We start from the raw sequence: 41,303 nt of genomic DNA, 5'->3' as shown, positions 1-41,303 counted from the left end.
CTTTATCGGCGCTTGGGTGAAAAGGGAGGAGGGGCGAGGTCTCCCACGGTCTGTACTGCGCTAACAGTCAGAAGCTGGCTTTGTCCCTCCTCCTCCCTTCAAGTCTAACCATACAAGCTGGCTTGCCAGCGATGAGGCCAGTGCAGGTAATCACTCGGCTGATTGCCCGTCGAGCAACTCGGCCAACGCATCCGGCTGGCTCTTGAACGCCCGGGCGAACACATCGCGGTTCTTGGCCATGTAGATACCGGCTTCTTCAACCTGCTGCTCGGTCAGCGATGGCACTGCCTTATGCAGCACTTCAGCCAGGCGCTCTGCCAGTTCGAGCATTTTGTCGTGACGGTCGGCTTCTGCCTTATCCATGAACAAGCGCTCCGGGTCGCGGCTGCTGCGGTACACCACTTCGACGGCCATTCATCACCTCTATGCCTTTTTGCTGGTTTGCAATTTACTGTATCTATATACAGTAATGGCAGTGTGGGTTGGTTCGCAAGCAGAAATTGCAGTGGGGTGTTCTGCGGGGGCGTCCGGCACAACATCTTTTTCGCCTGTGAGATCGAGCGCCGCGCGGGCGGCGCTCGATCTCCCAGGCGCTGAAAATGCTGCGGCAACCCCCTGCCAGCCCTCCTGCAACCTAGAGCCAAACCCTCACTGCTTCATCCCCAGCTCGGCATCATCCATCAGCGCCTTGGCCATCGCACTCAAGTAATGCGCAGCCCATATCATCATCGGCTTCCCATCCATCAACCCGGTGATGGTCAATTCGCGCACATACCCCATCAACTCCGAAGACTGTTCGCGGGCATCCCTGCACGGGATCCCGGGCTCGATGCGGAATAGCGGGTGGGTGCCGTTTTCGCCCTGGTAGAAAGTGGTCTTGCCGACGGTGAACTGGGTGTCTTCTGTGGTCATTGGTCAGTCCCCTGATGTGCCTTTGGAATCAGGGTGTATTCGAGGGAATGGATGTAGCGGGGCGGATCGGGGATAACTCTCAGCATGATGTAGGCCTGTTCAAAATTGGGGCCACCACCTTCTGCTGTCAAACATCAAGGCGGCAGCTGTACATGGGTTGACAGACCGGTGAACAGAACCAAAAGCCGGCGCACACGAGGTGCCCCATGACAGCTGCCATAACGGCTAAGCCATGTGGTTAGTTCAGGGCGGCCTGTCAAAGCCGGTCGTTGATTGGCAACGACCGCCCGAGACTAGTGCGCACCACCGAACACCACAATGGCAGGGAGTATCTTTGGGAAATGCCCTACAAGAAAGGGCTTAAATCTGATTTTCCGCTGGCGCAATGCCATTTTATTTTCTGCAGCTTGCCATGCCACAAAGTGCCTTGCGGCAATCGGCCGCCTTCCCATGGCAGGGGCTTGGCCCTTTAACTGCATGGCAGAAACGTCACACCCGTGGCGCATCATCCTTGAAAGTCGTAGTGGGGAATGAAACATCGTGAACATCAAATGGGCAGAAAAACTGCGCAAGGGCCTGCACGGCTCGGCCGACTCGCTGGGCAACCTGTGCGTCGAAGCCTTCCATTACCTTGCCCTGTTCGGCATCGGCGCCATCACCGCCTATGCGGCGGTGGTCACCTTCCTGGACATGCTCGGCAAGGGCGGGATCAGCGTCGATGACATCCTGCTGCTGTTCATCTACCTGGAGCTGGGGGCCATGGTCGGGATCTACTTCAAGACCAACCACATGCCCATCCGCTTCCTCTTGTACGTGGCAATCACCGCGCTCACCCGCCTGCTGATCGGCGATGTTTCGCACCACAAGGCGCCGGATGAAGGGCTGCTGTACCTGTGCGGGGGCATTCTGCTGCTGGCGTTCTCGATCCTGGTGGTGCGCTACGCCTCGTACCGCTACCCCTCGACCAAGGTGCTGGATGCCAACGGCAAGCAAGTGGAAGAGGGCAAGTAGGCCTCAGCGGCATAAGTGAGCAGCACAACACCGCAGGTCGCGGAAAGCTGCGGCTTTTTCTTACAGACGCCTCTGAAAATCCAAAGAACGCGCATCACGCCAACGTATGGCACCCTGTTGTCCAAACCCGGAAAATCCCTGGGTTATGGCTTTTTGATATTGCCCTCCCTGGGCTGTAACCCACGGAGGGCGTGGCCTGCGCACGGTTGACACCATGGCGCACAAGCCTATCAACTCAGCAGCTCTCAAGGAGGGTAACCCGGCACATGACTTGATTCATGCCGAGCGTCTACAGGGAGATGCTGATGATCATGGCGCGTCTTGACGCTATCGCAAGCCGTTCCGTAACTGGCGAACAGGAGTAATCCCTCATGTTCGAAGCAGCCAGGTTCGGCGACGATATTTCACACACCGGCGCATTGGGCGGTTTCCTGTTGGGGGCCGCTCTGGGCATCGCACTGGTGGCCAGCGTGGCCACCGTGGCCTTTGCCACCTTCACCTGCGGGTTCGGCGTAGCTTTGCTGGCAGGTCTCGCGGCGGGGGTTGGCGGCAGCTTGCTGACCGCTGCCGGCGAGGCGTTGGGCGGCCTGTTTTCATCCCCCTCAGGGACGATACTGACTGCCTCGCCCAACGTCTTCATCAACAGCCGCAAGGCCGCCCGCGTCGAAAAGAGCCTGGGCGCTTGCAGCAAGCACCCCGGCCAGGTGCAGATCGCCAAGGGCTCGACCAACGTCTTCATCAATGGCGTGGCGGCCGCGCGCAAGGGCGACAAGCTGACTTGCGGCGCGACCATTTCCGGTGGTTCGAACAATGTCTACATCGGCGGCGGCACTTACCGTTACCTGCCGGTGGACGACGAAGTCCCTGAATGGCTACGCACCACAGTGGATACGTTGATGGCCGTCGCCGGTGCCGCCGGCATGATCGCCCAATTGATCAAGGTCGGCACCCAAGCCGGCATGAAAGCCATCATGCCTTGCGCCCTGAAGTCCACCGCAGGCTTCATCGCAGGTGAGGTGGCCAGCCGCTACGTGGTCGAACCCGTGGCGCGCAGAGCCATCGGTGGCCTGGTCGGCAACCCCGTCGACCTCCCGACGGGCCGCAAGCTGATCCCCGATGAAATCGACTTCAGCCTGCCGGGCCTGATGCCGATCGAGTGGTCGCGCTTCTACGCCAGCGACCTGACCGTCGACAGCGTGCTCGGCCGCGGCTGGATACTGCCGTGGGAACAGAGCCTGCGTCGCAGCGGCAGTTTCATCTACCTCACCGACAACCAGGGCCGCGAAATCCCGTTCGTGACCCTGCAACCGGGTGAGCGGATCTACAACCCGCACGAGCAGGTGTACCTGGTGTGCACCGAGGGCGGCCACTACATCCTGCAGACCCTCGACAACCTGTTCTTCTACTTCGGTGAAGTGCCAGACACCAACACCGAAGTGCCGCTGCAGCGTATCGAGAACGTCCTCGGCCACTTCCTGCACTTCACCCGCACGCCTGACGGTACCCTGACCGACATCAGCGCCACCGGCGGCACCCGCGTGCACTTGCACTACGACCACCCGCTGGGCCGCCTGACCGATATCAAGCGCGTGGTGGACAACCATGCGGTCGAAACGCTCACCCAGTACCGTTACGACGAGCATGGCCAGCTGAGCGCGGTGCGCAACCGCAACGGCGACAGCGTGCGCAGTTTCAGCTATGTCGAAGGCCTGATGGTGACCCACAGCAACGCCTTGGGCCTGGGCTGCCACTACCGCTGGGAAACCCTCGGCGGCAAACCGCGTGTGGTCGAGCACTGGACCAGCGATGGCGAGCACTACCATTTCCGCTACGACCTCGACGCCCGCACCAGCTGGGCCACCGACGTGCTTGGCCGGGAGCTGGAAGTGCAGTACAACGCCGACCACCGCGTGGTCGCCAGTCGCGATTATGGCGGCGAGCGCTACGCCATCGAGCTGGACGAAAACGGCAATATGGTTGGCCTGACCTTGCCGGACGGTAACCGCCTGCAATTCAAGTACGACGAGTTCTCCCGCTTGCTCGAAGAGGCCGATCCGCTGGGCCGCAAGACCACCTACGAATATCACCACCTGACCACGCTGGTGACCCAGGTCAGCTACCCGGACGGCAGCACCTGGCGAGCGCGCTACGACGACAAGGGCAACCTGCTCGCCGAATTCGATGCCCTCGGCCAGATGACCGAGTACCTGAACAGCGATGACGGCCTGCCGCATACCATCATTGATGCGACCTACAAGTCCAAGTACCTATGGTGGAACACCCTGGCCCAGGTCGAGCGTTACCAGGATTGCTCAGGCAAGAGCACGTATTATCGCTACGACGAGCGCCAGCACCTCATTGCAGTGACCGACGCGCTGAACCAGACCACCACGCTGGAGCGCAAGCCCGATGGGGAAGTGTTGCGCATCCACCACCCGCCTGCTGCGCACTTCCCGTGGTTTGCCCAGTAACCGTCAGGACCCGAAAGGAGAGATGGTTCGCTACGGCTATGACAAGGCCTTGCGACTGACGTCGCTGGTCAACGAGAACAACGCGACCTACAGCTTTGCCTACGACGTGTCGGACCGGCTGATTGAAGAGGTGCGGGTAGATAACCTGACCCGGCGCTTCAGCTACAACGTCGGTGGCCATCTGACGCGACTGGATGAGATTGGCTACGGCGAGAATGCCGAGCGGCCAGAGCGGCACACGCTGTTCGAGCGTGATGCCATTGGTCGTTTGGTTGCCAAGATCAACCGTGATGCGAGCCAGACATTCGCATACGACGACGGTGACCGCTTGCTGAGCATCGAGCGGCAACCAACCGGGATCGGCAAGCAGCTTGGGATCACGGAAGAAAAGCTTGAGTACGCCTACGATCTGCTAGGCCGTCTGACCCAAGAAATCACTTCCGACGGCACGCTCAGCTACGAGTACGACCCGCTCAGCAACCTCACCACGCTGACCCTGCCGGATGGGCGTAAGGTCAATCACCTGTATTACGGCAGTGGTCACCTGCACCAGTTGAACCTGAGCTGCGTGGCGAGATCAAGTACGAGTATGAAGCCAATGGCCAGTTGCGCAGTCGTGATACCGGCTCGCTGGTGGGCAGCGAGGAATTCCGCTACGACCCGGCAGCCAACCGGTTGGACTTCAATGCGCGGCAGTTTGCCAAGGTCAAGGACAACCGCATCAAACAGTGGCGGGACCAGGAGTACCGCTACGACCCATGGGGCAACCTGATCGAGAAGCGCTCGGGGCACAGCAAGCTGCAGTACTTTACCTATGACTGCGAGAACCGGCTGGTTAGGGCTGAGACGGTGGTCAATGGCAAGCTGGAGAGCCGAGGTGAATATCGTTACGACAGCCTTGGGCGGCGGGTGGCCAAGCGGGCTGAGATCAATGATGAAGTCGAACTGAAGCACTTTCTGTGGCAAGGCTTGCGGATGCTGCTGGAGGAAACTCCTGGGCACAGCATCTTGTACCTGTACGAGCCGGGTAGCTATGCGCCGTTGGCGCGGGTTGATCAGGTTGAAGGGGAAGGGCAGAAGTTCTATTACTTCCATACGGACCAGATTGGTACACCGTTGGAGCTGACGGATAGAGATGGCACGATTGTTTGGCAGGCGACCTACCGCTCGTGGGGCTCGGTAGAGCAGCTAGTAGTTAGTGAGGTGGAGCAGAATATACGATTTCAAGGTCAATATTTTGATTGCGAATCGAGCCTGCACTACAATACTTTTCGATTCTACGATCCAGAAGTTGGACGATTTGTGAGTCAAGACCCAATTGGATTATTGGGAGGAGCTAACCTGTATAGCTATGGAATCAATCCGATATCTTGGATTGATCCTTGGGGATGGAGTGCAAAGCCTTCACATTCCCCCGATATTGCCAAATGGCTAGACAAAGGTGGTTCTGTGCATATGGAGATTGACGGAAGAACATGGGTTTATAAAGATTGGGAAGGGAATGTAGTAAGGTACCCCGACGGCCATCCGGACTTTACTCCTTTTGAACGACAACGAGTTGATGTTCCTGACCTGAAGGGGAATCACGGTAAAAGTCCTGGTGGTGATTTTGGCAAGGCAGATGCACTTGCACCTCAGGGTAAGGCAGACTACTCAAAAAATACTTGGCATCATCATGAAAATATGAAGACGATGCAGGAGGTTCCTAAAAAAATTCACAACAGGTTCACCCATTCGGGTGGTGTTAAGAATATGAAATCGAGCTGTTAATAGGGTCGAAAAATGCCTATAGTTTACAAAGCTGGTTTGACTGATGCTGAGATAAACTCACTTGAGGCAGCAGTTAATGTTGCTTTGCCTAGTGCGTATAGAAACATATTGGCACGCATGAATGGTTTTTATTTGACTGATCCTGATTTTGGGCAGTTACCGTTGAAGTCTGTTCAAGACGGGGAGGTGAGTTTTGATCGTTGGTTTGGGGTTGTACCGGAAGAGGAGTGCAACGATATTATTAAATTTAATCAAGAGTTTATTTCTGAGTTGGCTTTTGTTAATGGCGTTTTGGCGATTGGGGAAGATGGGGGGGGGAACCCTTACGTGATAGTTACTGAGTCTGGGCGAGAAGGCGTTTATTATTGGGATAGAACCCACTTGCACGAATCTGAATTTATTAATAAATATGATATAGCGGGGCAAGGTGATAGCGGTCACCTTTACAAAATAGCAGAAGATGTCGATGATTTTTATTCTTTGATTTTAGCGTCGCTGCCCGATGACGTTGAAATGATGGAGGAAAACTGAGGTGGGGAGTGGCCCAGTACAAGGGCAACTGGAAAGTCATATACATTCCCTGCTAGGAAACCAGCGGCAGCAAAAAAGATAGGAGGCACTGTATGTTAGATCTAAAAGAATCTGAATCGAGTATCGATATAGGTGATTTCTCTCAGATTGAGCTTCTGGCAGGGGGAAAGCTTCCGCCTCTATTTAAGAGAATTTAACTTAAGAATAATGGTGGTTTTCCCGAGGCGACCGAGGTCGAAGGTGACGAATATGTGTTCAGAATAAACGGGTTTAACTCAACAAAGTTCGGCAGGTTGCCGATAGAAAAATTAATGCAAGGGTATGCAGATCAGAATAATGAACTTAAGGGTTACGTACCTTTGGCATATGATGGTGGTGGAAACAGCTTTATGCTCATCTTGAAAAAAGAAAGTGCCGGAGTCGTGTATTTGTGGATTCAAGATGAAATGCGGTTAGAGAGGGTCTGTTCGAGTTTTGAGGGTTTTATAAGCTCGCTACGTGTAGCGTAAACAATTTCTGTCTATCAGATATTGCTGAAGATAAGCCGCTTGCTGTGACGCGTAGTTTTAAAGCGGAGCGGTGCACTGGACTATGAGTATTTTGCCCTCAGCAATTTGATTGCTTTGACGTGGCTGGACGGTCGCAATGTCAACTAGCTTATCGCGGCAACGGACTTGCACCAACTATAGAGAGCATGCCGTATCCAGAAGTGCACAAAAAGGGGAGTAGAAAAAATAAATGAATGATGAAAAATTCGTTTCTGCGATTTTTATCGAGTTGTTCGAAAAGAATTTATCTCAGTATAAAGAATCTCTCACCAAACCGGTTGATAAAAATAAAGATTCATTTGCTCGGGCTCGCAATGCTATTGCACTATTGGATGACTCCCAAAAGCTTGATATTATAAATTTTCTTAAGGTGGTGATCGCAGATAGCGTTTCCGTAGTTCTTGGGACATTAGATGGGGTCCATTTTCCTGATAATCTCGTAGGTGATTTCGCTGTGAGTTTCGATGGCGAAGAGATTCAAGGTGACTTGCAGGATATTTTTATACAAAAAGCCCGGGAAGCTGTTGCTTATGATTGAATTTTGAGTATGTGTTTAGCTTTTTATAGGGCTTTTCTTTGATTTGACCTAGCGTGGCGGGTTGATCTTTAAAAGTTTTAATGAATATTTTTAGTGTGGGTCTCGGTCACGTTGGTAATCCGGGCAGTGATTGCTCTTTAGTTAGAGATATTAATCACGGTTCCCTTTGATTGCTTGCCAACCAGCTTCGGTATCATTTCATAAAGCTCTTACGAGTATTTTTATTTGGCCTGCACCGAGGGCGGCCACTACATCCTGCAGACCCTCGACAACCTGTTCTTCTACTTCGGTGAAGTGCCAGACACCAACACCGAAGTGCCGCTGCAGCGTATCGAGAACGTCCTCGGCCATTTCCTGCACTTCACCCGCACACCCGATGGCACGCTGACCGACATCAGCGCCACCGGCGGACGCTTCGGACCGGCTGATTGAAGAGGTGCGGGTAGATAACCTGTAATCGCTCCATGAACCCCACATTCAAAGCGCTTACCTGATCCCCGATGCTGTGCTCCCGATTTCTTTCTGGAGCCTGCCGACGATGATGCGCCCCGACGCCAAAGTCGAAAAGTCTATCTCTACCCCAAGCCCGTCGACTTCCGAAAATCCATCGATGGCCTCGCAGCCTTGGTTGAACTGGATATCAAGGTGGCCGTGTTCGACCCGGTCCTTTTCGTGTTCCTCAACAAGCCGCGCAATCGCGTGAAGATCCTCTATTGGGAGCGCAACGGCTTCTGCCTGTGGCTCAAGCGTCTCGAAGCCGAACGTTTCATGACTTCCCCCGACGCGACCGACGAAGCCATCGTCCTGACCGTCCAGGAACTGAACTGGTTACTCGACGGCTTCGACCTCTGGCGCAACCGTCCACATCAGGTTCTGACACCCCGCTTCGTCGCCTGACCCGGTATAATCCGGGCCATGATTCCAGCGCCCGATGACCTTCCTGATGACCCTGCCGTGCTCAAGCAACTGCTTGCGCAGTTGCTGGCTGAGCGCACGGTCGACAAGGACCACATCGTCGACCTGAAAGAACAGATCAAGCTGTTGCGTGATCGGCTGTTCAACCGCAAATCCGAGCAAACGGTCGATCCCAATACACCGCAACTGGCAATGTTCAACGAACCGGAAAGCGAGCTGTTGTTGGCTGTGGTTGAGGATTCGGACGAAGAAGTCGTTACCCCAGTCAGACATGGTGGCAAACGCAAACCGTTGTCGGCTGATCTGCCACGTATCGAAGTCATCCATGACTTGCCCGAGCACGAACTGACTTGCGCCTGCGGTTGCCGCAAGCATGTCATCGGCGAGGAAACCAGCGAGCAGCTCGATATCGTGCCGATCCAGATCCGTGTGCTCAAGCATGTGCGCAAGGTCTACGGTTGCCGTGGTTGTGAAACGGCGCCGGTCACCGCCGACAAGCCGGCCCAGTTGATCGAAAAAAGCATGGCCAGCCCCAGCGTGCTGGCCATGCTGCTGACCACCAAGTACGTCGATGGCTTGCCGCTACACCGTTTTGAAAGCGTGCTGTCCCGGCACGGCATCGAAATCCCTCGACAAACCCTGGCCCGCTGGGTGATCCAGTGCAGCGAACACTTCCAGCCGTTGTTGAACCTGATGCGTGAGCGGTTGTTGGAAAGCCCCGTGATTCACTGCGATGAAACGCGGGTGCAGGTGCTCAAGGAACCGGATCGTGACCCGACCAGCCAGTCCTGGATGTGGGTTCAGGCCAGTGGGCCACCTGATCGACAAGTCGTGTTGTTCGACTACACCACCAGCCGTGCGCAGGAGGTGCCGTTGCGCCTGCTGGAGGGCTATCGAGGCTACGTGATGACCGATGATTACGCCGGTTACAACGCATTGGCGTTGCAGCCCGGCGCTGAACGGTTGGCGTGCATGGCGCATGCCCGGCGTAAGTTCGTCGAAGCGCAGAAAGTGCAGCCCAAAGGCAAGACAGGTCGTGCCGATGTGGCGCTATCGATGATCAACAAGCTGTATGGCATCAAGCGTGAACTCAAGGATGTCAGCGATGAGCAGCGGTTCATCGGTCGCCAGGAAAGAAGCTTACCGATCCTGGGCCAGTTGAAAAGCTGGCTGGACAAGACGCAGTCACAAGTCACACCGCAAAGTGTGCTGGGCAAGGCCGTGCACTATCTGACGAACAACTGGAGCCGGTTGGAGCGCTACGTCGAGGGCGGCCATTTACCGATCGACAATAACCTGGCAGAGCGTGCGATAAAGCCGTTTGTCATCGGGCGCAAGGCCTGGCTGTTCAGTGACACGCCCAATGGCGCCACGGCCAGTGCGCAGATCTACAGCTTGGTTGAGACCGCCAAGGTCAACGGCCAGGAGCCCTATACGTGGCTGCGCCACGTACTGGAGCGGTTGCCGCATGCCTCGTCGTTAGAGGACTACGAAGCGCTGCTGCCGTGGAACTGCTCGCCGGAAATGCCACGGTAAATCAAAGCTTCATCTGGCGGTAGGTGGGGTTCATGGAGCGCTTACGGTCATCAGCGACATGGAGCGCGATGACCTGCACCGCGAGGTCTACCGCCCCCTGAGCAAGCTCACCAGCTGCTTCGGTATGACGCCATGAGTCGCAAGGCCTGCCAGCTTGCCGAGACCTTGCCAGCAGACAAGCTATCGCAAGTGCCTAGCACCGGTAGCAGCGCAACTAACCCTCAATGGGCCAGGAACGCACGGGGCTCGTGACGGGCGTCGCGAGTCAGCGCAGCCAGCACCTGCAAGGGGTTCTGGCCCAGCTCGATCGCCAGGCCCAGGCGTATGCTGTCGATCACCCGCTGCAGGCGCACCGGGTCGTTGCGCTGGGCTCGGGTGATCAGGCGCTTGGCAACCACGCCTGCGTCATCGGAAAGGGTCAGCATGATGCTGCCGTCAAGGTTGGCAATGCTCAGGTTGACCCGGTATTCGGGGGCGAAAGCGGCGCTGATCTGCTCGAATGGATTGTTCATGCCAGAAGCCTGCAAAGGTGGACTGCAGAAATTGACCGGCCCGCACCCGGTTCGTTCAAGTAGGGCAATTGGCCATTAGCGCATCTACACTCCTTGCATCGCAGCCGCGACGCATGGCCAATGGCCGGCAAAGGAGTGCCCGTGCTTCCCTCATTCGCTGCCCGCCAGCGTGGCGCAATCGGCCTCATGGCCGTGGTTACGCTGGGCCTGGCGCTGTTGTTCATGCTGCTGGTGATCGACAGCGGCCGGTTGTACCTGGAGCAGCGCAAGCTGCAACGCATTGCCGACATGGCCGCGCTGGAGGCGGCCGGCCAGTATGCCGTTTGCACCGGCAGCGGGCCGCAGGCCACGGTGGTTGCCCGGGCGGCGGCCACCCGCAACGGCCATGCGCCCGGCAACCCGCTGGCGGCCAGCTGCGGCTACTTGCAGACCGGCGCCAACAGCCTGCGCACGTTCACCACGGACAACAACCGCACCGAGGCGATTCGGGTGGACGTGAGCAACACAGTCCCCACCAGCGTCGCGGCGGGGGTGTATAGCCTGGCACAGGGCACAGGGGTGCCGCTGACCACCACCTTGCACGCCCATGCGGTGGCTTCGTCGCCTGTTCCACCGCAGGCCATGCTGAGTATCCGAACCACCCTGGCCACCGTCGATTCGCGACAGTCGGTGTTGCTCAATGCCCTGCTTAGTGCCTTGGGCGGTAACGTGCAGCTTGATGTGGCCGGCTGGCAAGGCATTGCCAGCACCCAGCTCAACGTGCTGCGCTACCTGGACCAACTGGCCATCGACCTCAACCTCAAGGCCGGTGACTACCGGCAACTGCTCAGCGCCGATGCTACCGCTACGCAACTGCTGCAGGCGGCGGTGAAGGTACTGCAGCAGAGCGGCGCGGCCGCCAACGTGGTGACCAACCTGGGCAAGCTGGCACTGGGCGCCAGCAACAGCACCTTGCTGCAGCTGGGCGATTTGCTCGACATACAGAACGGCACCACGCAGGCCGGGCTGGATGCCAGTATCCAGTTGCTGCAACTGGTGCAGGGCGTTATCCAGCTGGCGGTCAGTGAAAGTGCGGCAACGGTGGACTTGCCGGTCAGCGTGCTGGGGCTGGTCAATGGCCGGGTCCGCCTGAAAGTGATCGAGCCGCAGCAGATTTCTGCGGTGGGTGACCCGCGCACCGATGAATTGCGGGTACATACCGCGCAGGTGCGGGCGATGATTTCGCTCGACCTGCCGCTGCTCGACTCGGTGTTCGGCTTGCTCAACGCGGTACTCGATCTGGTCGGGCCGATCACCAATGTGCTCAACAACCTGCTGAGCCTGAACCTCGCCAGTACCTTGCAATCGGTACTGTGTCTGGTCGGCGTGCCGTGCACTGTCACCGATATCATCCTGGTCCCGGACAAGCTGTCGCTGGATATCGGCCTTGAGGTGGCGGAAGCGACCACGCGCCTCGACCCGCAGGCCCCAGGCACCTTCAGTTGTTCACCCAAGCGCCTTGTCACGCAAGCGCAAAGCTCGGCGGCCAAGGTTGCGGTGGGGCGTTTCGAGTCCAGCAATGCGTTCTTCATGAGCGGCACCACGGTGGTCAAAGCATTGCCATTGGTGGACATCGGTACCAAGCGGTGTACCCGGTTGCTGGGCATTGGCACGTGCCAGGCGCGTGTTCCTTTTGCCGCTGGCGGGCTGGGCGTGCGCGTCAACAGCAAGGTTTTGGGCAGCGGGGCCGTCGAGCGCCCACTGGTGTTCCAGGCGCCCGACAGCGTGCCGCCCAACATCGGCCTCAGCCCTGCCTACCAGAGCATGCAAACCGCCAACAGCACGGTCGTCGGCAGCCTGGCCGAGACCTTGCAGGGCATACAGCTGGAAGCCTACAAACCCACCGTGAACAGCGGCCTCGGCGATGTGCTGGTGCTGGTTGGCAACGTGCTCGGCACGGTCAAAGGTATCGTCGAGCCCTTGATCAGGAACCTCCTCAGCCCGTTGCTCGACCCTTTGCTCAACGTGCTGCTCAAGGCCCTTGGCATCGACCTGGTCAACGCCGAGGTCGGCGCCAACCTCACCTGTGCCAACCGCGCTCAGTTGGCCTTGTAGATCGGCAACCACACTTCGAAGCAGGCGCCTTCGTTGCGGTTGTGCACCGCCAGCCTGCCGCCCATGGCATCGACGATGCCGTGGCTCACCGACAAACCGAGCCCGGTGCCGACCCCTGCTGGCTTGGTGGTGAAGAACGGCTCGAAAATGCGCTCGAGCAGGCGCGGGTCGATACCGCCGGCGTTATCTTCCACCAGCAGGCACAACTGCCCGTGCTCGATGCGTTGGCCTACGCGGATGTTTGGGTGGGTAACGCGCCGTTCCAGCAAGGCGTCCCGCGCATTGACCACCAGGTTGATCAGCACCTGCTCGAGCTGGTCCTGATGGCCAAGCACGTGCGGGCACTGCTCGGGCGCCTCGATGGCCAGCGTCACGCCTTTGCCGCACAAACCCTCGGCCAGCAGCCCCTGCGCACCGAGCACCGCCACCCAGGCGGCGAACACCTGCTGTTCCACCTCGGACCGCCGCCCATGGGTGCGCAAATGCTCGACCAGGCGAATGGCGCGCTCCAGCTGGTTGTCGATGCGCTGCAGCTTGCCTGTGAGGTACGGAACATCGGCGGCACCGCTTTCCAGGCGTTTCAGCCCGTTGACCACCGCCAGGCGCATGGTGGTCAACGGCTGGTTGATTTCATGCACCAGCCCCGTTGCCAGTTCGCCCAAGGTGGCCATCTTGGCTGCTTGCAGCAGTTGCTGCTGGCTATGGCGCACTGCCGTGTTGTCGCGGGCAACTGCCTGGATCTCCACCAGTTGCCCGTGCTCATCGAACAGGCCACGCTCGGCCCACACCCACCAGGCGTTGCGGCGCCCCGGTAATTGCAGGCAGACCTCGGCACTGCTCAACGGCTGCTGCGGGCTCAGCGTGGCGAGGCGCTGCACGAACGCCGTGCGTTGACTGTCGCTCATCCACTGGCCCAGGTTCATTGCGCCGAGCTGCTGTGGCGAGCACTCCAGCAGCTCGGCCAGCGGCCGATTGCCGAACAGCAATTGCAGCGCAGGCGTGTACCGGCAGATCAGCGCGGGCGAGTCTTCCACCAGCGCCCGGTAGCGCTCTTCGCTCTGGCGCACGCGTTCGGCAGCCTCGGTGGCCTCGCTGACATCCAGCCACAGGCCCACGACCTCGACCGGTTGCCCCAAGTCGTCACGTAGCAGGCGGGCCTCGTCCAGTATCCAGTGATAGCCGCCGCGCTCATCACGCAAGCGGTAGCGGCTGCGAACCTGGCCGTCGCGCAGTAGCGTGCGCGTACGTTCCAGCCATAGCGTGCGGTCGTCCGGGTGCACCGCCTGGCCGGGCTGCTGGGCCAATTCGCCGTCTTTGGGCCAGCCCAGTAGCGGTGTCAGGCTGGCGCTGAAAAAAACACTGTGCAGCGCCCCGTCGGCGTAGCGCTGGATGTAGATCACCGCTGGCGAGCTGGCGATCAGGTTTTCCAGCCGGGCGCGGGCCGCCCCGGCCTGTAGCTCCTGGGCTTTCAAGGCGCTGATATCGAGCACGAAGCCCTGAACCTGGCGCCCCCGCAGCTGGCCGACCCACTGCAGCCAGCGTGGGCCCGCCAGGTCGTCGGCGGGCAACAGGCGCAGGTTCAGGTTCAAGGCGATGCCGTCGCGCAGTTGCGCCAGCGCCATGCGTGCAGCTTCGCGGTCGGCCGGGTGCAAACGGCCGAACCATTGTTCGCAGCTGGCATCCCGCGGCAGGCCCAGGCGTGATGCCAGGGCCGGGTCGAATGCCAGCGGCCCCTGCAAGGGCCATGACCACCAGCCAGCGCCCAGTTGCTGCTGCAGTTCATTCAGGTGGCAGGCGCGCTGCTGCAGCTGCTGCTGGCGCAGGCGGCTGAGCAGCGGTTCGACCAGCGCGGGCAGCAGGGTAGCCTGCGCTTGGGGTGTGGGTGGCCTTGGTGCCCCGGCACACAGTAACCAGGCCTGAACACAATGGCCGTGCTGGTAGGGCAGGGCGACCAGCGGCAGGCCGGCAGCCGACGACTGCAGCAGCGGGTGCTCGGCCGCCAGCTGCCGAGCGGCGGCTGGCAACGTATGCAGCCAGGCACGCAGGCGCTCGTCGTCGGCCCAGGGCCAAACGGCATCACTGCTGGCGTAGCTGTACCAGCCGCTGTCACCTGGCAGCAGCAGGCGCAGGGCCCCCGCCTGCCAGTACTCGGCCAAGTGTTGCAGTTGAGCGGTTGTGGTCGGCAGCAGGTGCTGTTCGTCGCAGTCACGCATGGCGCGGCCAAGCGCCAAGGCCAGGTGGTGCTGCGCCAGGTCATGGGCGTGTTTTTCGCGCTCACCCAGCAGGTCGCCGATATCGAACACCTGCAGCAGCCACCCGACAGCCTGGCGCAGGAGCCAGCCGCGCGTGTGCAGGGCAGTGCCATGCACGGTCACGAAGTCCAGGTCCAGCGGCTGCCCCTGCCAGTCCGCCGGGGCGCCTTCGAGTACCAGCCAGCTATGCCGTTGCAGGTAGTCATGCACCCGCGCGGCGTGGTGCGGGCTTGCCGGCAGCAGCGTGCGCAGCGGCCCGGCCAGGCGCAGCACGTGGCCTTGATCATCCAGCCACAATTGCAACCCGGTGGCTGGAGGGTGCTGTTCTGCCGGCAGCGGGGCCTGGCCGCCGAGCCAGCGTTCGAACAGGCCGTTCACAGTTGCAGGCTCGCTTCGGCACGCAGCCGGTCGGGTAGGCGCGGTACCTCGCCAATCAACGGCAGCACCAGCATGGGCAGCACATGGGTGAGTTTTGCCTTGGGATAATCGATGGCTACCGTCAGCAGCTTGTCGGTGCCCAAGGTAACCTGTGCGTCGCTGGCCGGCTGGAAGTCGAAGGCAGCAGGCAGCCACTGCAACTGCTGGCTGATGACCTGGCGGGCCAGGTTCTGCACATCGTTGGTGTAGCTGGGGCTGTCCGGGTCCAGCGCCACGCACCGGCGCACCGCCTCGGCGCTGGCCTGGTTGAACGATTGCAGCATGAGCATGGGCAGGGAATAGCTGACAAGGCCGTAGAACACGGCGAAGAAGATCATGAACACCGCGGCGAACTCGATGGCTGCCGCACCGTGCTGCCGTTTTGCCGGGCCTGCTTTCATGATTGCGTCTACCCTGACCATGTGTCCTGAACAACAGCATAGAACCGATCGACGAACAGGGATGGCCAATTGCCCATGCACAGCCTTGCATTGCTGGTGTGGCTAGCGCTGTGCGCCGGGCAGGATGCCCGCGAACGGCAGATAGCCAATGTACTGACGCTGGGTGCCGCAACCCTTGCGCTGGCCTGGTTGCTGGCCACAGGGCGCAGTTGGCTCGGTGCCCAGGGCAGTGATGCGGCGCTGGCGTTGTTCATCGTGCTGCTGCTCACGCTGCCGGGCTACGCGCTGGGGCAGTTCGGGGCCGGTGACGTCAAGCTGCTCGGTGCGTTGGCGCTGGCCAGCAGCGTTGCCCATGTGCTGGTCACTTTCATTGCTGCGGGTGTGGTGCTGGTGGCCTGGCAGCTGGTCCGCCGAGGTGCGCGACAGCCGCGGCAAAAAAGGCCGTTCGCGCCCTGTCTGCTGGCAGGCCTTGCCGTCTCACTGGCCTGCCTGGGCTGAGCGTTGACGGCACGGCAAGCCCCCGCTAATTGTTGCGCTCGGTCATCTTGGTCCAGCGGTAGAAGTCGGGGATCTCGTACTTGTAGGTATCCAGCCAGCGCTGCATGGACTGGTCGCGTTCACGCGCCGTTTGTACCTGCAGGTGGCGCGAGGCCTGTGCGCCGCTGGACTGCACACGCAGCAGCCGCTCGGTGGCCGTTTCGTCCTGAGGGCTCGGGCGCGGGTATTGCTCGGCGTGCAGCGCCGCGCTACCCATGCAGCAGGCCAGCATCATCACGTACCTGATCATGTTCACCTCCCAGTTTCAATTGACCATCGGCTGCGATGCCTGGGCCGAGGCGACCGGGCCTCGGCCACCGGCCTTGATCTGCCCGGCCCGCGCCTTGGCCGCGGCAAACTGCCGGGGCTCAAGCTGCAAGCGGTCGACCAGGTCGGTCGCCTGTTGCCAGTTGTCCTGGAGCAGCGCCAAGGTCACCAGATTGATTGCAGGCAGGGGGTTGTCGTCTTTCAGCTCGATGGCCGTCAGCAACTCGAAGCGAGCCTGCTCATAGCGCCCCAGGTTCATCAGGACCACGCCCAGGTCATTGCGTACGCGTTCATCGGTAGGCGCCAGGCGTACAGCACGCTGCAGGTTCTGCAAGGCCTGGATGTCGTCGCCACGTGCCGCGGCCAGTTGGCCCAGGCCATGCTCGCCTTCGGCAGCCAGGCAGCCGCCCAGCAGGCTGCGGTACAAGGGTTCGGCCTCGCCAAGGCCAAGCAGCCGGGACACTTTGGCCTTGCGCAGGCGCACCTGGTCGAGGGTATCCGGCAGTTGCTGCAGGTGCGCAAGGCTGGCATGCGGGCGGCCGTCATTGAGCATCTCGTCCGCCAGGTTCAGGGCCAGTTGCTGGTCGGCGTCCGGCTTGCTGCAACCGGCGGCAGTGAACAACGAGCGCAGGCCTTGCGGCTGTTGCCCGGCGCAGCCACTCAGCAACACCAGGCATGCGCACAACACGACTGTCTTCATCCCGCTTTCCTCAGGGGCTCAACGCCCGCGCCAATGCAGAGAAGCCTGGCCCGGCAAGCACGATCAGCAGGGCCGGGAACAGGAATACCATCATTACCGCCGACATTTTTGCCGACATCATCGACACCCGTTCTTGCAGGCGGGTCAGGCGGCGGTCATCGAGCAAGGCTTTCAGGGCCAGCAACGACTTCATTGCGCCGCTGCCCTGGGCCAGCAACTGGCGCAGGATCACGCAGGTGTCGGTGAATTCGTCCACCGCCAGTACCTGTGCGGCCTTGTCCAGCTCCGGGCCCAGCCCCAGCCCCGAATCCACCCGCTGCAGTACCTGGCGCAGTTCTTCGCTGATGTTCGGGATCAGCGTTCGCCCTTCCTGGCTCAGCAGGCGCAGTGCCTGCTCGACCGTCAGCCCGGTTTCGAACAGGATTCGCAGCATGGGGATCATCAGGCCAACCTCTGCGGCAATGCGCTGCTGGCGCCGGGCGGCAGCCAGGGCCAGCAGGCGCTTGGGCAGCAGGTAAGCGGCGCCCAGGGCACACAATGGCCAGACCACCCAATGGGCGGCGGCAGCGCCTTTGAAGCCTTGCTGCAATAGCAGCGTCAGTACCACCGCCAGCAGTGGCAGGCCCAGTTGCACGGCGGCGAACAGCGCGCGCTGGCGGCTGCGACGCCAGCCGATGCGCTCGAGCAGGGCCTGGCTTTCACCGTCGAACTTCTGCAGCCGCTGCCCCCAGGGGCTTCTGCCCAGCCAGTGCAGCCAGCCCTCCAGGCGCTCGGCACGGGCCAGGCGCCCCTGTAGCCTTCGCGCCACCAGCACCCGGGCCCGCCATTGGCGAATGGCCTGCTGGGCAAACAGGCCGGCGGCGATCAGCAGGCACAGGGCGCAGATCAGCATGGCCATGTTCACAAGCTCCTCATCATGCGCCACAACACCAGGCAGCCGAGTACCTGCAAGGCGAAGGCCAGCAACAGCATCAGTTGGCCGCTGCTGTCACGCCACATGGCCAGCAGGTAGTGGGGGTTGGCCAGCAGGAAGTAACCGACCATCGCCAGTGGCAACGCCCCGAGAATGATGGCCGTGATGCGCGTTTCGCCGGTCATGGCCTTGAGCTGGCGTGCCCCTTGCTCGCGCTCGCGGATCAGCTTGATGAGGTTCTCCATCAGTTCGCTGGCGTTGCCGCCATGGCGCTGGTTGATGCGCAAGCCCAGGGCGAACAGCCGCAATTCGTCTTGCTGGTGCAACTCGGCCAGTTCGGTCATAGCGTCCTCCAGCGGCACGCCCAGTTGCACATTGCGCCGGACCCTCGCCAGCGTAGTGCGCAATGGCTCGCGGCTGCTGTCGATAGCGCCCAGTACCGCATCATTGAGCGTGCGCCCGGCCTTGAGGCTGCGCACGCTGTAGTCCAGCAGGCCGGGCAGTTGCTCGACCACGTGCCGCATGTGCCGACGGCTCTGCCAGCTGATGAGCAGGTAGGCAATGGCCGGCAGACCGGTCAGCAGCATCAGCGCAGCGACCCAGCCAAGCGCGACCAGCGCCAACAGCGCCAGCCCCAGCCAGGCCAGCAGCCAGCGCTGGGGGTGCAGCTCGACAGTCGTCAAGCCGGCACGTTGCAGCAGCGGGTCGAGCCAGCTGCGCCGTGCCGTACCATTGCGCACAATGCTGAACGCGCGCCCGAGGCGTTGCAAGATGCGCTCTTCGTGCCGCTTGTACAGGCCGCGGCGCAACAGCAGCAGGGCCAGGCCCAGCAACAGCGGGCACAGCGCCAGCAGCAGCGGGCCGGTCACAGCAGGCCCTCTGCCTTGAGCTTGCTGCCGGCCGGGTGGAGCGCCTCGCGCAGGAAGCTGTCACCGCCCCGGCGGTCCAGGCGGAACAAGGTGTTGGTGACATACACCTCATCGCGCACGCCAACCACCTCCAGCACTTCGCTGACGCAGCGTCGGCCATCGGGCAGGCGGGTCAGCTGGATCACCACGTCCAGCGCTGCACAGACCATTTGCCGCAAGGTCTTTTCGGCAACTTGCCGGCCACTCAGGCCGACCAGTGTCTCCAGGCGCAAGAGTGCGTCCGCTGCGCTGTTGGCGTGAACGGTACTCATCGAGCCATCATGGCCCGTGTTCATCGCGGTCAGCACATCGAGCACTTCGCTGCCGCGGATTTCGCCGAGGATAATGCGGTCCGGGCGCATGCGCAGGGCGTTGCGGATCAGCTCGCTGGCCTTGATCTCACCGTGCCCTTCGGCATTGGGCGGGCGGGTTTCCAGGCGCACCACGTGGGGGTGGTGCAGTTGCAGTTCGGCAACGTCTTCGATGGTGACCAGGCGCTCGCGAGGGGCGATCATCTGGCTGAGGATGTTCAGCAGGGTGGTCTTGCCGGTGCCGGTGCCGCCGCTGACCAGAATGTTGCAGCGCTTGCCCACGGCGCGTTCAAAAAAGTCGAAGATAGGCTGGTCGATAGCGCGGGTGGCCAGCAGGTCGGCACTCTTGAGCATGTCCTGGCGGAATTTGCGGATCGACAGGCACGGGCCGTCCAGCGCCACGGGCGGAATGATCGCATTGACCCGGCTGCCGTCGGGCATGCGGGCGTCGACCATGGGCGAGGACTCGTCCAGGCGTCGCCCGAGCGGGGCGAGGATGCGTTGCATCACCCGCTCTACATGGTGGGCGTCGATGAACCGCAGGTCGGTCTGCTGCAACAGGCCGGCCCGCTCGACGAACACCCGATGGGGGCCATTGACCAGAATTTCGGTGACGCTGGGGTCACGCAGCAATACTTCCAGCGGGCCGAAGCCGGTCAACTCGTCCACCAGCTCTTCGGCCAGCCGCTCCATTTCATACCGCGACAGCGCCAGGCGCAGGCGCGCAACGTAGTCACCAACCTGCTCCAGCACGAACTGGGTCAGCGCCGGCCGTGCGCCCTCCAGCAGGTTGCGGCCGCTGTCCTCGATGGCATCGATGGCAAAGCGGTGCAGTGCGCGCTTGAGCGCGTAGGGGTCGCCCGCGGCCGGTTGCGGGCCACCAAACGGTTGATCGTTGTTCATTTGCTGCCCCAAAGCCGGCGCAGCCAGGTGACGGCCGGCGGTGCGAGGTTTTCCGAGCGCCGGGCCAGGCGTTCGCCCAGGCTGCGCAAGGCTTGCGTAAGCGGCTCACGGGGGGCCAGTTCGAACAGGCTCAGGCCCTGGTTTTTCACGTTCAGGCGCACTTCAGGGCTGTAGGGCAGGGCCCTGAGCAAAGGCAGCGCGTAGCGCTTGGCCAAGGTGTCGGCGTCGGGGGCCACGTTGCTCAGGTAGCGGTCCACCAACAGGCTGGCGTGTTCCAGCTTGATGCCATGATCACGCCACAGGTCGAGCACCTCCAGGTTGCGCCGGCACTCGAGAATGTTCTGGTCGGTGTAGATGATCAGTTTGTCGCAGTGGCTGACCAACGTGCGCAGGGCTTCGCTGTCGGCATGCCCGGCGAGGTTGACGACGATGTGCTGGAAGTGCTGGCGCAGGGCGCTGAGCAGCATGTACAACTCGGCAGCGCTGGTGTGTTGCAGTGGCTCATCGGTTTCGGCATAGGTCAGCAGGCGCAGGCCCGTGTTGTCGCGGGTGAATGCGCTGTCGATCAGTGTGGTGTCGAGGCGGCGCAGGTGGCGCAGGGCGTCACCGAAGTAGAACGATGCCTCCAGGCCCAGCAGTGCCAGGCTGTCGCCACGCGGCAGGCCCAGGTCCAGCAGCAGGGTTTGCTGGCCGCTCTGCTGCACCACACGGGCAAGGTGGGTAGTGAGCAATGCGCCGTCGGCACCGCTTTGCACCCCGAACAGCACCGTCAGCCCGCCCAGGCTGGGGTTGCTGGCCACCGCCGGCATGCGTTTGCCCAGGCGCCGCACCAGCCCGGCCACTTCGCTGGCGCGCGAGCCATAGGCGACGAAGTCGCGGGCGCCAGCGCGCATGGCATGCAGCACCAGCTGGTTATCCAGGCCATCGCCGAGGGCGACGATCGCCAGCATTGGCTTGGCCTCCAGCACGCCCTCGATCAAGGCGCACTGGTTGATCAGTTGCTCGCGGTCCAGGCCGATGAACATCAGGTTGCTGAAGGTGGCATTGACCAGGGCCAGCAGCTCGTCGAGGCTGCCACCGTTGGCGCCGATCACCTGGCCTTGCGGTGCCAAGGCGCCCTGCAGCCAGTGCAGGTCCTCTTCGGTGCGGGTGATGGCGAGGAAGGTCGGGTTCAGGCTCTCGTTCATTGCGACAGCCCGCCCTTGCCATCGAAGTTTCCGTTCTCCAGGAAGAACAGGCGGCCCCAGCTGGGGTCGTAGTTGCGCAGGTGCTCGCCCGGCAAGGGCGGCAGCTTTGCATTGACCGCCAAGGGTTGCACCAGGTGCGGGGTGACGATCATCAGCAGTTCGGTTTCGTCGCGTGTGAGGTTGGACTGTCGGAACAAAGCTCCGAGTATGGGAAGATTGCCCAGGCCAGGCAGTTTATTCACCTTGGATAGCGTGCTTTTGCTGACCAAACCGCTGATGATGAAGCTTTCTCCATCCGCCAAGGCGATACTGGTATCGGTCCGTCTGACTGTTAACGCTGGTACTTCAGTGCCTGCAATCGTCACTGCGTTTGTGTAATCCAGCTCGCTGACTTCGGGAGCAACCTTGAGGGTAATTCGGCCTTCATTGACAATGGTCGGAGTCAGCGCAAGGCGTATACCAAATTCTTTGTATTCAATGGATACGTTGTCGCTGCCTGCACTGGGCACTGGGATCGGAATTTCACCGCCCGCTAGGAAACTTGCGGTTTGGCCGCTTAGGACGGTGAGGCTCGGGCGTGCGAGGGTATATGCAAAGCCACTGGTTTCCAGTGCGTTGATCATGGCCAAGAAGCGGCTGCTGCCGCCACCCCACACGAAGTTGAAAACGTTTTCCCCAAGGGGGATCTGAGGCGCGGCAACCGGTACTGATCCGGGAGACACGGTCGAATTGGGCACCGTACCAGGCGAGCCAATCAGGCTATTGTTCGACCCCTTGAAAAACAGCCGTGCCCCTGCCTCCTTGTATTTGCTGCGGCGCACTTCGACAAACCGGATATCGGCTTGCACCTGGCTGGGCAGTTGCGTGTCCTGCGACGGCAGGAAGCTGTCCTGGGCCATATCGGCGCTGGCCCGCCCGCGGACGAACACCATCGCCTTGTGCGGTGACGGCGTGCAGGCTGTCCACACCATCAGGCTGGTATTGCCCTGGCCCACCGCGGTAATCACCACCCCGCGCTCACCGCTGGCCTGGACATCGGCCACCTTCGGCTCGCCGACCGCAACCCGCTCGATCGCCACCGGCAAGCGCAGCTCCTGCTGCAGGCCCTGGTCGATCTCGATGATCGCAGGCAGTTGGCCGAACGCTTCGCAGCCTTTGGGTGCCGCCTGCGCCTGGGGCAACAGCGCGGCCAGCAGCCCGGTCCAACATGCTTGTCTGAAGAAGGAACTTCGCATCACTGCATCCTTGCCGGTTCAGGGGTTCTTGGCGTTTGCTTCAGCCGTGGCGCCACGGATGATGTGCATGGCGGGCGCGGCGTGGCTGGGCGCCGGGCTCGCCACACTGGCCACCGGCGCCTGGGCCAGCTGGCTGAAGCGGTAGAGCGCGCGGTTGGCGGCCTCCACCTGAGGTATCGCATCGGCCTCGCTCCAGTAGCGCGCCAGGCGCTGTTCATCGGCGCTGCGCACTGCCAGGCGCAAGGTGCCGGCCTGGGCGGCCAGCATCAAGCGGCTGGCCATGGCTTCGGGCACGGCCACTGCCACCGTGCGGGTGCCCGCGCCGTTGCCCAGCCCGCTCTGGTCGCGGCGGGCCTTTTGCTCCTCGGGGCTCTGCGCCGGGCGGCCATCGTTGGCCAACCCCGTTTGCTCGCCGACGCTCAGCACACGCAGGGCCGGCAGTACCACCTGGGCCGAGGCTTGCGGGTTGTTGGGCTCTTCGCGCAGGAACAGCAGCACGTCAACGTAGTCACCCGGGCGCAGTTGGCCAGCGGCACCGACCACTTCATCCACGCCCAGTGCCACCGCCCGCTCGTGCGCGCGGATCATCCGTGCCAGCGGCCCGCCGGCCTGAAAGCTGGCTTCTTCCAGCCAGGTGCCTGCCGCCAGGGGCCGGGCGCTGCTGCGGCCGATCACCTGGGCGACCTGTTGATAAGCACCGGCGGGGGCGACCTGCAGGCGCTCAACCAGCACATCGTCTTCAGTGAGTGGGGTATTGGCTGGCACGGCCTTGCGCAGCACGACCACCGCCGTGCGCGGCGCTTCCACTGGCGCGCTGGGCGCTGGCGCTGTGGCCACGCTCGGCGGTGCAACGGTAGGCGCGGGGGCGACAGGGACGGCCGGCGGGCGGCTGAGCACCACGCCCCAGTAGCCTGCCAACAGCGCCGCCAGCAAGAAAAACGCGGCCAGGAATAGGGTCAAGCGGCTGCTCATCTCGGCCTCCCTGCACGCGTTGGATGATGGCGAAAAGTCACTATTTCGCTATAGCAAGTTAGCGCAGCCATCGCCATTTGCCATGAGCCCGGGCAGTTTTTTTCAGGGTGCGGAGCAGGTCGCGTGAAAACAAAGAGTTAGCGAGTGGCGGGTGGTTAACCTAGGCGGGCTAATACTTTCTGAATAACCCTTTAATACATTTGCAGTTCGCACCGGGTTGGCAATTCTTTGATGGCAGATGGGTGTCATTTTGATACCACCGCCGCCGGCAGCCATGCCGCAAGGAGCTGAAGCATGAAACTGTTCATTCTGCACTGCATGAATTTCCTGCATCGCAAGGACGGTGCATCCGGTATCGAATACGCCGTCATCGCAACCATGGTTGCAGTGGTGCTGGCGGGTTTCGTTCCAGAAATAGCCAGTGCTGTCAAAGGAACGTTCACCACCATAAAAGATGCGCTTTGATATCTGGAAGGGAGCCAGCGGCATGCAGAACGCTTGCGCGCGTCAGCAGATCCTCCTGGTGGATGACGAGCAGGACGTTCTGCTGGAATTGGCGGAGCTGCTCGAAAACGAAGGCTTCGCCTGCCTGACCGCCACCTCGGTGAAGGCGGCCTTGCACCAGCTGACCTGTCACCCGGACGTAGCCTTGGTGATCACTGATGTGCGCATGCCGGGCGAAAGTGGCATCGGGTTGATCAAGCGCCTGCGCGAGCACACTGCCCGCCTGCATTTGCCGGTGATCGTCATGTCGGCACAAGCCGATCTGGATGACGTCAGCGAACTGGTGCAATTGCAGGTACTGGACTTCTTCCGCAAGCCGATCTACCAGGCCCGTTTGCTGGAAACCCTGGACAACCTGTTCCCCGTATCACGCCTGCGCGTCGTCAATTGAATTGACCCGGGCGGGAACGAAAACGCCCGGCACTTGGCCGGGCGTTTCGGTTGGTGCGATCAGGCGTCGGGGTCACTCAGCTCCAGGGCGCCGCGCTTGCTGCGCAGCTTGCCGTAGAAGTGCTCCAGCGCGTGGTTCAGCTTGGTGGCGGCACCATCCACTGCCTGGTCCAGCGAAGCGGCAGTGTGGGTCACGGAAATCGGTTGGTGGCCTTTGGGGCGAGCCTCCATCTGGCAGCGTTTGTCATGCGGTCCGGGCTTGGCGCCATTTTCGTCGCGCAGGTGCACCTCGATGCGGGTGAGGTCGTCCTCGTAACGTTCAAGTGAGCTTTCCAGTGTACTGCGGACCCACTGGTCGAGCCGGGCGTTGCCTTCGAAATGGTTGCTGCTGTTGACCTGGATTTGCATGATTCAATCCTTATTCAGCTTGCTCGCATGGAGGCGCGGCCAGGTCCTTGAGACCGTTGGAAATTCTGCGCCTCTTGACTCTAAGGTCAGGCAACCGCCGGATGAATTCAAGCCCTTTCGGAAAATAAATTTCTTGTTGCATATCTGCGCGCACCGGCAGCTTGTCGTTGAAGCTTTGCTTATGAGAATTGAAATCATTAGTATTGCAGCCCCGAACACGCCCGGACCTTCGCCATGACGCGCAAAACCGCCGGCCTTCCGCTCAGCTACCGCCTGGCCGTGGCCTCACGCAGCCTGGCTGCGCTGCTGGGCGGCTATTTGCTGGCGTCTGCGGCCAGCGTCTGCATCGCCGTGGTGGCACCGTTGCCCAAGGTCGACGCCACGCTGATCGGCCTGATGCTCTCGTTCGTTTTCTACCTGCTGGCGTTCATCTGGTGCTTCGCCTGCCGCAGTGCCTGGCGCGCGTGGCTGGGCGTGCTGGCGCCAAGCCTGCTGCTTGGCGTGATCAGTGGTATTGCCTACTGGATGAAAACCGCATGAAAGACGGCTTCCGCCAGGCCATGGCCTGGCTGCATACCTGGACCGGCCTGATCTTCGGCTGGCTGTTGTTCGCCATTTTCCTTACCGGCACGCTGTCGTATTTCAAGGAAGAGATCAGCCAGTGGTCGCAGCCTGAAGTGCGCAGCCATGCACTGGACCCGGCCCATAGCCTAGCCCTGGCACAGCGTTACCTGCAGGACAATGCCGGGCATTCGGGCACCTGGTTCATCCGCTTGCCCAACGCCCGCGAAGCGGGCTTGAGCGTGGGCTATCGCGACCCCAACGGCGGGCCGCGCGGCTTTGTCAGCAAGACCCTCGATACCCAGACCGGGCAACCGGTAGAGGCACGCGACAGCCGCGGCGGCGAGTTCTTCTACCGCTTCCACTTCCAGCTGCAGATGCCGTACCCCTATGGCCGCTGGCTGTCGACCTTCTGCGCCTTCATCATGCTGCTGGGGCTGGTCACCGGCATCATTACCCACAAGAAGCTCTTCAAGGAGTTCTTCACCTTCCGCCCCGGCAAGGGCCAGCGCTCGTGGCTGGATGGGCACAACGCGATCGGCGTGCTGGTGCTGCCGTTCCACCTGATGATCAGCTACAGCAGCCTGGTGCTGTTCATGTACATGGTGATGCCGGCGGGGATCATGGCCAGCTATGGCAACGACACCGGCAAGTACTTCAATGACCTGTTCGGGCGCAACGATGCACCCAAGGCGGCCCAGGTGGCCACGCCGCTGGTCGCGCTGCCCAGCCTGTATGCCAAGGTGCAGGCGCTGCAACCCGAGGCACGCATTGGCAACATCCAGGTGCAGAACCCGGGCGACCGCAATGCCCGTGTCACCTTCACCCAATCGGCGGCCGACCATGTGGCCTACCGGCGTAGCGCCAACTGGACGTTCGATGGCGCCAGCGGCACGCTGCTGAGCCAGGGCAAGCCGGAGAGCGGGGCCATGATGACGTCCTTCAGCTTTGCCGGCCTGCACATGGGCAACTTTGCCGGGCCCTGGCTGCGCTGGTTGTATTTCTGCTTTGGCATTGCCGGTACTGCGGTGATTGGCACAGGGCTGGTGATGTGGCTGGGCAAGCGCCAGCTCAAACATGCCCAGCGCGCGCACATGCCCGGCGAGCTGCGCCTGGTCGAGGTGCTCAATATCGCCAGCATGAGCGGCCTGCTGCTGGCAGTGGCGGGCTTCTTCTGGGCCAACCGGCTGATCCCGGCCGCTGCCGCCGGCCGTGCCGATTGGGAGGTGAATGTCTTCTTCATCGTCTGGGGCCTGTCCCTGGCCCACGCCGTACTGCGCAGTGGGCGCCGGGCCTGGGGCGAGCAGCTGGCGCTGGGCGCATTGGCCTTCGCCTTGCTGCCACTGCTCAATGGGCTGACCACCGACCGTGGCCTGAACCATTCGCTGGCGGCAGGTGACTGGGCCATGGCAGGCCTGGACCTGACCGCGCTGGGCACCGGGCTGTTCCTGGGCTGGCTGGCCGGCAAGATGCTGCGCAGCCCCGCGCCGCTGGCCAAACGCGCGCCGCGGGTGGCAGACAAGCCGCGCGCCGAAGCGGCGCAGGCACGCTGATGCTGGGGAACGCATTGCTCGCCTACGCAGGCTTCGTTGCCTTGTGCCTGGCCATGGACAAACATTTTACCGGCCTGCTCGGGCGCAAGCCGCACCCAGGCCAACTGCGCCTGTTGCGCGTGGCGGGCTGGTCGTTGCTGGTGCTGTCGCTGGCGTTCAGTGTGCACCTGCGTGGCTGGGCCCATGGCCTGGTGGAGTGGGCGGCGGTGATGATGGCGGCGGTCACCGTGTGGGTCTTCGCCCTGCCGTACCAGCCGCGGCTGTTGCTGGGCCTGGCTGCCGGCAGTGTGCTGCTGGGCCCGGTGCTCGCCCTTTTTGCGGTGTGACAGCATGAGCGAGCAGGGCGATACCCTCGGGCCGGATGCCGACAGCGCAGGCGGGCGTGCGCGTTTTGTCCAGGTGTTCCAGGCCCAGCGTGCACGCATGGAGGCACTGGTCAGCCGGCGCGTGGGTTGCCGCGCCACGGCGTCGGACCTGGTCCAGGAGTTGTTCCTGCGCTTCTGGCGTCGCCCCGAGGTGAAAGTCGAGGCGCTGGATACTTACCTGCTGCGCTGTGCCGGCAACCTGGCCATCGACCACCTGCGCAGTGAGGGCAGCCGCGAACGCATTGCCGAAGCCGCGCTGGCGGTGGATGAGGCGAGCATGGCGCATGCGCCGGAGCAGGCCGTGGAAGTGGACCATGACCTGCAGCGTATCGAGGCTGCCTTGCGCGCCTTGCCCGAGCGCACCCGGCAGATCTTCCTGCTCAACCGCATTCACGGCTGCAAGTACGGCGAGATCGCCAAGGCCATGCAGCTGTCCCAGAGCGCGGTGGAAAAGCATATGATGCGCGCCCTGGAAGCGTGCAAGGCGAGTGTTGCCGAGCCCGCGTCCACCCCGCGCCGGCCTGGGAGCGCCTGCCGATGAGTTCTATACCGCCGATTACCGAGGCGCAGGCGCAGGCCGCGTTGCGCTGGCTCAGCCGCATCAGCGAGCAACCTGCAGTGGCCCAGGGGGCCTCGTTCAAGCGCTGGCTGCTGGCCGAGCCCGGGCACCGCGCCGCGTACGAACAGGCCCAGGCGCTGTGGCGCAACAGTGGTGTGGCGGCGTCGCGGCTGGCTGCCGAAGAGCATGCCAGCCTGCAGCCCTACCTGGCCGCCATGGCTCGCCCGGCTGCCAGGCGCCCCGGCCGCGCGCGCCTGGCGGCAATCGGGCTGGCGGCCTGCCTGGTGCTGGCCATTGGGGGCGCCGGGGGCTGGCACCCAGGCTACTGGCTGCAGGACCTGCAGGCCGACTACAGCAGTACCGGGCAGATTCGCCAGGTTACCCTGCAGGACAACTCGCAGGTGACCCTGGATGCGGGCAGTGCAATTGAGGTCGATTTTGCCCATGGCCAGCGTCGCGTGCGCCTGCTGCATGGCGCGGCGTTCTTCCAGGTCACGCATACCGGCGAGCCCTTCCTGGTCGAAGCCAACGGCGGTGAAGTGCGGGTACTCGGTACCCAGTTCGAGGTGCGTGAGCAGGGGGACGGCACGCAGGTCACGGTGCGCAGCGGGCGGGTGGCGGTGAGCCCGGCCGCGGGGGCCGCGGCCAGGGAGCTGACGGCCAACCAGCAGGTGAGCTACGGCGCCGGCCGGGCCGGCGCAACCCTGGCGGTGGACAGCGACAACCGCCTGGCCTGGCGCCAGGGCTGGCTGAATTACTACCAGGTGCCGTTGGCGCAGGTGATCGAAGACCTGGGGCGCTACTACCCAGGGCGGATCCTGTTGCTGGATGAGGAACTCGGGCAGCGTAAGGTCAGTGGCAGCTTCCCCTTGGCCGAGCCGCTGCTGGCACTGGATTCGATGAGCAGGGTGATGGGCTTTTCACGGCAGACCGTGCTGGGCCGTTTGACGCTGATCCGCTAGCCCCTGTATCGGCCGCCGTTGGCGCCTGCCGTGGAAGCGGGTTTGCCCGCGAACCGGCAGCACCGGGAAAATATTTTCAAAAGCGCATGAGGTAACCGACCGTGGCATCCGTGTAATGAGTGGAAGTGCGATTCATTCGTACTCATATTCCTCTCACAGGTCAGCGTCCATGAAGTTCTCCCCGCGTTGCGTCCCCCTCTGGTTCGGCCTTGCCATGCTCCCGACCGTTGCCGTGGCTCTCCAGGCCAGCGCTGCCGAGCAACAGCAGGCCTACGCCTTCGCCCAGCCGGCGCAACCGCTGGCCCAGGCCCTCAGCGCCTTCAGCCGGACCACGGGCCAAAGCGTGGTCTACACCGTAGCGTTGCCCGGGGTGCAGGCGCCGGCGCTGACCGGCACCTACAGTGCCGAACAGGCGCTGCAACAGCTGCTGGCAAGCAGCGGGCTGACCTGGCGGCGCCTGGACGCGCGGACCCTTACCCTGGACGCGCTGGATACTACCGGTGCCCTCAACCTGCAGGCCACCACGGTGACCTCGCTACGGGACGACTACAGCTACCAACCCCCAGCCACGGCGTCGATCATGCGTGGCCAGGGCGCCAACCAGGACATTCCCCAGGCGATCAACGTGGTCCCGGCGCAGGTCATCCGTGACCAGGCGCCGCGCAACCTTGACGATGCCCTGGCCAACGTCAGCGGCATTACCCAGGGCAACAACTTCGGCGGCACCTCCGACACGGTGATGAAGCGCGGCTTCGGCGACAACCGCGACGGCTCGATCATGCGCGATGGCATGCCCATCGTGCAGGGCCGCAGCCTCAATGCCAGCACCGAACGGGTCGAAGTGCTGAAGGGGCCGGCCTCGCTGCTGTACGGTATCCAGGACCCGGGCGGGGTCATCAACGTGGTCAGCAAGCGCCCCCAACTCGAGCAGTACAATGCCCTGAACCTGCGGGGTTCCACCTACGGCAGCGGCAAGAACGGCAGCGGCGGAGGCTTCGACAGCACCGGCGCGCTGGGCGACAGCAACTTTGCCTACCGCATGATCGTCGACCACGAAGACGAAGATTACTGGCGCAACTTCGGGGTGCATCGTGAATCGCTGGTCGCGCCGTCGCTGGCCTGGCTGGGCGAAGACACCCAGGTGGTGCTGGCCTACGAGCACCGCGAGTTTCTCTCGCCGTTCGATCGGGGCACGGCCTTTGGCAGCAATGGCCACCCGCTGGACATTCCCGCCACCCGGCGCCTGGACGAGCCCTTCAACGACATGGAAGGGCGCTCGGACCTGTACCGTCTGGAGGTCGACCACCAGTTGGCCGATGACTGGAAGCTGCACGTTGGCTACAGCTTCAACCGTGAGACCTACGACGCCAGCCAGGTTCGCGTCACGGGGGTGAACCAAGCCAATGGCACCCTGGCCCGCAGTATCGATGGCACCCACGGCGCCATGAGCCGTGACCAGTTCGCAACCCTGAGCCTGACCGGCACCGTGCAAGTGGCCGGCATGCAGCATGACTTGCTGCTGGGCGCCGACCATGAAGACCGCAAGGTCTACCGCGCTGACCTGATCCGGCAAGCCGCGCGGTCCAGCTTCAGCTACGTGAACCCGGTGTACGGGCGGGAAGTGGAAGGCACCACCGTGCGTGCCAGCGACAGTGACCAGACCGACAAGCTGCGCACCGACGCGCTGTTCCTGCAGGACGCGCTGCACCTGGACGATCACTGGATCCTGGTGGCCGGTGCACGCTTCCAGCAGTACGACCAGTACGCCGGCCGTGGGCGCCCGTTCACGGCCAACACCGATACCAACGGCCAGACCTGGGTGCCGCATGCCGGTATCGTCTACAAGGTCGATGAGCAACTGTCGTTCTATGGCAGCTACAGCGAATCGTTCAAGCCCAACTCCAGCATCGCGCCGCTCACCGGGGGGGTGGTACTGGACTCGTCGGTGGCGCCGGAAGAGGGCAAGTCGTGGGAGCTGGGCGCCAAGCTCGACATGCCGGGCAGCCTGACCGGTACCTTGGCGCTGTTCGACATCACCAAGCGCAACGTGCTGGTGGCCAATTTCGACACGCGCACCGGCGATACGCTTTACAGCAATGCGGGTGAAGTCAATTCACGCGGGGTCGAGCTGGACCTGACCGGCCAGCTCAGCGAGCGTTGGAGCCTGATCGGCAGCTATGCCTTCACCGATGCCAAGGTCACCAAGGACCCCGACCTCAAGGGCAACCGCCTGCAGAACGTGGCCAAGCACAGCGGCTCGCTGTCGGCGGTGTACGACTACGGCAGCCTGTTCGGCGGCGACCGCCTGCGCTTTGGTGCCGGGGCACGGTATGTGGGTGAGCGCAGCGGCAACGCGACCAACACCTTCGACTTGCCGTCCTACACCGTGGCTGACGCATTTGCGACCTACGAGACCAAGCTCGATGAGCACAAGGTGTTGTTGCAGCTGAACGTGAAGAACCTGTTCGACAAGGTGTACTACAGCTCGGCGGTGAACCAGTACTTTGTGGCGATTGGGGATGCGCGGCAGGTGAGCCTGTCCAGTACCTTTGAGTTTTAGGGAGCAGAGGCCGCTTCGCGGCCCATCGCAGGCAAGCCAGCTCCTACAGGTACTGCATGGAGGCCGGGCCTGATGCAATCCCTGTGGGAGATTCTATTCCTGGTAAGGGTAGCCGGAGCATCTTCAGCGCCTGTGAGATCGAGCGCCGCCCGCGCGGCGCAATCGCGAGCTGCGCTCGCTCTAACAGGCGCTGCCATACCTTGTGGCAAACACCTGTCAGCCCTAAGGCGATCCCTGTGGGGCTTGCCTGCGATGGGCTGCAAAGCAGCCCCGATGTCACAGGTTGAAGGCCAGGCGGTACTCGCCCGGTGTGGCGCCAACGGCCTGGCGGAACCGATTGCTGAAATGGCTGGCACTGGCAAACCCTTGTCGCAGTGATGGCCGGGAATGTGCTGGTGTTTCGCAAGCCCAGGGCACGGGTAGCTGAGGGGGTTGTGGAGGCCAGATGAGTCATGGCCCTATCAGCGACCAGCTACCGAAACTGTGGGCGCTGGCTTGCCGACGATAGGGCCGGTACAGGGATAACCGGGGGATCAGCCCTTCCACACCTGCGGGTTCACCAGGTCCCGCGGCCGCTCACCCAGCAGCGCCGCACGCAGGTTGTCCAGCGCCCGGTTGGCCATGGCTTCGCGGGTTTCGGCGGTGGCCGAGCCTATGTGCGGCAAGGTCAGGGCATTGGGCAGCTTGAACAGCGGCGAATCGCTCAGTGGCTCTTTCTCGTAGACATCAAGGCCTGCGCCGCGCAGGGTGCCGTTCTGCAGCGCTTCGATCAGTGCGGCTTCATCGACCACCGGCCCGCGTGCAATGTTGATCAGGAACGCGCTTGGCTTCATCAGCTTCAGCTCGCGGCTGCCGATCAGTTTGCGGGTCGCGTCCGACAGGGGCACCACGATGACCACGAAATCGGCTTCGGCCAGCAACTGCTCCAGGCTGCGGAACTGCGCGCCCAGCTCCTGCTCCAGCGCGTTCTTGCGGCTGTTGCCGGTGTACAGGATCGGCATGTTGAAGCCGAAGCGGCCACGGCGGGCCACGGCTGCGCCGATGTTGCCCAGGCCGACGATGCCCAAGGTCTTGCCATGCACATCACTGCCGAAGTGCGCCGGGCCCACGGTTGCCTGCCAGTTGCCGGCCTTGGTCCAGGCGTCGAGTTCGGCGGTACGCCGTGCGCAGCCCATGATCAGCGAAAAGCCCAGGTCGGCAGTGCTTTCGGTGAGCACGTCCGGTGTGTTGGTGAGGGCGATGCCGCGTTCGTTGAAGTAGTCCAGGTCATAGTTGTCGTAACCGACCGAAACGCTGGACACCACCTCGAGCTTGGCCGCACCTTCCAGCTGCGCCCGGCCAAGCTTGCGCCCGACCCCGATCAGGCCGTGGGCTTCGGGCAGGGCTTCGTTGAACTGGGCGGCGATGTCGCCCAACTTGGGGTTGGGCTGGATCAGGTTGAAATCTTGCTGCAGGCGCTCGGCCATGGCCGGGGTGATTCGGCTGAAAGCCAGGACGGTCTTTTTCATCGGGCTGCTTCCAAGGGGAAAGCTACAAGCTACAAGTTGCAAGCTACAAGCTACAAGAAAAAGCAGCACGTGAACGGATCTGCTTTTTCTTGCTACTTGCTACTTGCTACTTGCTACTTGCTACTTGCTACTTGCTACTTGCTACTTGCAGCTGCCCTCAGTCGGCGATCAGCACCTGATGGGTTTTCAGGTCGGCCTCATGCGCGGCAAGAATTTCCGGCAGCGAGTTGCGCAGGTATTCGACCCAGGTCTTGATCTTGGCATCCAGATACTGGCGCGACGGGTAGATGGCGTACAGGTTCAGTTCCTGCAGGCGGTACTCGGGCAGCACCCGCACCAGGCTGCCGTCGCGCAGGCCATCGATGGCCGAATAAATCGGCAGCACGCCTACGCCCATGCCGCTGCGGATCGCGGTCTTCATGGCGTCGGCGGTGTTGACCATGAACGGTGAGCTGGTGATGTTGACCATCTCCTGGCCTTCCGGGCCATCGAACAGCCACTTTTCCAGCGGGATCACCGGGCTGACCATGCGCAGGCAGGCGTGCTTGAGCAGGTCGGCAGGTTTGTGCGGCAGGCCATGGCGGGCGATGTAGGTCGGCGACGCGCAGACGATGCTGTAGGTGATGCCCAGGCGCTGCGAAACGAACCCTGAGTCCGGCAGCTCGGTGGCCAGCACGATGGACACGTCATAGCCCTCGTCAAGCAGGTCCGGCACGCGGTTGGCCATGGTCAGGTCGAAGGTCACGTCGGGGTGCGATTCACGGTAGCGGGCAATCGCATCCACCACGAAATGCTGGCCCACCCCGGTCATCGAATGCACCTTCAATTGCCCGGCGGGGCGCGCATGGGCGTCGCTGGCCTCGGCCTCGGCTTCCTCGACGTAGGTCAGAATCTGTTCGCAGCGCATCAGGTAGCGCTTGCCGGCCTCGGTCAGCGCAATGCGGCGGGTGGTACGGTTGAGCAGCCTTGTTTGCAGATGGGCTTCCAGGTTGGAGACCGCCCGCGACACGTTCGCGGTGGTGGTGTCCAGTTGCGCCGCAGCGGCCGTGAAGCTGCCTAATTGCGCCACGCAACTGAAAGCACGCATGTTTTGCAGGGTGTCCATGGGTCACTCTCTAGGTAGAGGACAAAATTGTGTCACGAAGCAATGCAAAAGTTATGAAAACTTACCTTCGACCAAAGGCGGATTATCGCCATTTTGGTAACAAAGATTCGCAGGAATCTACGCTTATCGCCAGTGCTGCCGCCCCCTAGAATTGCTCGGCCCCTCCACCTCTTCCTCGGGAAATCGCAGCTGTGCCGCGTCGCATCATCAGAACGCTCAGTGCGTTCAGTGCCTGTGCCCTTGCCCTCACCTTGAGCGGCTGTATCGGAACCTGGGGCATCGCCCCGCAAAGCAAGACGCTGCAAGCCAATACCCTGACCACCGACGCGGCCATTCGCGAAGCCGCAAGCGATGCTCACTGGCCCGACCAGCAGTGGTGGCACGCCTATGGCGACCCGCAACTGGACCGCTGGGTTGCCCTGGCAGTGGCCGGCAGCCCGAGCCTGGCCATGGCCGCCGCGCGGGTGCGTGAAGCCAAGGCCATGGCCGGTGTGGTCGAGTCGGCTGAAAAGCTCCAGGCCAACGGCCAGGCCACGCTCAAGCGCCACAACTGGCCTGAAGACCAGTTCTATGGGCCTGGCGCGTTGTCGGGTGCCAACACCTGGGACAACAACGCGGCCATTGGCTTGAGCTACGCGCTGGACTTGTGGGGCCGTGAACGCAACGCCAGTGAACAGGCCGTGGACCAGGCGCACATGAGCGTGGCTGAAGCGCGCCAGGCGCAGCTGGAGCTGCAGAACAACGTGGTGCGTGCCTATATCCAGCTGAGCCTGCACTTTGCCCAGCGCGATATCGTCAAGGCCGAGCTGGCACAGCAAGAACAGATCCTGGCCTTGGCCAAGCGCCGCCTGGCGGCCGGTATCGGCACCCATTTCGAAGTCAGCCAGGCCGAAGCGCCGCTGCCGGAAACCCATCGCCAGCTCGATAGCCTCGACGAAGAAATCGCCCTGGCCCGCAACCAGCTGGCCGCCCTGGCCGGCAAAGGCCCGGGGGAGGGCGCGCAGTTGCAGCGCCCGGCTCTGGCCCTGGCCGCACCACTGAAGCTGCCGTCCAACCTGCCTGCGGCACTGGTCGGCCAGCGCCCGGATGTGGTCGCCAGCCGCTGGCAGGTGGCTGCGCAGGCACGCGGCATCGACGTCGCGCACGCCGGCTTCTTCCCCAACGTCGACCTGGTCGGCAGCCTGGGCTTCATGGCCACGGGCGGCGGGCCGCTGGAATTCCTGACCGGGCGCAAGTTCAACTACAACGTTGGCCCGGCCATCAGCCTGCCGATCTTCGACGGCGGGCGCCTGCGCTCGCAGCTGGGCGTGGCCTCGGCTGGCTATGACGTGGCCGTGGCGCGCTACAACCAGACCGTGGTCGGTGCGCTGAAGAACATTTCCGACCAGTTGATCCGCCGCGAGTCGATGCAGCAGCAGTCGCATTTCGCTGCTGAATCGGTGGCCGCCGCGCAGAAAACCTACGACATCGCCATGGTCGCCTTCCAGCGTGGCCTTACCGACTACCTCAACGTGCTCAATGCGCAGACCTTGCTGTTCCGCCAGCAGCAGGTGCAGCAGCAGGTGCAGGCGGCACGCCTGATCGCCCATGCCGAGCTGGTCACCGCGCTGGGCGGTGGCCTGCAGGCTGGCCAGGACGTACCCCAGGAAGAACGCCAGGCTGCGCCGAACACCCCGGCGGCCCTGGCCATTTTCGATACCCGGCCGGACAACGCTGAATGAGCACTTCCAGTTTGCCTGTGCGCTGGCTGCAAAGCCTGGAATGGCGTCGCGGCTTCTTCGCCTGGGCGCGTACCGATGGCGTGACCTGGGTCTACATCTTCAAGGTACTGGCAGCCGCGTTCATTACCCTGTGGCTGGCCATGCGCCTGGAGCTGCCGCAACCGCGCACGGCGATGATCACCGTGTTCATCGTCATGCAGCCGCAAAGCGGCCATGTGTTCGCCAAGAGCTTCTACCGGGTGCTCGGCACCCTGGCCGGCTCGGCGATGATGGTGGCGTTGATTGCCATTTTTCCGCAGAACACCGAGCTGTTCCTGCCCAGCCTGGCGCTGTGGGTTGGGCTGTGCTCGGCCGGTGCCATGCGCTACCGCACCTTCCGCGCCTATGGCTTCGTGCTGGCCGGCTACACCGCGGCCATGATCGGCCTGCCGGTGCTGCAGCACCCCGACCAGGCGTTCATGGCTGCGGTGTGGCGGGTGCTGGAAATTGCCTTGGGCATCCTGGTGTCGACTTTCGTCAGTGCCGCGATCCTGCCGCAGTCGGCCAGCGCCGCCATGCGTAACGCCCTGTACCAGCGCTTTGGTGTGTTCGCCGGGGTGGTGGTCGAGGCCTTGCGCGGTGACAGCCAGCGTGACCGCTTCGAGAGCAGCAACGTGCGCTTCGTGGCCGAGGCGGTGGGCCTGGAAAGCCTGCGTAATGTCACCGCCTTCGAAGACCCGCACATGCGCCGGCGCAGTGGCCGGCTGGTGCGGATGAACAGCGAGTTCATGGCCATCACCACACGCTTCAACGCCCTGCACCGCCTGCTGGAGCGGCTGCGTGCACGTGGCCCGCGGCAGATCGTCACCGCCATCGAGCCGGGCCTGAACACCTTGGTGGAGCTGTTGCAGCCTTACGTGGGCCGGGCGCTGACCGACGCCGATGCACTGCGCCTGACCCTGGAGCTGGGTGCCTACAAGGAAGGCCTGCAAACCCAGGTGCGTAGCCTGCGGGCCGAGTACCTGGCAACCGGGCCTAGCGCGGCCGACCAGCTCGACTTCCACACGGTGTTCGAGCTGTTGTACCGCTTCATCGACGAAATGTTCAGCTACGCCGAAACCCACGCCTCGCTGGCCGCACACAAGCACGAGCGCGAGCAATGGGACGAGCCCTATGTGGCGCTGACCAGCTGGCTGGTGTCGTTGGCAGCGGGTGTGCGCGCCTCGGCGGTGCTGTTGCTGCTGGGCAGCTACTGGCTGCTCAGCGACTGGCCCAGTGGCGCCATGATGACCCTGATCGCCACGGTGACCGTGGGCTTGTCGGCGGCCTCGCCCAACCCAAAGCGCATGTCGTTCCAGATGGCCTGCGGCACTGCGCTGGGGGCCTTGGTCGGCTTCTTCGAGACCTTCTTCGTGTTCCCCTGGATCGATGGGTTCCCATTGCTGTGCATGGTGCTGGCGCCTGTGTTCGTGCTCGGCGCGTTTCTCTCGTCACGGCCGGCCTACGCGGGCTACGGCATCGGCCTGCTGGTGTTTTTCGCCATCGGCTCGGTACCCAACAACCTGACCGTGTACGACCCCTACAGCTTCATCAATGACTACATCGGCATGATTCTGGGCATGTGCGTGTGTGCCGCCGCCGGGGCGATCATCCTGCCACCCAACAGCCGTTGGTTGTGGAGCCGCCTGGAGCAGGAGCTACGCGAGCAGGTGTTGTTTGCCATCAGCGGCCGCCTGCGTGGCATCGGCACGGCGTTCGAAAGCCGCACCCGCGACCTGCTGCACCAGGCCTACGGCCTGGCAGCCGGCAAACCGAAGGTTCAGAGCGAGCTGATGGGCTGGATGTTCACCGTACTGGAGGTCGGCCACGCGGTCATCGAGCTGCGCAAGGAGCAGGCCCGCGCGCCGGTGCACCCGGCGTATGCCGAGTCGCAACCGTGGCGCCAGGCCATCCGCGTGATGGGCCGGGCCTTGGCACGGCTGTTTCTGCAGCCCAGTGCCAGCAACCACGAACGCGCGCTGGTAGCAGTGGACCATGCCATTGCCCGGGTGCAGGCCACTGACGAGCCATTCGCCCGGCACTTCGATACCTCGGTGCTGCGCCGTGCGCAAAGCTACCTGCACTTCATCCGTTCTTCCCTGCTCGACCCACAGTCGCCGCTGGTGCCGGCGAAAGGACTGCCAGATGCTGCGTGAAAGCATGCCCCGCGAAATCGCCTTCCATGGTGTGTACATGCCCACCATGACCTTGATGTTCCTGTTTGCGCTGGGCCTGGCCTGGGGCCTGGACCGGTTCATCGCCAGCCATGATGGCTACCGCTTCTTCTGGCACCCGGCGTTGCTGCGCCTGAGCCTGTTCGTCTGCCTGTTCGGCGCCATGGCGCTTACTGTCTACTGGTGAGAAACCTTCGATGAAAAAGTTCTTCAGCCTGATCGCCACCCTGCTGGTGCTGGTCGCTGCCGTGGCCATCGGTCGCCAGTTGTGGGTGCACTACATGACCACGCCGTGGACCCGTGACGGCCGCGTGCGTGCCGATATCATCAACGTGGCCGCCGACGTGCCTGGCTATGTGGTGGACGTGCCGGTCAAGGACAACCAGCGGGTGAAGAAGGGCGACCTGTTGATCCAGATCGACCCCGAGCACTATCAGCTCGCTGTCGACCAGGCCAAGGCGCTGGTCGCGTCGCGCAAGGCCACCTGGGAGATGCGCAAGGTCAACGCCAAGCGCCGTGCCGACATGGACAACCTGGTGATCTCCAAGGAAAACCGTGACGATGCCAGTAACATCGCCAACTCGGCGCTGGCCGACTACCAGCAGGCCCAGGCTGAACTGGCAGCAGCCGAGTTGAACCTCAAGCGCACCCATATCGTAGCCACGGTGGACGGCTACGTGACCAACCTGAATATCCACCGGGGCGATTATGCGCGTACCGGTGAAGCGGTGATGGCAGTGGTCGATGAAAACTCGTTCTGGGTGTATGGCTTCTTCGAGGAGACCAAGCTGCCGCATGTGAAGGTAGGTGACCAGGCCGAGCTGCAGATGATGAGCGGCGAGCGCATCAAGGGCCATGTGGAGAGCATCGCCCGCGGTATCTACGACCGCGACAACCCGCAAAGCCGTGAGCTGATTGCCGACGTGAACCCTACTTTCAACTGGGTACGCCTGGCGCAGCGGGTGCCGGTGCGCATTCACATCGATGAAGTGCCGGACGGGTTCTTGCTGGCGGCGGGGACGACTTGTACGGTGGTGGTGAAGCCGAGCGAGGGGTGACCTGCGGCGCCATTCTGGCCCACAGTCACTGCACTGCCTTTAGATACAGCGCTGGACCTGTGGTGGCGGGCATGCCCGGCAAGAATCCAACGCGGTGGCTGGCACCGGCTGCGCCGGTGTTCGCGGGCGCGCCCGCTCCCACAGGGTACGCTGTGCGCCTGCCAGCATCGACAACCTGGCGTTCAGGCGGGCCCCACCAATACCGGCACCTTCACCCGGTCGATCACCTTCGCGCTGATCGATGGGTCCAGCAACCGGCCCAGCCGTGACAGGTGGCGGTGGCCCATGATGATCAGTTCGCAGTTCAGTTCCTGCGCCTTGGCTACGATCGCCTCGACCGGTTGCCCCGCGATCATGCAGCCCTGGCTGGCGAAGCCGGCCTGTTGCAACTCGCCTACCGCCTTGGCCACCGCGTCGTCGGCCTGGTGCTGTTCCTTGCAGGCGGCGGGGTATTGCTCCAGCTCTTCGGTGGTGTAGGGCGCGGGTTGCTCGTGCACGGCGAAGGTAGAGTCGATGGCCAGCAGCACGTGCAATTCGTGTTCGCCGGGGCGACAGTAACGGCGGGCGAGGGTGAGCAGGGCAGTGGCGGCGGGGGAGGCGTCGATGGCGATCAGGACGGGGCTGGACATGCAGGATCCTTGCTTCTGGCTGGCTAGTCATTTGCCTGCACCGCCCCTATCCCGGCCAACCCTGCTCCCACTCGTTCAACACATCCCTTGGGCATTGTGGGATCCCTGTGGGAGCCGGCTTGCCGGCGATAGGGTCGGTGCAGGCACTGCAACTGTTATGACCCAATCACCGTCCAGAATAAATACCCCACCACGTACGAGCGCATTGCGTCTGGTGCAATCGGCCAACCTGCTACCATCGCCACTCCCCAGCTGTAATGGAACACGGCCATGCAACTCCCGGACATGAACCTGCTCGTCGCCCTCGATGCGCTGCTCGACGAAGGCAGTGTGGTCGGCGCGGCGCAGCGCATGAACCTGAGCCCCGCGGCCATGAGCAGGACCCTGAGTCGTATCCGCGATGCGTTGGGCGACCCGATCCTGGTGCGCGCGGGCCGTGGGCTGGTGCCGACGCCACGGGCGCTGGCCTTGCGCGAGCAGGTGGCGGCGCTGGTGGAGCAGGCCGGCGAAGTGTTCCGCAGCGCCGATGAAGTCGACCTGCCCAAGCTCGACCGTGCCTTCAACATTCGCACCAATGACCTGTTCATCGCCCTGTATGGTGCCCAGCTGCTGCGCCGCATGCACGAGCAGGCACCGCGCACGGTGCTGCGCTTCGTGCCGGAAAGCCCCGGCGGTGACGACGACAGCGTGCTGCGCGACGGGCGCACCGACCTGATCATCAGCTCGACCGTGGATCTGGGACCGGAGATCAAGGTGCAGAGCCTGTTCCAGACCTACTATGTAGGCTTGGCCCGGCGCGACCACCCGATCTTCGAGCAGCCGATCACGCCGACCAGCTTTGCCAGTTACCCACAGATCAGCGTATCCCGCCGTGGCCGGGCCAACGGGCCGATTGATGTCGAGCTTGCCAACTTCAAGGTGCAACGGCGGGTGGCATTGATTACCCCGAGTTTTCACTCGGCGCTGTTCTCGCTACCGGATTCGGACCTGATCCTGCCGATGCCGGCGAATATCCTCAACAGCGTGCACAAGCTCGGGTTGCCACTGCGATCGTTCGAGATCCCGGTACCGCTGGAGCGGGTGACGGTGCTGCAAGCCTGGCACCCGCGGTTTCACAACGACCCTGCACATAGGTGGTTGCGGCAGACCTTGAAGGCTTGCTGCAGTGTTGATCCTTGATTGCCTGTAAGGGCCTCATCGCTGGCAAGCCAGCTTCCAGTCTGTGGGAGATTCTATGGTTTCTGGCAAGGCTAGCCGGAGCATCTTCAGCGCCTGTGAGATCGAGCGCCGCCCGCGCGGCGCAATCGCGAGCTGCGCTCGCTCCTACGTTTGTTTCGGGCCAGTAACGCCTGTGACAGGCGCGCGCGGCCGCCTGGTTTGTACGGCG

General features: G+C 62.7%; 39 protein-coding genes and 2 pseudogenes. 23 read left to right on the top strand and 18 right to left on the bottom strand.

Annotated features, from left to right (window positions below; all coding sequences use genetic code 11):
• Positions 1 to 150 precede the first annotated feature (150 nt).
• The gene (locus QME24_RS20435; RefSeq protein ID WP_009681698.1) at positions 151 to 414 is read right to left on the bottom strand and encodes a YebG family protein; all 264 of its coding nucleotides are present in this window, start codon (positions 412 to 414) and stop codon (positions 151 to 153) included.
• Between the two features lie 234 nt (positions 415 to 648).
• Positions 649 to 912: a DUF3077 domain-containing protein gene (locus tag QME24_RS20430; protein ID WP_009681699.1), complete on the bottom strand. Its 264-nt coding sequence runs from the start codon at positions 910 to 912 to the stop codon at positions 649 to 651.
• A 540-nt stretch (positions 913 to 1,452) separates the two neighbouring features.
• Between QME24_RS20430 and QME24_RS20425 the strand changes: the two genes are divergently transcribed.
• The 8 genes and pseudogenes from QME24_RS20425 to QME24_RS20390 all read left to right on the top strand — a co-directional run bounded on the left by QME24_RS20425 (position 1,453) and on the right by QME24_RS20390 (position 10,232).
• Complete coding sequence (locus tag QME24_RS20425) at positions 1,453 to 1,923, top strand: phosphate-starvation-inducible PsiE family protein (protein ID WP_009681701.1); 471 nt, start codon at positions 1,453 to 1,455, stop codon at positions 1,921 to 1,923.
• Between the two features lie 371 nt (positions 1,924 to 2,294).
• Positions 2,295 to 5,783, top strand: a pseudogene (locus QME24_RS20420) (RHS repeat-associated core domain-containing protein); the annotation flags it as partial.
• A 66-nt stretch (positions 5,784 to 5,849) separates the two neighbouring features.
• Complete coding sequence (locus QME24_RS24775; RefSeq protein WP_192441731.1) at positions 5,850 to 6,164, top strand: HNH endonuclease; 315 nt, start codon at positions 5,850 to 5,852, stop codon at positions 6,162 to 6,164.
• Positions 6,165 to 6,176: 12 nt separating this feature from the next.
• Positions 6,177 to 6,695: an SMI1/KNR4 family protein gene (locus tag QME24_RS20410; RefSeq protein WP_280091537.1), complete on the top strand. Its 519-nt coding sequence runs from the start codon at positions 6,177 to 6,179 to the stop codon at positions 6,693 to 6,695.
• A gap of 738 nt (positions 6,696 to 7,433) precedes the next feature.
• On the top strand, positions 7,434 to 7,781 hold the full coding sequence (locus QME24_RS20405; protein ID WP_192440941.1) for a hypothetical protein: 348 nt from the start codon (positions 7,434 to 7,436) through the stop codon (positions 7,779 to 7,781).
• Between the two features lie 225 nt (positions 7,782 to 8,006).
• A complete protein-coding gene (locus QME24_RS20400) occupies positions 8,007 to 8,213 on the top strand; it encodes a hypothetical protein (protein ID WP_192440940.1) in 207 nt (68 codons plus the stop codon).
• Between the two features lie 192 nt (positions 8,214 to 8,405).
• Positions 8,406 to 8,678 (top strand): IS66 family insertion sequence element accessory protein TnpB, encoded by a 273-nt coding sequence (gene tnpB, locus QME24_RS20395; protein ID WP_280091536.1) that lies wholly within the window; start codon positions 8,406 to 8,408, stop codon positions 8,676 to 8,678.
• 18 nt (positions 8,679 to 8,696) lie between these two features.
• Positions 8,697 to 10,232 carry an IS66 family transposase gene (locus QME24_RS20390; protein ID WP_280091535.1) on the top strand — a complete coding sequence of 512 codons (1,536 nt, stop codon included), beginning with the start codon at positions 8,697 to 8,699 and terminating at the stop codon, positions 10,230 to 10,232.
• 221 nt (positions 10,233 to 10,453) lie between these two features.
• Here QME24_RS20390 and QME24_RS20385 read toward each other — a convergent pair whose 3' ends face one another.
• Positions 10,454 to 10,744, bottom strand: a complete 291-nt coding sequence (locus QME24_RS20385) for a DUF3509 domain-containing protein (RefSeq protein ID WP_054905422.1) — start codon at positions 10,742 to 10,744, stop codon at positions 10,454 to 10,456.
• Between the two features lie 141 nt (positions 10,745 to 10,885).
• Between QME24_RS20385 and QME24_RS20380 the strand changes: the two genes are divergently transcribed.
• A complete protein-coding gene (locus QME24_RS20380) occupies positions 10,886 to 12,838 on the top strand; it encodes a pilus assembly protein TadG-related protein (RefSeq protein ID WP_280091534.1) in 1,953 nt (650 codons plus the stop codon).
• Here QME24_RS20380 and QME24_RS20375 read toward each other — a convergent pair.
• Positions 12,823 to 15,468: a PAS domain-containing sensor histidine kinase gene (locus tag QME24_RS20375; RefSeq protein ID WP_280091533.1), complete on the bottom strand. Its 2,646-nt coding sequence runs from the start codon at positions 15,466 to 15,468 to the stop codon at positions 12,823 to 12,825. The two genes, QME24_RS20380 and QME24_RS20375, sit on opposite strands and share 16 nt — an antisense overlap.
• Positions 15,465 to 15,908 (bottom strand): TadE/TadG family type IV pilus assembly protein, encoded by a 444-nt coding sequence (locus QME24_RS20370; RefSeq protein ID WP_033690841.1) that lies wholly within the window; start codon positions 15,906 to 15,908, stop codon positions 15,465 to 15,467. The genes QME24_RS20375 and QME24_RS20370 overlap by 4 nt, the downstream gene beginning before the upstream one ends.
• Positions 15,909 to 15,983: 75 nt before the next feature.
• Here QME24_RS20370 and QME24_RS20365 point away from each other — a divergent pair, with 75 nt between their 5' ends.
• On the top strand, positions 15,984 to 16,406 hold the full coding sequence (locus tag QME24_RS20365; protein ID WP_154211301.1) for a prepilin peptidase: 423 nt from the start codon (positions 15,984 to 15,986) through the stop codon (positions 16,404 to 16,406).
• 25 nt (positions 16,407 to 16,431) lie between these two features.
• Here the strand turns inward: QME24_RS20365 and QME24_RS20360 are convergent, their stop codons facing one another.
• The 8 genes from QME24_RS20360 to cpaB are packed head-to-tail and all read right to left on the bottom strand — an operon-like array spanning position 16,432 to position 23,841.
• Positions 16,432 to 16,695: a DUF3613 domain-containing protein gene (locus tag QME24_RS20360; RefSeq protein WP_054905433.1), complete on the bottom strand. Its 264-nt coding sequence runs from the start codon at positions 16,693 to 16,695 to the stop codon at positions 16,432 to 16,434.
• Between the two features lie 15 nt (positions 16,696 to 16,710).
• Positions 16,711 to 17,412 carry a tetratricopeptide repeat protein gene (locus QME24_RS20355; RefSeq protein ID WP_054905419.1) on the bottom strand — a complete coding sequence of 234 codons (702 nt, stop codon included), beginning with the start codon at positions 17,410 to 17,412 and terminating at the stop codon, positions 16,711 to 16,713.
• 10 nt (positions 17,413 to 17,422) lie between these two features.
• Positions 17,423 to 18,310, bottom strand: a complete 888-nt coding sequence (locus tag QME24_RS20350; RefSeq protein WP_054905418.1) for a type II secretion system F family protein — start codon at positions 18,308 to 18,310, stop codon at positions 17,423 to 17,425.
• 2 nt (positions 18,311 to 18,312) lie between these two features.
• Entirely contained in the window at positions 18,313 to 19,194 is an 882-nt protein-coding gene (locus QME24_RS20345) for a type II secretion system F family protein (protein ID WP_009685015.1), read from the bottom strand.
• Positions 19,191 to 20,447 (bottom strand): CpaF family protein, encoded by a 1,257-nt coding sequence (locus QME24_RS20340; protein WP_029885794.1) that lies wholly within the window; start codon positions 20,445 to 20,447, stop codon positions 19,191 to 19,193. The genes QME24_RS20345 and QME24_RS20340 overlap by 4 nt, the downstream gene beginning before the upstream one ends.
• Positions 20,444 to 21,634, bottom strand: coding sequence for a pilus assembly protein (locus QME24_RS20335; RefSeq protein ID WP_054905416.1), 1,191 nt, complete (start codon positions 21,632 to 21,634; stop codon positions 20,444 to 20,446). Before QME24_RS20335 ends, QME24_RS20340 begins: the two co-directional genes overlap by 4 nt.
• Positions 21,631 to 22,869, bottom strand: coding sequence for a type II and III secretion system protein family protein (locus QME24_RS20330; protein ID WP_054905415.1), 1,239 nt, complete (start codon positions 22,867 to 22,869; stop codon positions 21,631 to 21,633). Before QME24_RS20330 ends, QME24_RS20335 begins: the two co-directional genes overlap by 4 nt.
• 18 nt (positions 22,870 to 22,887) lie before the next feature.
• The gene (cpaB, locus tag QME24_RS20325) at positions 22,888 to 23,841 is read right to left on the bottom strand and encodes a Flp pilus assembly protein CpaB (RefSeq protein ID WP_054905414.1); all 954 of its coding nucleotides are present in this window, start codon (positions 23,839 to 23,841) and stop codon (positions 22,888 to 22,890) included.
• 294 nt (positions 23,842 to 24,135) lie between these two features.
• Between cpaB and QME24_RS20320 the strand changes: the two genes are divergently transcribed.
• Positions 24,136 to 24,306 (top strand): Flp family type IVb pilin, encoded by a 171-nt coding sequence (locus QME24_RS20320; RefSeq protein WP_054905413.1) that lies wholly within the window; start codon positions 24,136 to 24,138, stop codon positions 24,304 to 24,306.
• 22 nt (positions 24,307 to 24,328) lie between these two features.
• Complete coding sequence (locus tag QME24_RS20315) at positions 24,329 to 24,736, top strand: response regulator (protein ID WP_054905432.1); 408 nt, start codon at positions 24,329 to 24,331, stop codon at positions 24,734 to 24,736.
• A 59-nt stretch (positions 24,737 to 24,795) separates the two neighbouring features.
• Here the strand turns inward: QME24_RS20315 and QME24_RS20310 are convergent, their stop codons facing one another.
• The gene (locus QME24_RS20310; RefSeq protein ID WP_009685023.1) at positions 24,796 to 25,143 is read right to left on the bottom strand and encodes an HPF/RaiA family ribosome-associated protein; all 348 of its coding nucleotides are present in this window, start codon (positions 25,141 to 25,143) and stop codon (positions 24,796 to 24,798) included.
• A 234-nt stretch (positions 25,144 to 25,377) separates the two neighbouring features.
• Between QME24_RS20310 and QME24_RS20305 the strand changes: the two genes are divergently transcribed.
• The 6 genes from QME24_RS20305 to QME24_RS20280 all read left to right on the top strand — a co-directional run bounded on the left by QME24_RS20305 (position 25,378) and on the right by QME24_RS20280 (position 31,703).
• Complete coding sequence (locus QME24_RS20305; RefSeq protein WP_054905411.1) at positions 25,378 to 25,683, top strand: DUF3649 domain-containing protein; 306 nt, start codon at positions 25,378 to 25,380, stop codon at positions 25,681 to 25,683.
• The gene (locus QME24_RS20300) at positions 25,680 to 27,257 is read left to right on the top strand and encodes a PepSY domain-containing protein (protein ID WP_235768065.1); all 1,578 of its coding nucleotides are present in this window, start codon (positions 25,680 to 25,682) and stop codon (positions 27,255 to 27,257) included. The genes QME24_RS20305 and QME24_RS20300 overlap by 4 nt, the downstream gene beginning before the upstream one ends.
• Positions 27,257 to 27,583 carry a DUF3325 domain-containing protein gene (locus QME24_RS20295; RefSeq protein WP_054905409.1) on the top strand — a complete coding sequence of 109 codons (327 nt, stop codon included), beginning with the start codon at positions 27,257 to 27,259 and terminating at the stop codon, positions 27,581 to 27,583. Before QME24_RS20300 ends, QME24_RS20295 begins: the two co-directional genes overlap by 1 nt.
• Before the next feature lie 4 nt (positions 27,584 to 27,587).
• Positions 27,588 to 28,163 (top strand): sigma-70 family RNA polymerase sigma factor, encoded by a 576-nt coding sequence (locus QME24_RS20290; RefSeq protein ID WP_280091532.1) that lies wholly within the window; start codon positions 27,588 to 27,590, stop codon positions 28,161 to 28,163.
• Positions 28,160 to 29,143 carry a FecR family protein gene (locus tag QME24_RS20285; protein ID WP_192440931.1) on the top strand — a complete coding sequence of 328 codons (984 nt, stop codon included), beginning with the start codon at positions 28,160 to 28,162 and terminating at the stop codon, positions 29,141 to 29,143. Before QME24_RS20290 ends, QME24_RS20285 begins: the two co-directional genes overlap by 4 nt.
• A 169-nt stretch (positions 29,144 to 29,312) precedes the next feature.
• Complete coding sequence (locus QME24_RS20280) at positions 29,313 to 31,703, top strand: TonB-dependent receptor (protein ID WP_054905407.1); 2,391 nt, start codon at positions 29,313 to 29,315, stop codon at positions 31,701 to 31,703.
• Positions 31,704 to 31,979: 276 nt separating this feature from the next.
• On the opposite strand, the pseudogene QME24_RS20275 reads toward QME24_RS20280, so the two are convergent.
• From QME24_RS20275 to QME24_RS20265, 3 genes and pseudogenes are all read right to left on the bottom strand, one after another.
• A pseudogene (locus tag QME24_RS20275) lies at positions 31,980 to 32,069 on the bottom strand (AraC family transcriptional regulator); the annotation flags it as partial.
• 167 nt (positions 32,070 to 32,236) lie between these two features.
• Positions 32,237 to 33,211 carry a D-glycerate dehydrogenase gene (locus QME24_RS20270; RefSeq protein ID WP_280091531.1) on the bottom strand — a complete coding sequence of 325 codons (975 nt, stop codon included), beginning with the start codon at positions 33,209 to 33,211 and terminating at the stop codon, positions 32,237 to 32,239.
• Between the two features lie 157 nt (positions 33,212 to 33,368).
• Positions 33,369 to 34,316, bottom strand: coding sequence for a LysR family transcriptional regulator (locus tag QME24_RS20265; protein WP_054906230.1), 948 nt, complete (start codon positions 34,314 to 34,316; stop codon positions 33,369 to 33,371).
• 191 nt (positions 34,317 to 34,507) lie between these two features.
• Here QME24_RS20265 and QME24_RS20260 point away from each other — a divergent pair, with 191 nt between their 5' ends.
• From QME24_RS20260 to QME24_RS20245, 4 genes are read left to right on the top strand one after another with little or no spacing between them, the layout of a single operon-like run.
• Entirely contained in the window at positions 34,508 to 36,037 is a 1,530-nt protein-coding gene (locus QME24_RS20260) for an efflux transporter outer membrane subunit (protein WP_192440927.1), read from the top strand.
• On the top strand, positions 36,034 to 38,211 hold the full coding sequence (locus tag QME24_RS20255; RefSeq protein ID WP_235768060.1) for an FUSC family protein: 2,178 nt from the start codon (positions 36,034 to 36,036) through the stop codon (positions 38,209 to 38,211). The genes QME24_RS20260 and QME24_RS20255 overlap by 4 nt, the downstream gene beginning before the upstream one ends.
• Before the next feature lie 4 nt (positions 38,212 to 38,215).
• Positions 38,216 to 38,416 (top strand): DUF1656 domain-containing protein, encoded by a 201-nt coding sequence (locus QME24_RS20250; protein ID WP_009685040.1) that lies wholly within the window; start codon positions 38,216 to 38,218, stop codon positions 38,414 to 38,416.
• Between the two features lie 10 nt (positions 38,417 to 38,426).
• Complete coding sequence (locus QME24_RS20245; protein ID WP_054906228.1) at positions 38,427 to 39,287, top strand: HlyD family secretion protein; 861 nt, start codon at positions 38,427 to 38,429, stop codon at positions 39,285 to 39,287.
• 182 nt (positions 39,288 to 39,469) lie between these two features.
• Here the strand turns inward: QME24_RS20245 and QME24_RS20240 are convergent, their stop codons facing one another.
• Positions 39,470 to 39,916, bottom strand: coding sequence for a universal stress protein (locus QME24_RS20240; RefSeq protein ID WP_054906227.1), 447 nt, complete (start codon positions 39,914 to 39,916; stop codon positions 39,470 to 39,472).
• 270 nt (positions 39,917 to 40,186) lie between these two features.
• Here QME24_RS20240 and QME24_RS20235 point away from each other — a divergent pair, with 270 nt between their 5' ends.
• Complete coding sequence (locus tag QME24_RS20235) at positions 40,187 to 41,095, top strand: LysR family transcriptional regulator (protein WP_009685043.1); 909 nt, start codon at positions 40,187 to 40,189, stop codon at positions 41,093 to 41,095.
• Positions 41,096 to 41,303 lie beyond the last annotated feature (208 nt).

This window comes from Pseudomonas sp. PARCl1, from assembly GCF_947311875.1.
Taxonomy (GTDB): Bacteria; Pseudomonadota; Gammaproteobacteria; order Pseudomonadales; family Pseudomonadaceae; genus Aquipseudomonas; species Aquipseudomonas juntendi.
Note: the sequence above shows the minus strand (reverse complement) of the source record. Positions and strands in the feature narration are given on the sequence as shown.

Coding starts and splice junctions, on each gene's coding strand:
- QME24_RS20435 (WP_009681698.1), bottom strand. CDS start 414: ATGGCCGTCGAAGTGGTGTACCGCAGCAGCCGCGACCCGGAGCGCTTG.
- QME24_RS20430 (WP_009681699.1), bottom strand. CDS start 912: ATGACCACAGAAGACACCCAGTTCACCGTCGGCAAGACCACTTTCTAC.
- QME24_RS24775 (WP_192441731.1), top strand. CDS start 5,850: ATGGAGATTGACGGAAGAACATGGGTTTATAAAGATTGGGAAGGGAAT.
- QME24_RS20410 (WP_280091537.1), top strand. CDS start 6,177: ATGCCTATAGTTTACAAAGCTGGTTTGACTGATGCTGAGATAAACTCA.
- QME24_RS20405 (WP_192440941.1), top strand. CDS start 7,434: ATGAATGATGAAAAATTCGTTTCTGCGATTTTTATCGAGTTGTTCGAA.
- QME24_RS20390 (WP_280091535.1), top strand. CDS start 8,697: ATGATTCCAGCGCCCGATGACCTTCCTGATGACCCTGCCGTGCTCAAG.
- QME24_RS20385 (WP_054905422.1), bottom strand. CDS start 10,744: ATGAACAATCCATTCGAGCAGATCAGCGCCGCTTTCGCCCCCGAATAC.
- QME24_RS20370 (WP_033690841.1), bottom strand. CDS start 15,908: ATGAAAGCAGGCCCGGCAAAACGGCAGCACGGTGCGGCAGCCATCGAG.
- QME24_RS20365 (WP_154211301.1), top strand. CDS start 15,984: ATGCACAGCCTTGCATTGCTGGTGTGGCTAGCGCTGTGCGCCGGGCAG.
- QME24_RS20360 (WP_054905433.1), bottom strand. CDS start 16,695: ATGATCAGGTACGTGATGATGCTGGCCTGCTGCATGGGTAGCGCGGCG.
- QME24_RS20355 (WP_054905419.1), bottom strand. CDS start 17,412: ATGAAGACAGTCGTGTTGTGCGCATGCCTGGTGTTGCTGAGTGGCTGC.
- QME24_RS20350 (WP_054905418.1), bottom strand. CDS start 18,310: ATGGCCATGCTGATCTGCGCCCTGTGCCTGCTGATCGCCGCCGGCCTG.
- QME24_RS20340 (WP_029885794.1), bottom strand. CDS start 20,447: ATGAACAACGATCAACCGTTTGGTGGCCCGCAACCGGCCGCGGGCGAC.
- QME24_RS20335 (WP_054905416.1), bottom strand. CDS start 21,634: ATGAACGAGAGCCTGAACCCGACCTTCCTCGCCATCACCCGCACCGAA.
- QME24_RS20330 (WP_054905415.1), bottom strand. CDS start 22,869: ATGCGAAGTTCCTTCTTCAGACAAGCATGTTGGACCGGGCTGCTGGCC.
- cpaB (WP_054905414.1), bottom strand. CDS start 23,841: ATGAGCAGCCGCTTGACCCTATTCCTGGCCGCGTTTTTCTTGCTGGCG.
- QME24_RS20320 (WP_054905413.1), top strand. CDS start 24,136: ATGAAACTGTTCATTCTGCACTGCATGAATTTCCTGCATCGCAAGGAC.
- QME24_RS20315 (WP_054905432.1), top strand. CDS start 24,329: ATGCAGAACGCTTGCGCGCGTCAGCAGATCCTCCTGGTGGATGACGAG.
- QME24_RS20310 (WP_009685023.1), bottom strand. CDS start 25,143: ATGCAAATCCAGGTCAACAGCAGCAACCATTTCGAAGGCAACGCCCGG.
- QME24_RS20305 (WP_054905411.1), top strand. CDS start 25,378: ATGACGCGCAAAACCGCCGGCCTTCCGCTCAGCTACCGCCTGGCCGTG.
- QME24_RS20300 (WP_235768065.1), top strand. CDS start 25,680: ATGAAAGACGGCTTCCGCCAGGCCATGGCCTGGCTGCATACCTGGACC.
- QME24_RS20295 (WP_054905409.1), top strand. CDS start 27,257: ATGCTGGGGAACGCATTGCTCGCCTACGCAGGCTTCGTTGCCTTGTGC.
- QME24_RS20290 (WP_280091532.1), top strand. CDS start 27,588: ATGAGCGAGCAGGGCGATACCCTCGGGCCGGATGCCGACAGCGCAGGC.
- QME24_RS20285 (WP_192440931.1), top strand. CDS start 28,160: ATGAGTTCTATACCGCCGATTACCGAGGCGCAGGCGCAGGCCGCGTTG.
- QME24_RS20280 (WP_054905407.1), top strand. CDS start 29,313: ATGAAGTTCTCCCCGCGTTGCGTCCCCCTCTGGTTCGGCCTTGCCATG.
- QME24_RS20270 (WP_280091531.1), bottom strand. CDS start 33,211: ATGAAAAAGACCGTCCTGGCTTTCAGCCGAATCACCCCGGCCATGGCC.
- QME24_RS20265 (WP_054906230.1), bottom strand. CDS start 34,316: ATGGACACCCTGCAAAACATGCGTGCTTTCAGTTGCGTGGCGCAATTA.
- QME24_RS20255 (WP_235768060.1), top strand. CDS start 36,034: ATGAGCACTTCCAGTTTGCCTGTGCGCTGGCTGCAAAGCCTGGAATGG.
- QME24_RS20250 (WP_009685040.1), top strand. CDS start 38,216: ATGCCCCGCGAAATCGCCTTCCATGGTGTGTACATGCCCACCATGACC.
- QME24_RS20245 (WP_054906228.1), top strand. CDS start 38,427: ATGAAAAAGTTCTTCAGCCTGATCGCCACCCTGCTGGTGCTGGTCGCT.
- QME24_RS20240 (WP_054906227.1), bottom strand. CDS start 39,916: ATGTCCAGCCCCGTCCTGATCGCCATCGACGCCTCCCCCGCCGCCACT.
- QME24_RS20235 (WP_009685043.1), top strand. CDS start 40,187: ATGCAACTCCCGGACATGAACCTGCTCGTCGCCCTCGATGCGCTGCTC.